The sequence below is a fragment of the uncultured Anaerotruncus sp. genome (genome assembly GCF_902490045.1).
Taxonomy (GTDB): domain Bacteria; phylum Bacillota; class Clostridia; order Oscillospirales; family Ruminococcaceae; genus Anaerotruncus.
Window position 1 is genome coordinate 1 of the sequence record NZ_CABUCJ010000001.1, and the last position, 55,894, is coordinate 55,894.

General features: G+C 59.2%; 60 protein-coding genes and 1 pseudogene (1 of these 61 cut by a window edge). 22 read left to right on the plus strand and 39 right to left on the minus strand.

Annotated elements, in window-relative coordinates; genetic code table 11:
• The 9 genes from RDM88_RS00005 to RDM88_RS00050 all read left to right on the plus strand — a co-directional run.
• Positions 1-841: FAD-binding oxidoreductase (locus RDM88_RS00005; protein ID WP_308751895.1), on the plus strand; the 841-nt coding region annotated here is incomplete at its 5' end.
• 14 nt (positions 842-855) lie between these two features.
• The gene (locus tag RDM88_RS00010) at positions 856-1,650 is read left to right on the plus strand and encodes an electron transfer flavoprotein subunit beta/FixA family protein (protein WP_308751897.1); all 795 of its coding nucleotides are present in this window, start codon (positions 856-858) and stop codon (positions 1,648-1,650) included.
• 12 nt (positions 1,651-1,662) lie between these two features.
• Positions 1,663-2,871, plus strand: a complete 1,209-nt coding sequence (locus RDM88_RS00015) for an electron transfer flavoprotein subunit alpha (RefSeq protein WP_308751899.1) — start codon at positions 1,663-1,665, stop codon at positions 2,869-2,871.
• Between the two features lie 23 nt (positions 2,872-2,894).
• Positions 2,895-5,183: a xanthine dehydrogenase family protein molybdopterin-binding subunit gene (locus tag RDM88_RS00020; protein ID WP_308751901.1), complete on the plus strand. Its 2,289-nt coding sequence runs from the start codon at positions 2,895-2,897 to the stop codon at positions 5,181-5,183.
• A complete protein-coding gene (locus RDM88_RS00025; RefSeq protein ID WP_308751903.1) occupies positions 5,180-5,656 on the plus strand; it encodes a 2Fe-2S iron-sulfur cluster-binding protein in 477 nt (158 codons plus the stop codon). Before RDM88_RS00020 ends, RDM88_RS00025 begins: the two co-directional genes overlap by 4 nt.
• An 82-nt stretch (positions 5,657-5,738) precedes the next feature.
• Entirely contained in the window at positions 5,739-6,710 is a 972-nt protein-coding gene (locus RDM88_RS00030; protein WP_308751905.1) for an FAD binding domain-containing protein, read from the plus strand.
• Between the two features lie 57 nt (positions 6,711-6,767).
• Positions 6,768-7,370, plus strand: coding sequence for a flavin prenyltransferase UbiX (locus RDM88_RS00035; RefSeq protein ID WP_308751907.1), 603 nt, complete (start codon positions 6,768-6,770; stop codon positions 7,368-7,370).
• A gap of 77 nt (positions 7,371-7,447) precedes the next feature.
• Positions 7,448-8,845, plus strand: a complete 1,398-nt coding sequence (locus RDM88_RS00040) for a tryptophanase (RefSeq protein WP_308751909.1) — start codon at positions 7,448-7,450, stop codon at positions 8,843-8,845.
• Between the two features lie 236 nt (positions 8,846-9,081).
• Positions 9,082-9,342, plus strand: a complete 261-nt coding sequence (locus RDM88_RS00050; RefSeq protein WP_308752028.1) for a helix-turn-helix transcriptional regulator — start codon at positions 9,082-9,084, stop codon at positions 9,340-9,342.
• A gap of 290 nt (positions 9,343-9,632) precedes the next feature.
• Here the strand turns inward: RDM88_RS00050 and RDM88_RS00055 are convergent, their stop codons facing one another.
• The 13 genes from RDM88_RS00055 to RDM88_RS00115 form a co-directional block, all read right to left on the minus strand.
• Positions 9,633-10,535: a site-specific integrase gene (locus RDM88_RS00055; RefSeq protein ID WP_308751913.1), complete on the minus strand. Its 903-nt coding sequence runs from the start codon at positions 10,533-10,535 to the stop codon at positions 9,633-9,635.
• Positions 10,536-11,567: 1,032 nt separating this feature from the next.
• On the minus strand, positions 11,568-12,260 hold the full coding sequence (locus RDM88_RS00060) for a cyclophilin-like fold protein (protein WP_308751916.1): 693 nt from the start codon (positions 12,258-12,260) through the stop codon (positions 11,568-11,570).
• 109 nt (positions 12,261-12,369) lie between these two features.
• Positions 12,370-12,780: a flavodoxin gene (locus tag RDM88_RS00065; RefSeq protein WP_308751918.1), complete on the minus strand. Its 411-nt coding sequence runs from the start codon at positions 12,778-12,780 to the stop codon at positions 12,370-12,372.
• Complete coding sequence (locus RDM88_RS00070; protein ID WP_308751920.1) at positions 12,758-13,612, minus strand: flavodoxin; 855 nt, start codon at positions 13,610-13,612, stop codon at positions 12,758-12,760. The genes RDM88_RS00065 and RDM88_RS00070 overlap by 23 nt, the downstream gene beginning before the upstream one ends.
• On the minus strand, positions 13,536-14,303 hold the full coding sequence (locus tag RDM88_RS00075; protein WP_308751922.1) for a DUF4405 domain-containing protein: 768 nt from the start codon (positions 14,301-14,303) through the stop codon (positions 13,536-13,538). The genes RDM88_RS00070 and RDM88_RS00075 overlap by 77 nt, the downstream gene beginning before the upstream one ends.
• Before the next feature lie 3 nt (positions 14,304-14,306).
• Positions 14,307-14,846 (minus strand): flavodoxin family protein, encoded by a 540-nt coding sequence (locus RDM88_RS00080; protein ID WP_308751924.1) that lies wholly within the window; start codon positions 14,844-14,846, stop codon positions 14,307-14,309.
• A gap of 13 nt (positions 14,847-14,859) precedes the next feature.
• Entirely contained in the window at positions 14,860-15,270 is a 411-nt protein-coding gene (locus tag RDM88_RS00085; RefSeq protein ID WP_308751926.1) for a cupin domain-containing protein, read from the minus strand.
• Between the two features lie 56 nt (positions 15,271-15,326).
• Positions 15,327-15,503 carry a DUF4177 domain-containing protein gene (locus tag RDM88_RS00090; protein WP_308751928.1) on the minus strand — a complete coding sequence of 59 codons (177 nt, stop codon included), beginning with the start codon at positions 15,501-15,503 and terminating at the stop codon, positions 15,327-15,329.
• A 10-nt stretch (positions 15,504-15,513) separates the two neighbouring features.
• The gene (locus RDM88_RS00095; RefSeq protein WP_308751930.1) at positions 15,514-15,996 is read right to left on the minus strand and encodes a flavodoxin; all 483 of its coding nucleotides are present in this window, start codon (positions 15,994-15,996) and stop codon (positions 15,514-15,516) included.
• A 15-nt stretch (positions 15,997-16,011) separates the two neighbouring features.
• The gene (locus RDM88_RS00100) at positions 16,012-16,338 is read right to left on the minus strand and encodes a carboxymuconolactone decarboxylase family protein (RefSeq protein WP_374045386.1); all 327 of its coding nucleotides are present in this window, start codon (positions 16,336-16,338) and stop codon (positions 16,012-16,014) included.
• Positions 16,339-16,414: 76 nt separating this feature from the next.
• Positions 16,415-17,362, minus strand: coding sequence for an aldo/keto reductase (locus tag RDM88_RS00105; protein ID WP_308751932.1), 948 nt, complete (start codon positions 17,360-17,362; stop codon positions 16,415-16,417).
• A gap of 33 nt (positions 17,363-17,395) precedes the next feature.
• Positions 17,396-18,751 (minus strand): flavodoxin, encoded by a 1,356-nt coding sequence (locus RDM88_RS00110; RefSeq protein ID WP_308751934.1) that lies wholly within the window; start codon positions 18,749-18,751, stop codon positions 17,396-17,398.
• Between the two features lie 154 nt (positions 18,752-18,905).
• A complete protein-coding gene (locus RDM88_RS00115) occupies positions 18,906-19,457 on the minus strand; it encodes a flavodoxin (RefSeq protein ID WP_308751936.1) in 552 nt (183 codons plus the stop codon).
• 61 nt (positions 19,458-19,518) lie between these two features.
• Between RDM88_RS00115 and RDM88_RS00120 the strand changes: the two genes are divergently transcribed.
• On the plus strand, positions 19,519-19,722 hold the full coding sequence (locus RDM88_RS00120) for a hypothetical protein (protein ID WP_308751938.1): 204 nt from the start codon (positions 19,519-19,521) through the stop codon (positions 19,720-19,722).
• Between the two features lie 15 nt (positions 19,723-19,737).
• Here the strand turns inward: RDM88_RS00120 and RDM88_RS00125 are convergent, their stop codons facing one another.
• From RDM88_RS00125 to RDM88_RS00145, 5 genes are all read right to left on the minus strand, one after another.
• A complete protein-coding gene (locus RDM88_RS00125; RefSeq protein ID WP_308751940.1) occupies positions 19,738-19,947 on the minus strand; it encodes a tautomerase family protein in 210 nt (69 codons plus the stop codon).
• Positions 19,948-19,972: 25 nt separating this feature from the next.
• A complete protein-coding gene (locus RDM88_RS00130; RefSeq protein WP_308751942.1) occupies positions 19,973-20,521 on the minus strand; it encodes a flavin reductase in 549 nt (182 codons plus the stop codon).
• Between the two features lie 5 nt (positions 20,522-20,526).
• Positions 20,527-20,877, minus strand: coding sequence for a MerR family transcriptional regulator (locus tag RDM88_RS00135; RefSeq protein WP_308751944.1), 351 nt, complete (start codon positions 20,875-20,877; stop codon positions 20,527-20,529).
• A 97-nt stretch (positions 20,878-20,974) separates the two neighbouring features.
• Complete coding sequence (locus RDM88_RS00140) at positions 20,975-21,865, minus strand: LysR family transcriptional regulator (RefSeq protein ID WP_308751946.1); 891 nt, start codon at positions 21,863-21,865, stop codon at positions 20,975-20,977.
• 111 nt (positions 21,866-21,976) lie between these two features.
• Positions 21,977-23,014 (minus strand): aldo/keto reductase, encoded by a 1,038-nt coding sequence (locus tag RDM88_RS00145; RefSeq protein ID WP_308751948.1) that lies wholly within the window; start codon positions 23,012-23,014, stop codon positions 21,977-21,979.
• Positions 23,015-23,249: 235 nt separating this feature from the next.
• On the opposite strand from RDM88_RS00145, the gene RDM88_RS00150 reads away from it, so the two are divergent.
• From RDM88_RS00150 to RDM88_RS00160, 3 genes and pseudogenes are all read left to right on the plus strand, one after another.
• Positions 23,250-23,438 (plus strand): AbrB/MazE/SpoVT family DNA-binding domain-containing protein, encoded by a 189-nt coding sequence (locus RDM88_RS00150; RefSeq protein WP_308751950.1) that lies wholly within the window; start codon positions 23,250-23,252, stop codon positions 23,436-23,438.
• A gap of 35 nt (positions 23,439-23,473) precedes the next feature.
• Entirely contained in the window at positions 23,474-25,090 is a 1,617-nt protein-coding gene (locus RDM88_RS00155) for a recombinase family protein (RefSeq protein WP_308751952.1), read from the plus strand.
• A 44-nt stretch (positions 25,091-25,134) separates the two neighbouring features.
• Positions 25,135-25,884 (plus strand): annotated as a pseudogene (locus RDM88_RS00160) (nucleoside recognition domain-containing protein); the annotation flags it as partial.
• 35 nt (positions 25,885-25,919) lie between these two features.
• Here the strand turns inward: RDM88_RS00160 and RDM88_RS00165 are convergent.
• The 3 genes from RDM88_RS00165 to htpG form a co-directional block, all read right to left on the minus strand.
• Positions 25,920-26,864 (minus strand): L-lactate dehydrogenase, encoded by a 945-nt coding sequence (locus RDM88_RS00165; protein ID WP_308751954.1) that lies wholly within the window; start codon positions 26,862-26,864, stop codon positions 25,920-25,922.
• Positions 26,865-26,907: 43 nt separating this feature from the next.
• Positions 26,908-28,248 (minus strand): MATE family efflux transporter, encoded by a 1,341-nt coding sequence (locus RDM88_RS00170; protein ID WP_308751956.1) that lies wholly within the window; start codon positions 28,246-28,248, stop codon positions 26,908-26,910.
• A gap of 133 nt (positions 28,249-28,381) precedes the next feature.
• Complete coding sequence (htpG, locus tag RDM88_RS00175; protein ID WP_308751958.1) at positions 28,382-30,286, minus strand: molecular chaperone HtpG; 1,905 nt, start codon at positions 30,284-30,286, stop codon at positions 28,382-28,384.
• Between the two features lie 184 nt (positions 30,287-30,470).
• On the opposite strand from htpG, the gene RDM88_RS00180 reads away from it, so the two are divergent.
• Positions 30,471-30,812 carry a hypothetical protein gene (locus tag RDM88_RS00180; RefSeq protein ID WP_308751960.1) on the plus strand — a complete coding sequence of 114 codons (342 nt, stop codon included), beginning with the start codon at positions 30,471-30,473 and terminating at the stop codon, positions 30,810-30,812.
• Positions 30,813-31,060: 248 nt separating this feature from the next.
• Here RDM88_RS00180 and RDM88_RS00185 read toward each other — a convergent pair whose 3' ends face one another.
• The 3 genes from RDM88_RS00185 to RDM88_RS00195 are packed head-to-tail and all read right to left on the minus strand — an operon-like array spanning position 31,061 to position 32,334.
• Positions 31,061-31,252: a hypothetical protein gene (locus RDM88_RS00185; protein ID WP_308751962.1), complete on the minus strand. Its 192-nt coding sequence runs from the start codon at positions 31,250-31,252 to the stop codon at positions 31,061-31,063.
• Positions 31,239-31,922: a hypothetical protein gene (locus RDM88_RS00190; protein ID WP_308751964.1), complete on the minus strand. Its 684-nt coding sequence runs from the start codon at positions 31,920-31,922 to the stop codon at positions 31,239-31,241. The genes RDM88_RS00185 and RDM88_RS00190 overlap by 14 nt, the downstream gene beginning before the upstream one ends.
• 40 nt (positions 31,923-31,962) lie before the next feature.
• On the minus strand, positions 31,963-32,334 hold the full coding sequence (locus RDM88_RS00195) for a hypothetical protein (protein WP_308751966.1): 372 nt from the start codon (positions 32,332-32,334) through the stop codon (positions 31,963-31,965).
• 128 nt (positions 32,335-32,462) lie between these two features.
• Here RDM88_RS00195 and RDM88_RS00200 point away from each other — a divergent pair, with 128 nt between their 5' ends.
• Positions 32,463-32,996 (plus strand): TetR-like C-terminal domain-containing protein, encoded by a 534-nt coding sequence (locus RDM88_RS00200; RefSeq protein WP_308751968.1) that lies wholly within the window; start codon positions 32,463-32,465, stop codon positions 32,994-32,996.
• 209 nt (positions 32,997-33,205) lie between these two features.
• On the opposite strand, the gene RDM88_RS00205 is transcribed toward RDM88_RS00200, so the two are convergent.
• From RDM88_RS00205 to RDM88_RS00245, 9 genes are all read right to left on the minus strand, one after another.
• The gene (locus RDM88_RS00205) at positions 33,206-33,886 is read right to left on the minus strand and encodes a V-type ATP synthase subunit D (protein ID WP_308751970.1); all 681 of its coding nucleotides are present in this window, start codon (positions 33,884-33,886) and stop codon (positions 33,206-33,208) included.
• A 6-nt stretch (positions 33,887-33,892) separates the two neighbouring features.
• Positions 33,893-35,272, minus strand: a complete 1,380-nt coding sequence (locus tag RDM88_RS00210; protein WP_308751972.1) for a V-type ATP synthase subunit B — start codon at positions 35,270-35,272, stop codon at positions 33,893-33,895.
• Positions 35,272-37,047, minus strand: a complete 1,776-nt coding sequence (locus tag RDM88_RS00215; RefSeq protein WP_308751974.1) for a V-type ATP synthase subunit A — start codon at positions 37,045-37,047, stop codon at positions 35,272-35,274. Before RDM88_RS00215 ends, RDM88_RS00210 begins: the two co-directional genes overlap by 1 nt.
• Before the next feature lie 79 nt (positions 37,048-37,126).
• Positions 37,127-37,447: a V-type ATP synthase subunit F gene (locus RDM88_RS00220; RefSeq protein WP_308751976.1), complete on the minus strand. Its 321-nt coding sequence runs from the start codon at positions 37,445-37,447 to the stop codon at positions 37,127-37,129.
• Positions 37,440-38,411: a V-type ATPase subunit gene (locus RDM88_RS00225; RefSeq protein ID WP_308751978.1), complete on the minus strand. Its 972-nt coding sequence runs from the start codon at positions 38,409-38,411 to the stop codon at positions 37,440-37,442. The genes RDM88_RS00220 and RDM88_RS00225 overlap by 8 nt, the downstream gene beginning before the upstream one ends.
• A 22-nt stretch (positions 38,412-38,433) precedes the next feature.
• Positions 38,434-39,018 (minus strand): V-type ATP synthase subunit E family protein, encoded by a 585-nt coding sequence (locus tag RDM88_RS00230; RefSeq protein WP_308751980.1) that lies wholly within the window; start codon positions 39,016-39,018, stop codon positions 38,434-38,436.
• Between the two features lie 46 nt (positions 39,019-39,064).
• Positions 39,065-39,547: a V-type ATP synthase subunit K gene (locus RDM88_RS00235; protein WP_101550457.1), complete on the minus strand. Its 483-nt coding sequence runs from the start codon at positions 39,545-39,547 to the stop codon at positions 39,065-39,067.
• A gap of 1 nt (position 39,548) precedes the next feature.
• Entirely contained in the window at positions 39,549-41,561 is a 2,013-nt protein-coding gene (locus tag RDM88_RS00240; RefSeq protein WP_308751983.1) for a V-type ATP synthase subunit I, read from the minus strand.
• 40 nt (positions 41,562-41,601) lie between these two features.
• Complete coding sequence (locus RDM88_RS00245) at positions 41,602-41,910, minus strand: hypothetical protein (protein ID WP_308751985.1); 309 nt, start codon at positions 41,908-41,910, stop codon at positions 41,602-41,604.
• Between the two features lie 516 nt (positions 41,911-42,426).
• Here RDM88_RS00245 and RDM88_RS00250 point away from each other — a divergent pair.
• The 6 genes from RDM88_RS00250 (at position 42,427) to RDM88_RS00275 (ending at position 49,485) form a co-directional block, all read left to right on the plus strand.
• Positions 42,427-44,049: a hypothetical protein gene (locus RDM88_RS00250; protein WP_308751987.1), complete on the plus strand. Its 1,623-nt coding sequence runs from the start codon at positions 42,427-42,429 to the stop codon at positions 44,047-44,049.
• Between the two features lie 401 nt (positions 44,050-44,450).
• Positions 44,451-46,133 (plus strand): efflux RND transporter periplasmic adaptor subunit, encoded by a 1,683-nt coding sequence (locus RDM88_RS00255; protein ID WP_308751989.1) that lies wholly within the window; start codon positions 44,451-44,453, stop codon positions 46,131-46,133.
• Between the two features lie 2 nt (positions 46,134-46,135).
• Positions 46,136-46,885, plus strand: a complete 750-nt coding sequence (locus tag RDM88_RS00260; protein WP_308751991.1) for an ABC transporter ATP-binding protein — start codon at positions 46,136-46,138, stop codon at positions 46,883-46,885.
• Positions 46,872-48,155, plus strand: a complete 1,284-nt coding sequence (locus RDM88_RS00265; protein WP_308751993.1) for an ABC transporter permease — start codon at positions 46,872-46,874, stop codon at positions 48,153-48,155. Before RDM88_RS00260 ends, RDM88_RS00265 begins: the two co-directional genes overlap by 14 nt.
• 114 nt (positions 48,156-48,269) lie before the next feature.
• Complete coding sequence (fba, locus tag RDM88_RS00270; protein WP_308751995.1) at positions 48,270-49,208, plus strand: class II fructose-1,6-bisphosphate aldolase; 939 nt, start codon at positions 48,270-48,272, stop codon at positions 49,206-49,208.
• A 97-nt stretch (positions 49,209-49,305) separates the two neighbouring features.
• Positions 49,306-49,485, plus strand: a complete 180-nt coding sequence (locus tag RDM88_RS00275; protein ID WP_308751997.1) for a hypothetical protein — start codon at positions 49,306-49,308, stop codon at positions 49,483-49,485.
• A gap of 56 nt (positions 49,486-49,541) precedes the next feature.
• Here RDM88_RS00275 and RDM88_RS00280 read toward each other — a convergent pair whose 3' ends face one another.
• Positions 49,542-49,715 carry a hypothetical protein gene (locus tag RDM88_RS00280; RefSeq protein WP_308751999.1) on the minus strand — a complete coding sequence of 58 codons (174 nt, stop codon included), beginning with the start codon at positions 49,713-49,715 and terminating at the stop codon, positions 49,542-49,544.
• A 312-nt stretch (positions 49,716-50,027) separates the two neighbouring features.
• On the opposite strand from RDM88_RS00280, the gene RDM88_RS00285 reads away from it, so the two are divergent.
• Complete coding sequence (locus tag RDM88_RS00285; RefSeq protein WP_308752001.1) at positions 50,028-51,134, plus strand: DUF362 domain-containing protein; 1,107 nt, start codon at positions 50,028-50,030, stop codon at positions 51,132-51,134.
• 55 nt (positions 51,135-51,189) lie between these two features.
• On the opposite strand, the gene RDM88_RS00290 is transcribed toward RDM88_RS00285, so the two are convergent.
• The 5 genes from RDM88_RS00290 to RDM88_RS00310 form a co-directional block, all read right to left on the minus strand.
• Entirely contained in the window at positions 51,190-52,347 is a 1,158-nt protein-coding gene (locus tag RDM88_RS00290; RefSeq protein WP_308752003.1) for a ribose-phosphate pyrophosphokinase, read from the minus strand.
• Between the two features lie 265 nt (positions 52,348-52,612).
• Entirely contained in the window at positions 52,613-53,803 is a 1,191-nt protein-coding gene (locus RDM88_RS00295; RefSeq protein ID WP_308752005.1) for a coenzyme F420-0:L-glutamate ligase, read from the minus strand.
• Between the two features lie 206 nt (positions 53,804-54,009).
• Positions 54,010-54,189, minus strand: coding sequence for a hypothetical protein (locus RDM88_RS00300; RefSeq protein ID WP_308752007.1), 180 nt, complete (start codon positions 54,187-54,189; stop codon positions 54,010-54,012).
• Positions 54,190-54,347: 158 nt separating this feature from the next.
• Entirely contained in the window at positions 54,348-55,688 is a 1,341-nt protein-coding gene (locus RDM88_RS00305) for a DUF6179 domain-containing protein (protein WP_308752009.1), read from the minus strand.
• Positions 55,667-55,894, minus strand: partial view of a DUF6323 family protein gene (locus RDM88_RS00310; protein WP_308752011.1) — the end only. 306 nt of this gene lie beyond the right edge of the window; 228 of the gene's 534 nt are visible here — the last part of the coding sequence; its start codon lies off the right edge, out of view; it ends in the stop codon at positions 55,667-55,669. Before RDM88_RS00310 ends, RDM88_RS00305 begins: the two co-directional genes overlap by 22 nt.

Consider the following 55,894-nt stretch of genomic DNA (forward strand, 5'->3'; position numbering starts at 1 on the left):
TGAGAGTTCGGAGGAACTTCGCAGGCTCCACCCAAAGGGAGCGATCGATCCCGAAGGAGTGGGCGTCGGGTTGTATGACCATGACGCGGGTTATGCCGACCCCTACAAGGTGGCGGTCGGCTATGCGGAACGTGCACGCGAACTGGGCGTGGACATCCGCTGCGGGGCGGAGGTGCAGGACATCCTGATCGAAAAAGGCCGGGTCACGGGAGTCGTCACCAACAGGGGGACGATCGCGGCGCCGCTGGTCGTCAACGCGGCCGGGATCGGCGCGGTTGCAATCAACCGGATGGCCGGGGTCGAACTGCCACTGAGGTATATGAGCCTCGGGCACGGGGTACTCATCCCGGACGAGCCGTTTGAGACGAACATCCTGACGATCAACGACGCGAGCCGGGAGGAATTTCTCTTCTTCCTGCGTCCTGAGAGCGGTGGAACGGTGCTGATCGGTATGGACCAGGATCTGCCCGACCGGGAGATCGTGCCGGAGACCTATTATATGGACGCCCCCTTTGACCGTATTGGCAAGTACTATGAACATCTCGTCAAACGGATGCCCTTTATCGCGGGCTATCGGTTGCAGACGGCGTTTGGCGCGCTCGACCTGCGCACCCCCGACTGGAACCCCGGCGTCGGTTTTCTCGCGGACGGACCGGAGGGATTTTATCTGGCAGTCGGCGGAAGCGGGCACAGCTTCAAGCTGGCACCCGCGCTGGGGGAGGTCATTTCACAGGAGCTCACCGGCGAAGCCCCCTCCTTTGATTTCTCAATTTTCGACGTCAACAGGCTGCGCTCGTTTACCGATGCCGACTTCGGCGGCAGCTTCTTTATCAACGAATGAACGGGGGTGGAGCAGTGAAGATCATCGTATTGGTAAAACAGGTTCCCAACACCACGCAGGTCAAGATCGACCCCAAGACGAACAACCTGGTGCGCGAGGGCGTGCCGAGCGTCATCAATGCCTATGACCTGTACGCGGTCGAAGAGGCGCTCTCCCTGCGGGAGCGGTTCGGCGGCACTGTGACGGTATTGAGCATGGGTCCCCGACAGGCTGCGGAAGCGCTCAAATACACGATGGCGATGGGCGCCGACCGGGCTGTGCTGCTGAGCGACCGCGCCTTCGCGGGCTCCGACACGCTGGCCACCTCCTACACCCTTGCGGCCGGGATCCGGCGGCTGGGCGTGCCCGATCTGATTCTCTGCGGAAAGCAGGCGGCGGATGGAGACACGGCACAGGTGCCCGCGGAGCTTGCCGAGCATCTCGGGATCGGCTGCCTGACCTATGTGGCCCGGGTCCAGAATATTTCGGACGGGCGAGCACTCGTGGAACGAACGATGGATTTTGCTGGAATCCGGGCCGAGGTCCGGCTGCCCGCTGTGCTGACGGTCAACAAGGGGATCAACGAGCCGAGGCTGCCCGCCCTCAGGGACATGGTGCGGGCGATGTATATGGAATGTGAGCTGATGACGGCGGCGGATGTGGATGTGGAAGAGGGAAGTATCTCGCTCGCAGGTTCTCCAACACAGGTGGTGAAGATATTCTCCCCTGAACGGAAAAAGGGCGGCCGGATGCTATCCGGAGGGACGGACGAACAGGTGGAGGAGCTGCTGCGGCTGCTGGCGGAAGCGAAGCTCGTGTCTGCACAGTGAGGAGGGAACGATATGGCTGAGTTGATCATTGACGCGGGCCGGTGCGTCGGCTGCGGCGCGTGCGCGGGCGCCTGCCCGTTCGGAGCTCTGCGCATGGAGGGGGAACTTCCTCGTGTGGACTGCGACAAATGCACCCTCTGCGGGGCGTGTGCTGGCGAATGCCCGGCGGACGCTATCCGCGTGGAGGCGGCGCGCTCCGCGCAGGCGGATCTGGGCGATTACCACGGGATCTGGGTCTATACGGAGCAGTGGCAGGGAACGATCGATGGCACGGCGTTCGAGCTGCTGACCCGGGCGCGCGAACTCGCGCGGGAGATGGGGGAACCGCTGTCGGCGGTGGCGGTCGGTTCCGGGATGCGCACTGCCGCGCAGGAGCTGATCGCCTACGGCGCGGACCGCGTCTACCTGCTAGACGCGCCCGCCCTCGCGATGCCCGACGAGGAAATTTATGCGCGGCTGCTGGCGGATGAGATCTTCCGCCGCCGCCCCGCGGTCGTGCTCTACGGTGCGAGCACCTTTGGGCGTTCGTTGGCTCCGCGCGTGGCGGCAAAACTGCACACGGGGCTTACGGCGGACTGCACGAAGCTCGAGATCGACCCGGAGACGAAGCTGCTGCGTCAGACGCGGCCGGCCTTTGGCGGAAACGTCATGGCGACGATCCTCTGTCCCAACCACCGTCCCCAGATGGCAACGGTACGCCCGAAGGTTTTCAGAAAAGAGCTGCCAGAAGCCCCACACAGCGGGGAGATCGTGGAAGCGCCGGTCGACACATCTAAATATGACTTTAAAAGCCAGATTGTAAAGGCCTTTGACTTTCCAAAGGGGAAACTGCACCTCGAGGACGCTGAAATTATTGTTTCGGGCGGGGCGGGTTTTAAGAGCAGGGAGGAATACGCACTGGTAGAGGAGCTGGCGGAGGCGCTTGGCGGCTGCGCGGGCGCGAGCCGCTGTGCGGTCGACGCTGGTTACGCGCCGCACGCGCAGCAGGTGGGGCAGACGGGGAAGGTCGTTACGCCCAAGCTCTATATCGCGGCGGGGATTTCCGGGGCGATCCAGCACATGGTCGGCATGGAAAACGCCGATCTGATCGTGGCGATCAACAAGGACCCGGATGCCGCGATTTTTCAGATCGCCGACATAGGAATCGTGGGGGACGTCATGGAGATCCTTCCGCGGCTGACAAAGGCCGTCCTGCGGGCAAAACAGCGGGAAGCGGTCTGACGGGCCGTACGGAGGTGACAGGATTGAAACCGCTCAATGTCATTGGGAAAGGCGTCCGTCGGGTAGACGGCGCAGAAAAGGTAACCGGAAAGGCCCTCTTCAGCGACGACCTGTTCCTACCGGGTATGCTTTGCGGAAAGGCGCTGCACAGCGCCTATTCCCACGCGGAGATCGTCCGGCTGGACACGGAAAAGGCTCGGGCGCTTCCCGGCGTGCGCGCCGTGCTGACCGCGCGGGATGTCAAAAACAACAAATGCTATCACCGGACGGGGGATACGTGGGTCCTGGCTGACGGCGAGGTGCGCTATATCGGAGACATCGTGGCAATTGTAGCTGCGGACGACGAGCGTACCGCCGAGCGGGCGCTGGGGCTGATCGAGGTGGAGTACCGCCCAAAGGAGCCGGTGGCGCAGCTTCAGGAGGCGGATACGGGAGCGCGTCTTGTCCGCGACGACAAGCCGGACAACGTCGCGATGCCGCTTGTGGTCACCCGCGGCGATGTGGAGGCGGATTTCGCGCGGGCGGACGTCGTGGTCAGCGGGAAATATGTGTTCCCGTCGCTGCATCAGGTGCATCTTGAGCCGAACAGCGCGACGGCGGTCTACGAGCTGGGGAAGCTGACCGTCTACTGCGCATCGCAGGTGTGGTTCCATACGAGACACGAGCTCGCCAAAATTACCGGCGTGCCGGAAAAGGATGTCGTGGTGCGCACCATGCAGATCGGCGGAGCGTTCGGCGCGCGAAACGAGCAGATCACGCCGATTCTGGCGGCGCTGCTGGCGGTGGCCTGCCGCAGACCGGTGAAGCTCACGAACACCCGGCTGGAGGAATTCCTCGCGACCCGTCCGTCCGTGGGGATGGAGATCGAAGTGTCGATCGCGGCGGACCGGGAGGGAAACCTTTTGAGTAAAAAATCCAGGCTGCTCACCGATTTCGGCGCGTTTTCCAGCGACAGCGACGCGGTCACCGCAATCGCGAGCATGCGTGCCGACACCAACTACCACTTCCGCAGCACCCACGTCGAGGCGCACGGGCTCTATACCAACCGCACGCCGACCTCCTCCTACCGCGGCTTCGGCAATCCGCAGATGCACTTCGCGCAGGAGTCGCTGCTCGACGAGCTCGCGGAAAAGCTGGCAATGGACCCGACCGAACTACGCCTGAAAAATTTTATCCGTCCGGGTGAGACGAGCATCCACGGTTTCCAGATCAGTTCGTGCGGGCTCGAAGCGTGTATGGAAAAGGCAAAGGAGCTGATCGGCTGGGAGGAAAAGCGCCGGAATCCCACGCCCGGGAAGGGGATCGGAGTCGCGGCGCTGGTGCACGCGAACAGCAGCCGCGCGGGTGCGCCGGAATTTTCCGGTAGCAGCGCGATGGTCCGGGTGGACAGCGTAGGCAGGGTCACCGCCTATGTGGGCGAATCGGAGATCGGGCAGGGCATCTGCACGGTGGTCGCTCAGATTGTGGCGGAGGAGTTCGGCGTTGACCCGCAGGAGGTCTATGTGGTGATGGGCGACACCGACCTCGCCCCCTTCTCCACGGGGACCAACGGCAGCAAGCTGACGACGAATATTGGAAATTCGGTGTTGTTTGCCTGTCGCGACGCCAAGGAGCAGATCCTCACGGTTTTGCGCGAACGGCTCGGAATGGGACCGGTTGCGATCGAAGACGGCAAGGTCGTCGGCGAAAACGGTGGAGAACCGCTGATGACGCTTCCGGAGGCGATGGAAAAGGTGAGCTACCGGCTCAGCGGCCGGCCTGTTATCGGTTTCGGTTCCTTTGAGCCCCACACGGTGACGGGGGACCGCACGGGGTATGGGCACCTCGCCCCAACCTATCCGTTCGGCGTGCAGATGGCAGAGGTCACCGTCGCTGAAAACGGGAACTTCACGATCGACCGGATCGTGTCGGTTCACGATGTCGGGCGGGTCGTCAATACCCAGATGGCGCTCGGACAGATCTACGGTGGCGTGATGCAGGCGGTCGGCTTTACGACGCTCGAGGACCTCGCGCCCAATGAGCATGGGGTCTATGCCGCGAACACGCTGCTGGAATACAAGGCGCCGACCGTCTGGGAGATGCCGGAGATCCTAGGCACGTTTGTGGAGACGAACGATCCCTTCGGACCCTACGGTGCGAAGGGAATTGGGGAACCTCCGATCATCGCGGTGGCCCCTGCGGTCGCCAACGCGATCTATAACGCCTGCGGCGTCCGGTTCCGGGAAATTCCGATCACCCCGGTAAGAATCCGGCAAAAAAAGCTGGAACAACAGCGGGTGCGGGCCGGTGAAAAAAAGGAGGATGGGCTGTGAGCAGCTTTCGTTTGCACATCTGGGTCAATGGGGAGCGGTATGAGGACGATATCCCCTCCGACCTGCTGCTGATTGACTATCTGCGCGGTTTCCGGCATCTGACGGGGACCAAACGCGCGTGCGGCGCGGGGGAGTGCGGCGCGTGCACCGTCCTGTTGGACGGCAGGGCGGTTTACTCCTGCATCATGCTCGCGCTGCAGGCAGACGGCAGGTCGGTGGAGACGATTGAAGGGCTCCGGGAGGGGGACGCTCTGCATCCCATCCAGCAGGCGTTTTTGGACGCGGGGGCGGTGCAGTGCGGATATTGCACGCCCGGGATGATCATGTCCGCAAAGGCGCTGCTCGACAGCGACCCCCACCCGGATGAATACTGCGTCCGGGAGGCGCTTTCGGGCAATCTCTGCAGGTGCACCGGGTACGCACAGATCCTCGATGCGGTCCGTCTCGCCTCGGAGAGGCTGCCAAAGCCGTAGACGGACGGTTCCCGCCGGATTTTCTGCGCAGGGCGGGGAAACCAATGACAGCCGGCGCGCAGCGGCGGAAAGGGGGCTTTCGATGGAAGTTGTCAAGATGGATTCAGTTGCGGCCGTCAGCCGGTTCCTGATGGAGCATCCCGGGGCGGGCCTTGTCGCGGGGGGGACCGATCTGATCCCCCGGCTCAATCAGAAGATCGAATCGCGCGCGCTGCTCTGCTCGATCGACGGGATCTCGGAGCTCTCCAAGGTACAGGAGCTGCCGGATGGAGGTGTCCTGATCGGCGCGGGGGTACGGCTTTCGGAGATTCCCGGCCATCCGCTGCTTGCCGGTTACGCCGCGCTCACCCGCGCGGCGGGGGAGGCGGCCTCGCTCCAGATACGCAACCGGGCGACGCTCGGCGGGAATATCCTGCAGGAGAACCGGTGTATGTACTTCAACCAGTCGGTCCACTGGTCGCAGCTGAACCGCTGCTTCAAGCTGGGTGGGGACCAGTGCTTTCAGTACCGCAAAAGCCCGGAGTGCGTCGCGCTTTTCCAGTCGGATGCGGCCCCTGCGCTGATGGCGCTGGGCGCGTCCGCGGTGGTGCAGAACGGCGACGTGCGGCGGGAGTTTCTGCTCGGTGAGCTTTATCTGCGCGCGGGGAAGAAGAACCTGTGTCCGGGAGACGTCCTGACCGGCGTCAGGCTGCCGCCCCTTCGGGAGGGAAGCAGCAGCGCCTACGAACGAAAGACACTGCGCGGTTCCTTCGATTTCCCGCTGATCAGCTGTGCGGTGTCGCTGTGCGAACGGAACGGCAGGGTATCTTCCCTGAGGGCGGTCCTGGGTTCCGCCGGCGTGATGCCACAGGAAATCCCGGAGGCGGGAGAACTGCTCATCGGGCTTGCGGCAGAGGCACTGCCGCAGGCGGCGCCTCGGGTACTGCCAGCGCTCCGCCACGCGGTCGCGCCCTTCCGGGACACACGCGTCAACGGCGCCGTGCGGACGGAGATGGGCGGGGAGGTGTTCCTGCGCGCCGTCAAAGCAGCGGCGGAGGCGTGCGGCCAGAAATGACCGGAGGTGCTCCGGTACGGCGCGGGGGACAGGTCATGTTCAGAGGGGGAGAGTCGTATGGGGCGTTACATTGTGGGTGTGACCGGTGCGAGCGGAACGGTCTATGCCGAACGGCTTATTGCGCGGCTGACGCAAAAGGGACACGAGGTGCGCCTTTGCGTCACCGACGCGGGCCGGATGGTTTCCCGTGAGGAACGGGACTGGGAGGCCGGGACACCGGAGGCGCTGGAACGCTGCCTGCGAGAGCGGTGCGGCGCGCCGGAGGAATTGCTGCGCGTCTATCCCATCCATGCGGTTGGCGCGGACATCGCCAGCGGATCGTTTCATTCCGACGGGATGATCGTGCTGCCCTGTTCGATGGGGACCCTCTCCTCAATTGCGCACGGGGCGTCCCACAACCTGCTGGAACGTGCGGCGGACGTGATGCTTAAGGAGCGTCTCCCGCTGCTTCTAGTTCCGCGGGAGGCCCCTTATAACACCATCCATCTGGAAAACATGCTTACGCTTTCCCGGCTGGGTGTTATTTTGGTCCCCGCGAGCCCGGCCTTTTATCATCGTCCGCATTCCGTGGACGAGCTTGTGGATTTTTTCGTCACCCGCCTGCTTGACCAGCTTGGTATTCGGGAAGAGTGTCCGGCCCGATGGCGGGGAATGGAATAGACGAGAACATATCCTGTATCAAATACCGTCCGCCAGTCGATGAGATGACCGGGGTATCATCATAAGGAGGAAAAGCAATGTCAATCAAGTACATTCCGGAGCCCTTCCGAATCAAAATGGTGGAGACGATCAGGATGACCACCCGGGAGGAACGGGAGGAAAAGATCGCGGCGGCGCATTACAACATGTTCAATCTTCGGGGCGAGGATGTCTACATTGATCTGTTGACCGACTCGGGCACCAATGCGATGAGCGCGGAGCAGTGGGCGGGAGTGATGAATGGAGACGAGGCCTATGCCGGCGCACGCAGTTACTACCGGCTGGTGGAAACGGCGCAGGAGTTGTTCGGCTACGAGTATATCCAGCCAGTCCACCAGGGGCGCGCGGCGGAAAAGGTACTCTTCCCGGCGTTCCTGCACGAGGGGCAGTTTGCAATTTCCAACATGTTTTTTGATACGACCCGCGCACATGTCGAGCTGGCGGGCGCGCGTGCCATTGACTGCGTCGTCGAGGAGGCAAAGGATCCCTCCCACCGCTGCAAGTTCAAGGGAAATATGGATGTGGCCAGACTGGAAAGGCTTATCAAGGAATACGGCCCGGAACGTATCGGGCTGGTCGTCATGACGATCACCAACAATTCGGCGGGCGGTCAGCCTGTTTCCCTCCAGAATATGGAGGAGGTCTCCGCAGTCTGCAAAAAGTACCATATCCCGCTGGACATCGACGCGGCGCGCTACGCGGAGAACGCCTACTTCGTCAAACGTGATGAAGAGGCGTGTAAGGGAATGTCCATCAAAGAGATCGTACACAAAATGTTTTCCTTCGCGGATCTGTTTACGATGTCCGCCAAAAAGGACGGCATCGTCAATATGGGCGGCCTGATCGGTGTCCGCGATCCTAAGGAGAATGCCGACCTTGTTATGAAGATACGTGCCAACTGCATCAGCTACGAGGGGTTTATCACCTATGGCGGACTGGCTGGACGCGATTTGGAGGCGCTGGCGATCGGCATGCGTGAGGGAATCGATGAGGATTATCTGCGCTACCGCATTGGGCAGATGGAGTACCTCGCCGCCCGACTGGACGACGCTGGCATCGCCTATCAGGCACCGGTCGGCGGGCACGGCGTATTTGTTGATGCGGCGGCCATGTTCCCGCAGATTCCCTATTATGAGTTCCCGGGGCAGGTTCTCAGCATTGAACTCTATAAAGAGGCGGGCATTCGTGCCTGCGATATCGGTTCCTACATGCTCGGAAACGACCCCGACACCGGAAAACAGCTGCATGCAGACTTTGAATTCACAAGGCTCGCGATTCCGCGCCGCGTCTACACCCAGGCGCATTTTGACATCATGGCGGAAGCGCTTATTGCGATCAAGGCCCGTGCGCATGAGATTAAACGCGGCTATAGAATTACTTGGGAACCGCCCATTCTGCGGCACTTCCAGGCCCACTTGACCCCGATTGACGGCTGAAATACGGAAAGGAGGCGGCGCGGAACGCCGCCTCCTTTCCGTCCGTTTCCGCATACAGAATTGGTGCCATTCCTGTGCATGGGCTTTGGATGCAACGCGGCGGGCATCACGGGCTGCCGAATCATCGATTCGCCGCGGGAACGCCTGATCGCGATCATCACGAACAATTTTGTTCCCTGCAACGGGCGATTGCCCCCTCCCGGGAGATGGAAACAATCGCCGGTTTCAGGGCTGATATGGAGCTTTTTGACCTGGATTTGGAGGTGGAAACGACAGTTTTGTTGCCCTGTGGTAAGAGACCCTGGGGTCACTTACCAGACATCCAAAAGGCTTTCAGTCAGACGCTACAGGATTACCGCAGCAAAAGGCATCTTACTCAAAAACAGCTCGCTGTTCAGCTTGGCGTGGCGGAAACGACACTTCGCCTCTGGGAACAGGGAAAGACGATTCCACATCCCTCCACCCGGTTGAGGGCGGAAAAGATGTTGAAAGAGTAAAAGGCAGGCCGCGATTCAAAAACGAACCGCGGCCTGCCTTTTAGAGATTGGATGATAGAAGTTGTATGATACGTGTCAAAACCTCTGTTTTTTGCATGGGGGACAGCGCGGATTCATTCAACCTCCGCTCAATGAGTTGGAGATGGTACTGATTCGCCCGCTCCGCGATGGACTTTCCATCCGGGGAGGGAACAAAATGAATCCGTACATGCTGAATCTGGTTTCGCTTCATTTTTGCCGCCCCCTCGTCACAGGGTATGCGGGGAGCGATTTGTCCTATTCCGACGCACTCAATCCCCTTCGCTTCCACCGTTAAATCGGGAGGCCAGATAGATACGCGTGACATCGTCCCTGGTGTGGCCAAGCAACTTGGACACCTTCTTGCGGGCCTCCAATTCCGTAAAGCCCTGCCGGATAAAACCGTCGTACCATTCCGCCGCGCAGGTATGCCGGAGTCCGTGAAAAGTCATGGGCCGGGTGGAACCGACTTCCTGCATTTCGGCTTTGTGATAGTTGATGAACGCTTCCAGTCGGTGAATTGCCAGATGAGTCTTGTCGTCCGGGGCGACAAACAGTTTTTGCCCGCGCGGAGTGACCTTCAGGATGTCTCTCAGCATGATTCGGATGCTGTCGTTGATCGGCACCTCCCGCACGAGCCCGCCCTTGCCTTTGACGGTGAGCATTCCTACTGTCAGTGCCTTTTCCGCGGCGGCAGTGTCAAGCCGGAAACACTCATGGATACGCAAGGCGGCGTAGCGCCCCAGGCAGAGGATGGCAATATAATCGTTGTGATCTAACTTGGATGCTCTTGCTAAAAAACGATTAAATTCCGGTGAGCCCCAGGTGCGGTCCACCCCGCCGAACCGCCGCCGCTTCAAGTCCAATACGGCGTTATTGGGCAGGGTATATTTCGCGCCCGCGATCTGGTCGTGAAAGAACCGGATGGCCGACAGTTCGGTCTTGATGTAGGCCGCCGATAATCCTTTTTCCGAAAGATGGTCCACATAGGAGAAAAGGTGCTTTGGCGCGATATTTGCCAGCTTTTCCAGCCGGTATTCCTCCGCGAGATAAGCGAGGAACCGCTTGAACGCCTCGGCATACCGGGCCTTGGTCTTGTAGCTCCCCTGCCGGTTATGGGAAGAGAGTTTATCAAATTGGGACAGCAGATTGAGATAGATGCCTTTATTCAACATGATAATCCTCCAAATGTTCTGCCTTGGAGGCGCAGTTCGCCCACTGGAAAATGGCGGCGTTTCGACCGTTTTTCTGTTTCAGGGAGAGAAAAGAACCCCGCCGGGGATGGTCAGCGAAAGAAGTAAAAACCGCATTCCAACCGGCTTTTGGGAGACTTCCGGCTCGATGCTTTCCTCCGAAGTCCTCCGGGATTCCAAACCGTCTCGTTTAGAAATAGATTCGTGTTCAGCAATGGATGCCGCGAAAGCCTTTTATAAAAGGCCGGAGCATACGAACTCCACGGCGAACGCGATGCCGCCATAGCGGTGCAGGCTTGCGCTCACAGGCGTTCTTCTGCCGCCGGATTGCGAAAGCAGAACACCCACCGGCGACAGGTGTGTGGGTGTTCTGCTGCGGGAGCCTGCCAAAGCTCTCTGGACGAATTCCGTGCCTGGATCCTCCGCATCGTCCCGTGCGGGGAGGCCTGTCTGCTGTCCCGTTAGAATGCTTATCCTTTTCTCCCTCTACCCGGGCCTTTGGCCTCGGCCGGGGGACACGCGCGCAACGCGCGCGGGAGATTGTGCCAAAAGTTGCTGGCTAAACGCAAAAAGGCCCTGATCAATGAGTTACACACTGATCAGGGCCTGAGCTGTATTGTGGTCTGAAAACCGCAAATTCAATTGAAAACCTGTGAAAAAGGCACAGTACGCCCACTTGTATGGGGTACTGCGCCTAGCAACAATCCATTAACGGCGGCACCGAAGCCGCCAACTGAGGAATCCACCGAAGGATTCAAAAAACACTGTAAACACAGTATATGGCATAATAATGGCATTGTCAAGTGATAAAATCAATATATATAAAAAAATATAATAATTTAAAAAAAATACACAATATATAGTATGCAGAAATGCAATACTTGCTTCGGCAACTAATAGCCACTGGTGGTTAACCCGCAGGCCGTCAGTATGTGACGGAAAACTCTTTCTTCATCTCACGGATTTAAGTTTTTGACGAGTCCAACGACTGCTCCGCTGAGTTGCCGTAAGCCGTCAGCTTTCCATAACCTCAAGCACACCTGAAAAATCTTCCGTCTGCCCGGAAATCACTTCAAGCCCGGTTTCCACAATACCCAAAGGCACCAGTTCGTCTGAGTGCCTGAAATCGCCGTAGAAGATCGTAAAATTCCCCCACGGGCGATAGATCACCATTTCTCCGGTAATCGGATCGTATCCGGGCTGCTCCTCGCCGATGGAGAGCGGCTCATCTGGGGTTTGCGCGGGCTTTTCAATCCCTGACAAGTCATAGAATGACAGGTCAGTCATGGGAAGGCGCTCCAGAAAGGCGTCGACCGCAGTGTTGTCATACATTGCAATGACGACCTCCTCTGTGCCGTTTACAGTCAGCTTCAACTTGACGCCGCTGAATGTGGGGGCGCTTCCGTCAGGGTATGTCCCCGTGCTGGTTACTTGAGTTGCTTGATCAGGAGCGGAAGTCTGGCTGGGGGCATCTTCATCCGGTACTTCAGAGGAGATGTCCAAAGGCACTTTTCCATCATCTTCTGCTGCTTCGGAAGAGATGTCCAAAAGCACATCCCCATCATCTTCTGCTGCTTCGGAAGATAGGACTGAGGAGGTATTGGCTCCATCATTCCCGACAGGCTTTGAATTGTTGCTGGAAGAACACGCTGTGAAAACAATGGAGACGCAAACCAGCATTGTGATCAGCAATAAATATTTTTTCATTCTCAAAATCCTTTCGCTTCATTAAGTTAAATAGATAGCTGGGTCCGGTCTGCTCCGGTCTGCTTATGAAGATTTTCGCAAGCGACGACACGGCTTACAAAACTTGATTTCAAGAGACTAATTCCAACTCACCAAGCCACTTTTCTACTTCCGGCTGTGCTGCCGCGACTTCTCTCATGGGTATATGCAGCCCATTTTTTATGACATTCGCATCGGGCAGCAATTCCTGAATGGATGCGATCGTGTTGGAAAACCCGCTGCTGGCGCTTGTCGCAAAGGGGATGACCGTCTTGCCGGAAAAGTCATATGCCTCCAAAAAACTGTATACGGGCATCGGCATATCGTACCACCAGTTGGGAAATCCAAAGATTGTGCTATGGAAGAGTCCTCCATTCGAGTCTGACCGGAACAAGCTGCCGTCAGTAAAAGCGTCAGGCATGACAAACAAGCGAAAATCGTTCTTTTCATACGTTGATCCTTTCAGATGCGCAAAAGCATTAAGATAAATGGAGTTCAGCAAGCCACGCTTGAACGGCGGGCCGCGCGGAGTCAACCTCTGGACGGTACACGCCGATGACGTTGTCGATCACGGTGCAGTCCTCCGGCAGCGCCGCGGTAATATCCTGCACACTGCTGGCAAGCCCTCCCGTGCCGTGGGTGCAAAACAGGACGATGGTTTTCCCAGAAAGATCGTTCTCTTCGATAAAGCTCAAAATCGCCATAGGACAGCTGTACCACCAGTTGGGATAGCCGATGAACACGGTGTCGTAGTCGTCGATGTTCTCCACGCGGTGCGTAAGTTTTGGCCGGGCGTTTGCCGCCTTTTCATCGGCGGCCCGGTCCAGACATTCGTCGTAATCGCTGGAGTATGGCTCGGTCACGACAATCGAAAATAGATCCCCGCCGATTTCCTGCTGAATCCAGCCCGCCAGTTTTGCGGCGTTGCCGGGGAGCAGAACACTTGCGGACGCAGTGGCGTCCACATCGATTGAAGCAGGGTCCTCCACTTGGGTATTTTCCGCCCAGGTAAAGTAGGCGATCAGCGTCTTGCCGTCGGGCTGCTCCTGCTCAGTGGGCAAATCCGGGATGGAGCTTTCAGAAGGAGCTGGGGCAGCTTCTGCGGAAGGAGTGGAAGCTGCGCTTTCGGACTGCTGGCTGGCGGCGTCCGACGGCGCGGAAACGGCGCTTTGCGGGGATGAAGACACGACCGCTGCTTCCGATGATGATTGGGGCGCGGCGCTCTCCGACCCTGAGGATTGCGCTGGAATCGACGGTTTAGACGTCTGATTTCCGCACGCGGTAAGACAAATCAGCGTGCTCAGGCAAATCAGAATTGCGGCAGCTTTTTTCATGTGGCACCTCCTTGGGATGATTGGCCAGCTTTTTGCAGGCCTTGGAAAGTACGTGTCCGAGAAAGACGAAAAGCCCCATGATCGAGAGGTAATCGAGATAAAACAGGAGCTTCGGTTCCTCAAAGTCCATGAACACAAATTCGTTTTGCAGCAGCATATAAGACGGCAAATCCCGCTGGAAGAGCGCATACAGGCCGTAGACCGCGATGACCAAACCGGCAAAAAAAAGAGAGGATGATGCCGCCTTCGACGGCTTCGCCTGGCCGAAGCGTTTTTTCGCCATGCCGAGGAACATACCCCAGTGCAGCCCCAGATGCAGGCTCAACAACGCATAGCCCCAATAGGCGCCAAGGATGTGGAGCCGCCGCGCCAGCATCATGCCTCCGTCGATGGGGAGGAACGCGAACACATGGCGGCTCATGACGATGCCGCTATACATTTGCGTCAGCATGGCGGCCAGCACAAGCAGATTGACGCTGACTGTCAGGACACGCATCGGCGTGTAGCGGCCCTTAAAGAGGTTTCTATACCAACCGAAGTTCAGAAGGTTGTGCGCGAAAAACAGCGCGAACATACCCGCGCCTACCCATTCGTGCGCCGCCTGCCCGAAGAATTGATAGCCCATCAGAACGAGCAGCGCCAGCGTCATGGCGGCGTCTAGGACCATCTTTACGATAGCTTTTGTTTTCAACAGTCATCCACCGACCTTTCTGCCCAGCGCATAGGCTTTATCAGGAAATTCGGTTGCTTTTGTCATGGACACTGTGCCGCAACCGACGCCCAGGATCATGCCCTGGTCCTGAAAATGCAGATAGCGGCAGAGCGTCTGATAATGGCTTTGCAGCTCCCGCATCGTCCAGTCATTGCTGTCCCATGCGGCGGCAATGAGCACGGTTTTCAGTTTTTTTGCGGTCAGCTCGCCGTTAAAGCTGTAAAAGCGGTCGATCACCATCTTGAGCTGTGCAGAGATTCCAAAATAGTAAAGCGGGGTGACGAACACGGCCAGATCACTGGCGAGAAGCTGTTCCCGCACCCGCGCCATATCGTCTTTTTGGCAGCAGGGGCCAGACATACCGCAGGCCTCACAGCCGAGGCAGGGATGTAGATCGGCGTGGCCCGCATCGAATACGATCACGGTGTTGCCGGCCTCCTTTGCGCCGCGGATAAACTGTTCCGCCAACAAATTGGAAGAGCCGTGCTTATGGGGGCTGCTTTCAATGACGAAGATGTTCATGCCGCTCCTCCCTCTAGTTCAGTTGGTCGTATGTTTCGTCGTCCACTGCCTCGCACCATTCATTGGACGTGTTCTCGCCGAGGACCTCGATAGCGAGGTGGGCAAACCAGCTGTCCCTCGCCGCGCCGTGCCAGTGCTTGACCTCCGGTGGGATGACCACCGAGTCGCCGGGGCGCAGCTCCCGCGCGGGCTTGCCCCACTCCTGATACCATCCCCGGCCCGACATACAGAGCAGGATCTGACCACCACCCTTTGTGGCGTGGTGGATATGCCAGTTGTTGCGGCAGGCCGGCTCAAAGGTGACGTTGAAAATCCCCATCCCTTCGGTGGTTACAGGATTCAAATAGCTCTGCCCGATGAAATACTGCGCGAAGGCGTCGTTGGGCCGTCCCAGCCCGAAGAGGCCAGCTTGTTCGTTGTTCATGGTAAAGTCCCTCCAATTCGTATTTATGTTTCCTTGAACTGTCCGATAAACAGGAATCATTCAACTTCTCTCTTGAGTACGACCATCGTATTTTTCCACTGAACAAATTCCCATCCTTCTAAACCGAGTTTAGTGAGTTCGCCCTCGATTTCGTGGGCTATTTCGGCATATTTTTTATCATTCAAGGCCGCGGGAATTCCCTTTGAAATTACCTTATACTCAAATTTTTTCATTACATTATCCTCACAGCCCAAGGCTTTTGATCCATGCGTCCAGTGATTCTTTGGAAGGACTGCCGTTCAGCAGCTTCCCGGTGCGAACCTCCCCGGCGCAGCAGGCGCGCAGGATGCCGGCCGTCTTTCCCATCCCGCTGCCGCCGGAGGTAGCGAACGGGATCACCGTCTTGCCCGCGAAATCGTAGCTCTCCAAAAAGGCGTTGATGATTGTGGGGGCCACATACCACCAGATGGGGAAGCCCACAAAAACCGTGTCGTAATCCTCCATGTGTTCCACCGACCCGGAGATCTCCGGGCGGGAGGCCGGGTCGTTCATCTCGACACTGCTGCGGCTCTTTTTATTCGTCCAGTCCAGGTCGGCAGCGGTGTAGGGGACCTGCGGTTTGATTTCATAGAGATCCGCGCCCGCCGCCTCCGCCAGCTTCTGCGCGGCTCGTTTTGTCACGCCGCTGCAGGAAAAGTACGCCACCAATATCTTTTTACCATTCATCTCTAAAACCTCCGCTCATTCTTCGCCGTGCACTTCTTTTGCCATTTTGAACGCCGCCCACGCATTGGGCCATCCCGCATAAAAAGCCGCATGGGTCAGGATTTCCGCCATCTCCCCGGCGGTGACGCCCTGCTTTTTGGCATTGCTGATGTGGTATTGGAGGGAACTGTCCAGAATTCCCTTGCTCATCAGCGCGGTGACGGTGACAATGCAGCGATCCCGCAGGGAAAACTGCTCCTCCCTCGCCCAAATTTCTCCGAACAGCACGTCATCGTTAAGCTCCGCGAACTTGGGAGCGAATGTCCCAAGAGCGTCGTGTCCGGCGGTCTGTTTTTCAATCATGAGTTCTTCCAACCTTTCTTTGATTCGGATAAGCGGCAGGCGGGGCGGCCATTTAGACCGCCCCGCCTGCCTGCGCTTAAACCATGGGTTTTTCCCAGGAACCTCTGGTATCCACGCCGGTCTGGGCAGCGGCCTGCTCCAGTTCCGCCATTTCTTTCGCGTTCAATGCGACATTCACGGCCTTGACGGCGTCCTCCACCTGCTTGGGGCCGGTGACGCCGATGATCGGAGTCGTCCCCTTGGCGATTGCCCACGCCACCGGAATCTGCGCCGATGCCACCTGATGCGCCTGCGCGATCTCTTTCATCACGGTGGTCAGCCGCTCAATGCGGGGCAGGAGCGGATTATAGGTGGCGGCGCGCATACTGCCCTCCGGCAGCGGGTGGGCGACATCATACTTTCCCGAAAGCGCGCCCTGCTCCAGCACCATATAAGAAAAGAACTCTATTCCTTTCTCTTTACAGTAATCCAAAATTCCGGCATCTTCCGAAGAACGGTACAGCAGGCTGTAATGATTTTGAACTGCGGAGAGATGCACACCCTCGGCGTACAGGATTTCCTCAGCGCGCTTGATCTGCTCCAGATTGTGGTTGGAAACGCCAACGCGCTTCACCTTGCCGCTCTTAACGAGGGGAATGAGGCCCGGTGTCCATTTTTCCACATCGCCCGGATTGTGAATCCAATAAAGGTCAATAAAATCCGTACCGAGACGCTTCAGGCTGCTATTGCACATCTCTTCTACGGGGTTTTCGCTTTCCCCGGCGATATCGGGGGTGAATTTGGTGGAGAGGAGCACATCCTTCCGGGAGTAGGTTTTGGCGAACGTGCCCAGGATGTCCTCAGAGGCGCCCATGCCATAGACGACAGCTGTGTCCCAGAAATTGAGTCCGGCTTTCATGGCCGCATCAAAGACCGGCCTGAGCTCCGCCTCGCCCAGATGATTGCCAAAGACTTGATCCCCGCCGACGGCGCCCACGCCCCAGGACCAGGTGCCCAGCGCGATTTTGGGAGTGTTGTTGTTCATTTGAAAGTCCCCTTTCTCCGAATTTCAAGAAAATCACTTTACTGCAATGTTGTTTGTTTCCAGCCATGCACTCACATCGCCCGCGAGGCTGGAGCCGCCGGAATAGTGGATATCCAGCGCCTCGCCCATTGCGGCATCGGGGGCCAGTTTGGCGATTGCCGTCAGGCTCTGCCCGAAGCGGCCGCCGCCATGGCTGCAAAACGGGATAATCGTTTTGCCGGAGAAGTCATATTCCTCCAGGAAGGAAGCAATGGGCATAGGGATTGACGCCCACCAGTTGGGGTAGCCGATCAGGATGGTGTCGTACTGCTCCATGTTCTCCACATGGGCGGCAAGCTCCGGACGGGCCTGTGCGTTTTGATCCCGCTGCGCCTCCTCCAGGACGGTATTGTAATCGTCCGAATAGGGGGTTGCCGGCGTGATCTCAAAAAGGTTCGCGCCCGTCTGGCGCTGGATCTCCTCCGCGACGCCCTGGGTGTTGCCGCCCCAGGAGAAGTAAGCAATCAGGATGTTGCCGCCGTTCGAGTTGCTTTGGCTTTGCGCGCCGAAGGTGCTGACACTGCCCATCCCCGCCGACGCGTTGCGCGCAAGACGGATACCGAGGTTAAAGCTGCCCTTGTTCTGCTCCATCGTGGCGCGGTAGGCCGAGCGCATATTTTTTGCGAAGTCGTTCCAGCCGCCACCCCGGTACACCCGCAGGACGCCGGTGTCCGGCCCGGTGGGGTCGGTTTGCGCCGCGGCATCATAGTCCCCATAGAAATCCCAGACCCACTCGCTCACGTTGCCGTGCATATCGTACAGCCCATAGGCGTTGGGCGCGAAGCTGCCGACTGCGACAGTGGTTTCCCGGTACTGTCCGGGCCGGGTGGAGAGGTTCCCCTGCGAAAAGTAGTTTTCTTCGATCTGGTAGGGATAGTGGCCGTAGTAGTTGACCTCATCCGCGCTGGGGGAGTTTTCCGTGTTGAACGGCGTGGTCGTTCCCGCGCGGCAGGCGTACTCCCACTCCGCCTCGGTGGGCAGGCGGTAGCCGTCCGCGGAGCGGTCCCAGCTTACGCTCTGCCCGTTGATGGTGTAGGCCGGCGTCAGCCCCTCGCTTTCGCTGCGGGCGTTGCAGTAGGCAATCGCATCAAGCCAGGAGACATTTTCCACAGGGAGCCGCTCCCCGGAAAAGCTGCTGGGAGTGCTTCCCATAACCGATTCATATTCCGCCTGGGTCAGTTCATAGGCGCTGATATAGAAATTGCTGACAGTCACGGTGTGCTGGGTTTCGTCGCCGCTGCGCCAAGCCTCGGAATCGGGGCTGCCCATCTGGAAAGTACCGCCTTCAACCAGGACAAAGGGCTCCGGCACCTGTGCCGGGGCGGCCTCGGAGGGGGTGAACTGGATCACCTCTTGTTCTTGCGACGGGGTGGAGACTGAAGCTGAAGCAGCGCTCCCGTAATCGGTTTGCGCGGGCGATTTGTTCCCCGCGCAGGCAGACAAAGAGAAGATCAGCAGAATGGAAAGTGCCAGTGTGGTCCATCGCTTCATATACTTCACCTGCTTACTGCGCCAGGCCGATCTTGGTCAGCCATTCGGTCACGGCGCCGCCGGGATTTTGGGACGCGGAGCTGGAAAGGGAAAGACCGTCCGTAATGGTTGCGCCCGGCTCCAGACCGGCGATGGTGCGGAGCGTGCCCGAGAAGCCGCTGCCGCCGCTGGACACAAAGGGGGCGATGGTCTTACCGGACAGGTCGTAGGCATCCAGGAAGCTGTAAAGGATCATCGGCATATCGCCCCACCAGTTGGGGAAGCCCAGATAGACGACATCGTAGCTGGCGAAGTTCTCGATGCCGCCGGTGATCTCCGGGCGGGCGTTTTCGCTCTGCTCGTTCTGCGCCTCGTCGAGGACGGTGTTGTAGTCGGTGGAATAGGGGATGACGGGTACCAGCTCGAACGTGTCCGCGCCGGTCTGGCTGGCGATTTCGCCCGCGATGGTTTTGGTGTTGCCCGACCAGGAGAAATAGACCACCAGCGCCTTTGCGCCGGTTTCCTCCGGCTGGGCGGGAGCCTCTTCAGAGAGGGATTCTGGCGCGGATGCCGGTTCAGAAGACATTTCGGCGGATGGCGCCGGTGCAGCTGTCGGTTCAGAGAATGCCTCGGAGGGGGCTTCGGATGTGGATTCCACAGGCGCGGACACCGCCGAAGAAGAAACAGCGGCGGCGGAAGCCGGTGCGGAACTTGATGGGGTGGAAGCGGAACCGCCGCACGCCGCCAGCGAGAGCGGCATTGTAAAGGCTAAGAGGAATGCAAATATTTTTTTCATGTTGATTGACTCCTTCCTAATTGTTTTGAACGATCCGGGCAATCCCGGTTGTTAATCTGACGCCGGTTTTTCAAATGCCGGACTTTATGAACATACTTTCCGGGGGGATCTGCTCCATTGACTGTTTCCAGTCCTCCTTCGGCACATCCTGAACAGAAACCGACACGACCTTTTCTTCAATTTTGAGCTCGTCACAAATCAGCCGCTGGACCTTGACCGCCAGCGCCTTTTTGGTTTCATCGTCTCTCCCTGGGAACATGGTGATTGCAATATGCGGCATAAAATCTCCTCCTTTAAGACTGCGTTCATGGTTTTCCAAGCGACATACACGCCGCGATGGTCTCGCCGGTCTTGAGGTAGGTATAACCCGGCATCTCAAACAATACTGGCTTGAATTTGCCGAAATCTGGTTTTGTACCGTCCCTGGTCAAAATGGACTCCTCCGCAAAGGTGTGGACGATTTTGAGCATGAAGTTTTCAAACGCGGCGGTTTCGTACACATCTTCCACGGTGCATTCCATGGAAATCTTTGCTTCGTCAATCATAGGGGTGCCAGCTTCTCCTGTCGTGTAGGAGAACACCTTAGATTTATCTGTCTTTCCGCCGCTGACACAGCCTACATAGTCGGCCTTTTGCAGCCAGCCTTCATCCACCACATTGATGGACAGCGCCCGGTTTTCCCGAATCCCTTGATTGATGTAGTGCGCTTTGGCAAGGCTTACCATCACCAGGTCATGGGAAGGGATACCGGTATGCGCCGCCAGCGTCCAGGTAGGCTTGCCTTGCACTATCGCGCCTACGACGACCACCGGCACAGGGTAAAGGGCGCCGATACTGCCCAAATCTTTTTTCATTGCGATCAAATCCCTTTCTTTTTCATTTTAAACCGAAGATAGTCCAGCCGATCCAGTTGCCTTTCCCGGAAATGGATTTCGTCCAGCGTGTCGCTGCGCTTGTCGGTTAGCATCCGCAGCCGCTCCTGTTCGGTGGAGTCTCCCGCCAGCATCAGGCGCATATAGGTTTCGATTTCCTTGTTGCTGAAACCGATATCGTGCAGGGTCATGATCATGCTGAGGCGTTCGATATCCCTGTCGTCATACTGCCATGCGCCCATGACTTTTTTGACCTCACCGCAGAGTCCCCAGCTTTCATATTCGTCCAGTACCTCTACAGGGATGTTGTAATGCTCACTTGCTTCCGTCTTTGTCATTTTTTGTTTGACTCCTCTCCACGCGGAATAAAAAATAAAGGCGCTCCCTCTCGGGTACGCCTTTAGTATAAAACTCGCCTATTGATATGTCTAATACTTATATCGTATTCATTGAAATGCCTGTTACGCATTTCTGGGAGTATTCAAGAAATGCGGCTGTGGTGGGAGCGGTCATCTGATCTTTCTTCCACACCAAAACAGAACCGCTCTCCATGGGCGGGGAAAGTGGAATAAAGTAGGTATCGTCATAACTGCAATCCAACTTGATGCAGACGGCTGCGCCGATTTTGTTGCGCACCAGGATTGCCGCATTGTAAAGCAGGTTATAGAGGCCCACGATATGCAGATCGTCAAAATCAACCCCAAAGCAGTTGGCGATGAACCCCTGAATCAGATTACCGTTGGGAACCATTAAGGGGACATTCAATAGTTCGGATGGGCTGACGGACTGTTTCCCGGCAAGTTCAGAATCCTTGTGAACCAGTACGCCCCAGGTTTCCTTCTGCGGCACCTGCAAGAAAGCATATTTTGTCATGTCCACAGGCTCGGGCACAAGCCCCATATCCAGGAGTCCGTTTTCGATGCGCTCCTTGATGCTGTCCGTATTGCTGCTGAAAATGCTCATTTGAACAAGAGGGTGCTCTGCTTGAAATCGGGCCAGGAGCTTCGCAAGGAAGTCCACACTTTGCAGCTCGCCGCAGCCAATCGAGATTTCACCCGTCAGCTCCGCATCCTTCTGCATCAAATCCAGCCTTGTTTTTTCCGCCAGGCTGATCAGCTCCTGCGCCCGCCGCTTTAAGAGCATCCCCTCCTCGGTGAGGATGATACTGTGGTTGCTCCGCTGAAACAACTTGACGCCCAGTTCCTCCTCCAGCTGCATGAGCTGGCGGGATAAGGTAGGCTGCGTCACGTGCAAAAGCTGAGCTGCCTTTGTGATGTTTTCCTCCCGGGCCGCCATCAAAAAATAGTTTAATACACGCAGTTCCATAGGCTCACCTCTTTGCCCACAGTATAGCACAGGGTTAACGCATAATCAACATATCTTATGTTAAGAAATGCTATATTCCTATATCTGTTTTTCAAACAGAATAAGAGGGCCTCAGAGTGTTTGGTCCCCAATTGACCAGGTGGGTGAAGCCTTTAACATTTTTTCATTGTTTTCCGCCATCACGCCCACCAGCTTGTGAAGAATATAGGCTTCCTCCAAATAACAGATTTCTTCTTCTGACAGGGTAAGCTCCACAGCCTTTGCTGCGCCCTCAATATGATGGAGCTTGGTGGCGCCGACAACTGGAGAATCCACCTTTGTCAACAGCCACGCCAGAGAGATTTCCGTCATGGAAATACCCTTTTGCTTGGCCAGCTCCGCCACACGTTCGATGATCACACCGTCCTGTTGCGCTGTGGCGTCATACTTGAATCTCGCGTAGCTGTCCTCCCGCAGACGTTTCGATGTCTCACCAGGGTGCCTGGAAAGCCGTCCTCCGGCCAGCGCGCTGTAGGGCGTCAACGCAATGTTTTCTTCTCGACAGAGGGGAACCATTTCCCGTTCCTCCTCGCGGAAAAGCAGGTTATAATGTCCTTGAATGGAAACAAATTTCGCAAAGCCTTCTCTTTCAGCCAGGGCATTCGCCTTGGCAAGCTGCCACGCAAAGCAGTTGGAGATTCCGATGTAATGGGCCTTTCCCGCCTTTACGATGCGGTTGAGTCCGTCCATGATCTCGTAAAGCGGCGTTGCAAAATCCCACATATGGTAGATATAGAGATCCACATAGTCCATGCCGAGATTTTGCAGGCTTTTATCGATCATCCGCTGGATGTGCTGCTGCCCGCTGATCCCGTTTTCAAGATCCGTGGCGGTGCGGGGCAGGAACTTGGTGGCCACGACCACCTCGTTGCGCTTTGCATAATCCCGCAGCGCCCGGCCCACATACTGCTCGCTGGTGCCGCTCTGGTAGGCGATGGCCGTGTCGTAAAAATTCACGCCCAGCTCCAAGCCGCGCCGGATGATCTCTCTGGAATGCGCTTCATCCAGCGTCCAAGAGTGCTGGCCCTTCTGCGCGTCGCCAAAGCCCATGCAGCCCATGCAGATTCGCGAGACTCGCAAATCAGAAGCACCCAGTTTTGTGTACTCCACTTTTCATCCGCCTTTCATACATAAACGAAGAACTCCTCAGGTTACTTTCATTATAGGGCCTTGTTACTGATATAGCTAATACTTAAAATGTATTGTCAGAAATGCCTTTTGCAAATTTATTTCTCTATATTTTATGATGTTCTAATTATATAAGCGTTGGAAGTCTTTGATTTTTCCAATTGCTTTGATATAATTAGTGTAAGGAATACATTACTCGGCGAAAGGGGCGTCATAGATGGAGCTTGCAAAGATTACCGCCAAAGGGCAAATTACGATACCGATTGGTATCCGCCGAAAATTGGGCGTCAAAGAAGGAGACAAGATCCTTTTTATTGAAGAAAATGGAAAAATCTATCTTTCAAATGCATCCAAGATACCCTTGGACGCATTGGTGAAAGCGACCTTTGTAGAAGAAGCGGAATAAGTTGACTGTTCTATTTTTCAAAGGAGGTGAAAGTTATGCGGATTTACATCTACAGCCGCAAGTCGGTCTGGACCGGCAAGGGCGAGTCCATCGAAAATCAGGTGGAGATGTGTCGGCAGTACATCACAAACCGTATTGATGGTGGCAGGGCCGCCGAGGTCACCGTCTACGAGGACGAGGGCTTTTCCGGCAAAAATCTCGACCGGCCGCAGTTCCAAAGGATGCTGGCCGACTCGAAGAAGCAGAAACCGGATTACATCGTCTGCTACCGGCTCGATCGCATAAGCCGCAGTGTGGGGGACTTTGCACCGTTGGTGGAGGATTTCATATCGCGGGACATCGGATTCATCTGCATCAAGGAGCAATTCGACACCTCCACGCCCATGGGTAAGGCGATGATGTACATCGCGAGCGTGTTCGCCCAGCTCGAGAGGGAGACGATTGCCGAGCGGGTGCGGGACAATATGCTGATGCTGGCCCGCACCGGCCGCTGGCTGGGCGGAGCTCCGCCTACCGGCTACCAAAGCGAGAAAGTTGAAGAGTGTGTCGTCGATGGAAAAGTAAAGACCTCGTTCAAGCTGAAGTCCAATCCCGCTGAGATCGGCACGGTTAAGCTCCTGTTCCAGAAGTATTTGGAGTTGCGTTCGCTGAACGGCGTTTCCAAGTATCTGATTCATGCCGGCATCTGTAACCGTAATGGAGACCCCTATTCGCTGCCGGGCATCAAGGATATTTTACGCAACCCAGTCTACTGCATCGCCGATCGTGCCGCGCGGGACTACTTCGTCAGCTGCGGGTCGGATGTGTGTTTCCCGCTTGAGGGATGCTCGGACAAATATGGGCTTCTTTCCTACAACAAGCGAAATTATACCCGAAAAGGCCACTCCCGGCTGGATAAATCCCAGTGGATCATCGCGGTCGGCAAGCATCGGGGGATCGTCAGCGGCGCAGATTGGGTGCGGGTGCAGCAGCTTTTGGAGGAGAGGTCGGAGAAGAACATCGCGAAATCCCCACTGAGCTACAACGACTATTCGCTGCTTTCGGGACAGATTTTCTGTTCCAAGTGCGGGGCGCGGATGTTTGCCAAACGCCGCAGCAACAGCGAAACGCTGTTCGATTACATCTGTGGAAATAAGCTGCGGGATGGAGGGCTCTGCGACTGCCAGAACCTGAGCGGGCAGCAGGCGGATCACAAGGTATCTGAGTATCTGATGGACTACGTCCATGAGGACAACGGGATCTATCAGCTTTTGGACGCGCTGAAAAAGAAGATTGAGGACCAGATACCAGCAGACCCGGCGGGGCATTTCGGTGCCCAGATGGAAAAGGCACAGCGGGAGATGGACGGCCTGGTGGCAACGCTGGCAGCATCCGGGGGGAACGAATCAGTGGTGCGGCATGTGAGCGCCCGGATGGAGGAATTGGACGAGGAACTGAAGCGGCTGACGGCTGCCAAGGCGCAGGCAAAACAGGCTCATTTGGGCGCGAAGATGGGAGAAGCGCAGATTGCGGCGCTCTCCTGGGCACTCTCGGGCTTCAAGGAACACTTCGACGACATGACCATCCACGAGAAGCGCGACTTCGTCCGGCTGTTCGTGAAGAAGCTGGAGTGGGACGGCAAGGACCTCCATATTTTTGTGTACAAGGGATAGGAATTTATCAGCCGCTTGTCTCTCGTTGCTCCGGAGGTTTCCAGCCTCCGGGAGGGGTATTCCCGACCCTTATTGCAATTATCACGATGTTTTTTGTCGGGGGCGCGGTGGGCGCGTTTTCCTCCGTCGTTTCGACCCTGCTGCTCACTGCTGTCATCGTGCTCGGCGTGCTGATGACCTTCGCGGTGTCGGCGCTCCTCTCCTGCACGATCCTCAAGGGGATGCCGTCCTCCTTTACCCTTGAGCTGCCGCCCTACCGCCGTCCGCAGATCGGCAGGGTGATCGTCCGTTCGATCTTTGACCGGACCCTCTTCGTACTTGGGCGCGCGATCGTCGTCGCGGCGCCGGCCGGGCTCGTCATCTGGGTGATGGCCAACGTCACCGTCGGGGGTATGAGTTTGCTGGCCCACTGTGCGGGCTTCCTCGATCCCTTCGCACGGCTGCTCGGGCTGGACGGCGTGATCCTCATGGCGTTCATCCTCGGGTTCCCGGCCAACGAGATCGTCGTGCCGATCATCATCATGGCCTATCTGGCGACGGGGAGCATCCTCGACTTCGACAATCTCGCGCAGCTCAAGACGCTGCTTGTCGACAATGGCTGGACCTGGCTGACGGCGGTGTGCACGATGCTCTTTTCCTTGATGCACTGGCCCTGCTCGACGACCTGCCTGACCATACGCAAGGAGACGCAGAGCTGGAAGTGGACGGCGATTTCCTTCCTCGTGCCGACGGTGATCGGCATGGTCGTCTGCTTCCTCGTCGCGGGCGCGGCGCGGCTGTTCGGGCTGGCATAAGAAAAAAGCGTCCCGCTTTTAAGCGGGACGCTTTTTTAAAGGTCCTTGACGAAGCCGCGCAGGACCTCGCAGGAGGCGTGGAATTTTTCTTCCTCGGCGCCAGTGAGGGGGAGCTGGACGATTTCCTGGATTCCGCCGCGCCCGATAACCGCGGGCACTCCGCAGAAGACGCCGCGTTCGCCATATTCTCCCTCGAGCAGGGTGGAGACGGGGATGATGCGGTTTTCGTCGTGCAGGATGCACTTGATGATACCCGCCGCGGTGGTGGCGATGCCGTAGTAGGTCGTGCCCTTGCGCTTGAGAATTTCCCAGCCTGCCTGGACGGTGTCGTGGACAAGCCGGTCGAGGTCGACCCCCTCAAAGCGGCCGGGATTGTCCTGCAGGACCTCGTCGAAGGTCTTGCCGCCCACGGTGACGCGCGACCAGGGGACCATCTGGCTGTCGCCGTGCTCGCCGAGCGCAAAGGCGTGGACGCTGCGCGGGTCGACGCCGATCAGCTCGCCGAGGAGCGCCTTGAGGCGGGCGGAGTCGAGCGCGGTGCCGGTGCCGATCACCTGGCTTTTGGGCAGCCCGGAGAGCTTCCAGACGTACTGCGCGATGATGTCCACCGGGTTGGAGATGATGAGGAAGATGCCCGAGAACCCCGCCTCCATGACCGGCCCGACGATCGACCGGACGATCTCCTTCGAGAGACCGAGGGTGTCAAGCCGGGTCTGGCCCTCGCGGGGCGGCGGCCCGGCGGTGATGACGACGATGTCCGCGTCGCCGCAGCCGGCATATCCGCCGGCCGTCACCCGGATGTTGCGGCCGAGATAGTCGATGCCGTCCCGCAGGTCCATCATCTCCCCATGGGCGCGTTCGGCGTTGCGGTCGACGAGCAGGATTTCGTCGCAGAGGCCCTGTGTCAGCAGGCTGAAGGCGGTGGAGGAGCCGACGAGCCCCGCTCCGATGACGGCGACCTTGCTTATGGATTTTTTCATGGGATCACTCCGGTCAAAAGATTTCCGGATTAGTATGCCCCAATCAGTCGAGCAGATGCTTGGAGCGCCAGTTTCCATTGCGCCAGCGCAGGAAGGAGACGAGCCCGCGGAAGCACTCGTCGCAGGTCATGGCGATCCAGATGCCGGGCAGCCCGAGCCCGAGGACGATGCCGAGCAGGTAGCCGCCGCCGACCGCGACCGTCCAGACGGTGGTGACATTGAGGCAGATGGGGAAGCGGATGTCCCCCGCCGTTTGCAGCGCGCGGAAGAGGACGATGTTGGCCGCGCGCCCGAGTTCGAGCAAGATTTCGATGCCCATGATCGTCCGGCACATGGCAAGCACCTGCGGGTCGCTCGTAAAGAGGCCGAAGAGCGGCTCGCAGAGCAGGAAAAGCAGCAGCGAGATCACGAAGGAGACGAGCATCGCGGCGCGCAGCGTCGCGTTGACGCGTCGGTCGGTCTCCTCGATCTTACGCGCGCCCATCAGATAGCCGACGATGATCTGGGTGGCCTGTGCGATCGCGGAGCCGTAGATGTAGGAGAGCATCGCGAACATGTTGGAATAGGCGCGCGCCGTGATGACGAAGATGGGCAGGGAATTGCACATCGTCTGGATGACGATCTGGGTCAGGTTGTAGGAAATCGACTCGCCGCCCGAGGGGATGCCGATTTTGAGAAGGCGCTTGAGGTGGTCGACGGGGAAGGGGCGCAGGTTTCGGAAATCGACGGGGGTGCGGACCGTGCGCTTAAAGAGCCAGATGACGATGACGACGCCGACCAGGCGGGACAGGTCGCTCGAGATGGCCGCGCCCGCGACGCCGAGCATCGGAATCGGTCCCATGCCGCCGATGAGGAGGAAGTTGCCGGCGATGTTCAGGAGGTTGATGACGATCGAGATGAACATCGTCTGCTTGGTGAGGCCGTGCGCGCGGAAGAAGGCGACGAAGGTCAGGTGGATGGCCTGCAGGGGCATGCCGACGCCGATGATGCGCAGATAGGCGCTCGCCTCGGGCATCAGCTCCGCCGGGACCCCCATCAGCCCGTAGATCTGCGTGGAAAAGAAGGTGAGGGAGACGAAGATGACGAGCGAGAGCGTGACGTTGACCACGAGAGAAACGGTGTAGGTCTGGGCGACCCGCTCGGTGCTGCCCGCGCCGATATACTGGGTGATCAGGATGGTTGCCGCCATGCAGATGACCGAGAAGGAGATGAGCAGCAGGTTGGTGATGACGTTGGCGTTGCCGATCGCTGCGACGGCGGTGGGGGAAGTGCGGGCCACCATCATCTGGTCGACGTTGCTGACGAGCATCTGGAGGACCAGCTCGACGAAAATTGGCCAGGTAAGCTGAAAGAGATACCCGCGGGAATTGACATTTTGATCCATAAGCGTCCCCTGTTCACATCATAATAACGGAGTCATTATAGTACCTGCACGAAAAAAGTCAATGACTTTTTGGCATCTCGCACAAATAAAGCGGACAGCACAAAAATGCTGTCCGCTGAAAGCCCGTGGTTCGTTATTTTGACATGAGATCGCAGATGGCGTTGGAGAAGGCGACGGGGTCGTCGATCGACATCCCTTCGATGAGCAGCGCCTGCGAATAGAGCAGGGAGGCGTACTGCCCCAGCCGGCCGCGGCCGTCCTCATCCGCGTAGAGCTTCTGCATCGCGGCAAAGACGGGGTGGGAGGCGTTGACTTCCAGCACCCGCTCCGCCTTGGGCTTCTGTTCGCCCGGCATCGCGCTGAGCACCTTTTCCATCTCAAGCGAAACCGCGCCCTCGCTCGAGAGGCAGACGGGGTGGGATTTGAGCCGGCTGGAAAGGCGCACCTCCTTGACCTTGCCGTCGAGGGCGTCCCGCAGGAAGCCGAGCAGATCCTTGTTCTCCTCGTTCTGCTTTTTGATCTCTTCCTTTTCCTCCTCGGTTTCCAAACCGAGGTCCTTGTCGGCGACCGACTTGAATTCCTTGTCCTCATACTTGAAAAGCATCTTGAGCGCGAACTCGTCCACGTCGTCGGTGAGGCAGAGGATTTCGTAGCCTTGGTCGCGGAGCAGTTCGGTCTGGGGCAGCAGGTTGATCTTGTCCACCGTCTCGCCGCAGGCGTAGTAGATATATTTCTGCGACTCCTTCATGCGGCCGACATACTCCGACAGGGTGGCCAGCTTCCCTTCGCTCGACGAGTGGAAGAGCAGCAGGTCCTGGAGCAGGTCCTTCTTGGCGCCGTAGTCGTTGTAGACGCCGAATTTGAGCTGGAGGCCGAAGTTTTTCCAGAACTTCTCGTATTTCTCCCGGTCGTTTTTGAGCATCGAGAGCAGTTCGGAATGGATTTTCTTTTCGAGCCGTCCGGCGATCACCTTGAGCTGACGGTCGTGCTGGAGCATCTCGCGGGAGATGTTGAGGGAGAGGTCCTGCGAGTCGACGAGGCCCTTCACGAAGCTGAAGCAGTCGGGCAGCAGGTCGGCGCATTTGTCCATGATGAGCACACCCGAGGCGTAGAGCTGGAGCCCCTTCTCGTAGTCGCGGGAGTAGTAGTTGAAGGGGGCGCGGGAAGGGATGAAGAGCAGGGCGTTGTAGGTCGCCGCGCCCTCGGTGGAGCTGTGGATGACGAGCGCCGGGTCCTCGAAATCGAAGTATTTCTCCTTGTAGAAGTTGTTATAGTCCTCGTCCTTCAGCTCCGATTTGTTCTTCTTCCAGATGGGCACCATGCTGTTGAGGGTCTCGTGCTCGGTGCAGTCCTCATATTCGGGCTTGTCCTCGGGGCAGCCCTCCTTGAGGCGGCGCGTGGGCATGTCCATGCGGATGGGGTAGCGGATGTAGTCGGAGTACCGTTTCACAAGCGCGGAGATGCGGTGCGGTTCGAGGAACTCGTCGTAGTTCTCCTCGCCCTCGTTCTCCTTGAGGGTCAGCACGATCTTTGTGCCGTGGCCTTCCATCTCGCAGGGTTCGATCGTATAGCCCTCCACGCCGCGGCTCTCCCACTTCCACGCCTCGTCCGAGCCGTAGGGGCGGCTGTAGACGGTGACGCGGGAGGCGACCATAAACGCGGAATAGAAGCCGACGCCGAACTGGCCGATGATATCGATCTCATCCCTGTGCTCGCCCTCCTCTTCCTGCTTAAAGGCGAGGGAGCCCGACTTGGCGATCGTGCCGAGGTTGCTTTCGAGCTCGTCCTTCGTCATGCCGCAGCCGTTGTCCGTGATCGTAAGGGTGCGGGCCTCCCTGTCGACCGCCAGCTCGATCGAAAAATCGTCCCTTGAAAGCCCGGTGAGGTTGTCCGAAAGGGAATGGTAGTAGAGTTTGTCGATCGCGTCGGAGGCGTTGGAGATCAGTTCGCGCAGAAAGATCTCCCGATGGGTGTAGATCGAATTGATCATCAATTCGAGCAGCCGCTTGCTCTCGGCCTTGAACTGCTTGGTGCGCATGAAACCAGACCTTTCTATGAGAATTTCATGAGAAACGAAAAGTTAGCACTCAATTAGTATGAGTGCTAACAATACTATAATATAAGTCAAAGGAAAAATCAAGTCTAATTTGTTAACATTTTCGGCAGTAAAACACGCTTTTTCCGCCACTGATTTCACAGAAGGACAAAAAGGGGGGACCGGCATGGGCCGGATCAATCATCTGCTGAAATTTGCCTGCATTGCGGCGGCGCTGACACTGCTTGCCGCCTCCCCGGCGCTTACCGCCCGGCCGCCCGAGCCGCCGGCGGAGACGGTTGAGATGCGCCTGCTGCCCGACGACCGCCCGATCCGCGTGACGGGAGACGGCCGGGTGCTCGAGCTGCGCGCGCCCGCCGCCGAGCAGCTGCCTTCCTACGGTTTTGACGCGGAGCTGATGCCCGTCTACGACACGGCGGAGCCGGTCGCCATTGCGCAGATGCCGGTACGGGACACGCCTGAAACGGCGGATTCCCGCGTCTGCCCGTTTGACGGGGGAGCTGTGTGAAACGCCGGCACGCCCTGGTTGCGGTCGTGCTGACCGTCCTGCTGTTTGAAACAGGGTAGCTGCCATACAGGATGCGGAGAAAGACGGGCAAAAAGCGATTGCTTTTTACCCGTCTTTCTCATTTTGTCACGCCAATAGAACGCCATTTTTGAGGGGGATATAAAAATACCTTCTATTGAATCTTCAAAGCTGCCGTTTCTGTAAGGCGCGAAAGGCAGCACACTAACCGCAGCTTAATGGTTTTTTTACTATTCATGTTCTCCCCGTAATCTTTTCTTCGCGTCTCCTATGGTTTCGCCGTCTTTGGTAAGATAGCGGTCAACAAAGGCATCCTCTATTTTAGTATATCCGCCAACAACGGTGTCCTCAATTTTCCCAAATGCTCCAACAACCTTCTCGGCAATCTTTTCATTTGCTTTTACAATTTTAGATTTTGCCATAACTACACACCTTTCCTTTTCTTGTTATTGTGACGCCAAGCATAAAAACAAATAGGCAGACAGCAGCTCCGGTTAAGATATCCATAATATGTGCGCTGAAATCGCCTATGCTTCCGAAAGAAGCAAACATAGACCGCTGTAAGGTTAAAACGGACACGGCTACATCCGCATAGCCGATACTGCGAATAGTCGCAAGCAAGGGCGAGGGATTTTTTCGCTGCTTCACTGCACGTATGATTGCCATTGTGATTTTATAGAAAGTGTAAGTGGCAATGGTTATCATAATCACGGGATTATACTTTGTTACGATATTTTCTGTTGAGCTAATGTAAATTACGCCTGTCAAAACAAAGCTTAATACAGCAAGCAGCATACCGGACAGCTTCATCACAAAATATTCTGTGTCGAGAGAGTCCGTAGAATTGCTTTTCCATTCACATAAAACGGCTGAAAAACGCATGGTACTCAAAATGGTGTAGTGAGCGCATACAGTAATAAACCATAGTGACCGATTGGCAATACCAAGCGCCCCATGATAGAGAGCATACAGCAGATTAACAGAGAAACCGCAAGCTGCGGCTGATACCATTCTGTATCGCTGTTCCTTCACCATTCGTTTTCCGAATTCTGTGGCTTCGATTTTATCAAGTACGTTTTGCTTTATACTCATACCATTAAACCCGATGATGCCGTTTAATGCGCGGCATAGTTCATTCCTTTACGCCTTTTGTTAAGGGAATTAAGAAGAGCAAGACAACAAGGCCAATCAGACCAATTACAACTCCCAGAATCATCTTACCCCAAACCATACTGAAACACATTCCAACGCCCAACGCCAAAGCGCCGACAACGCCGACGATAACCGCAAAAACCGTTTTACCCGAAAACTCGATAGGCGCTTTGTGTTCCATTTTCCGCCATACGATCAGCGTAACAAGCCCAAGCAGAAGCCCGACGCACCCGAATACAATTCCCGGCTGAAATGCTCCCCACTCCGGGATGAGAGCCATACACATTCCGAGGGCGAATAAAACCCCGCTGACCGTTCCTAATACCATTGCGACAAAACTGCTTTTCTTCATTTAATTTACCTCCACAATTTATTAAAACAACAGTTGTTGTTTCTGTATAAGTTTAGTATAATGGTGGCTGGGAACAGAAACAATCATCAATTTGCAGACAAGTGTTGGAATAATAAAAGAGGGCTACCATGAACACAAAAAACAATCGACGCCGGCGCGAATCCATTGAACGCATTGAAAAGGTCTTTATTGAATTGCTGCAGACAAAGGAACTTCACGAAATAACCGTTTCGGACATTTGCAAGCGGTGTGAATTGAACCGCAGCACTTTCTACGCGAACTATGTAGACATTTATGAACTTGCGGACAAAGTAAGAGTAGATTTGGAAAGAGAAGTAGATTTACTTTATGAAGCAGAGACAACGCAGAAGTTTAACAGCAATGATTATCTGAAACTGTTTCGCCACATCAGGGATAATCAACTGTTTTACTGCACCTACTTTAAGCTCGGCTATGATAATCAATTCAAGCTCAGGTATTATGACATTCATCAAGCAAAGCAAGATTTTGGTAATCGACATGTTGAATACCATATTGAGTTTTTCAGAAGTGGATTTAATGCGATTGTGAAAAAGTGGCTTGCAGGCGGGTGCAAAGAAACGCCGGAAGAAATGGACGAAATTATTCGTAGCGAATACCAAGGGCGTGTTGCATTACAATAGACACGATTTATGTTCATGCTCCCGACAGGTCAAGCGTTCAGAGGGAATAGCAGATTGACATTTCCTATGGCCTTGTGGGAATACTGCCCGCGTCTTTGCTCAACAACCTACAAAACGGAGAAACGGCATAGCCGAAGCTACGCCGTTTCCCGAAAACATTCCGATGCTGTTTTATGAGGGCCGCCCTTTTGGCGGTCCTATTTTGTAGTTTAGGACTGAGTATAGGCCTGGCCTGTATGCTCCTTGTAGTGGTGCGCTTCCTCGAGCATCATGTCCTTGACCTTCATCAGGCGGATCTGGGTGCTGCGTTCGTTCTCGTCGAGCTTCATCGTGATGTACTTGATGTTCTCCCGCAGTTCGGGGATCACGACGTGTTCGAGCGCGTTGACGCGGCGTCGGGTCTTTTCGATCTCGGCCGCCATCAACTGGCAGGACTTCTCCACCTCGGCCAGCCGCAGCAGGTCGGGCAGGATGTCCGAGAGGGACTTGATCGCGCCGTCGAGGTCGGAGGAGGTGAAGGCGAAGCCGTAGGAATAGATGTTGTTTTCGTCGCCCGAGCGGGTCTTGTACGCGAAGACGGGGATTTCCACGCTCATGACGTTGCGTTCAGAAGCCTCGAGGTAGACCTCCTGCATCGGGGCCATCATCGCCACGTTGAGCACCTCGTCGTCCATGCCCGCGCGCGCCAGCACGAAATTTTTGTTGGCGGCGGCGATGCCCGCCTCCACAGTTTCGCGCAGGGCCTTGTTTTCCCGCACCAACTCGAGGAACTGGCGCATCAGCTCGTCGCGCTTATCCTTGAGGAGCTTGTGGCCGCGCGTGGCAGTGACCAGCTTTTTCTTGAGCCTGGTCAGCTCCATGCGGGTCGGGTTCACCTGTGTTTTAGCCACGGTGCATCACCCCTCCTGCTGGCCGTAATACTGATCGAGGAACTTGTCGTCGATACGTTTCAGCTCGCTGCGCGGCAGGATGCGCAGCAGCTTCCAGCCGATGTCGAGGGTCTCCTCGATGTCGCGGTTGGCGTTGTAGCCCTGCGAGACGTACTCCTGCTCGAACGCCTCGGCGAATTTGGCGTAGAGCTTGTCGATATCGGTCAGCGCGGCCTCGCCGAGGATGACCATCAGCTCCTTCGCGTCCTTGCCGCGGGAATAGGCGGCGAACAGCTGGTTCATCGTGTTCGCGTGGTCGGCGCGGGTCTTGCCGGCGCCGATGCCCTTGTCCTTCAGACGGGAGAGGGAGGGCAGCACGTCGATCGGCGGGGTGACGCCCTTGCGGTAGAGCTCGCGCGACAGGATGATCTGTCCCTCGGTGATGTAGCCGGTGAGGTCGGGGATCGGGTGGGTCTTGTCGTCCTCGGGCATCGTCAGGATGGGGATCATCGTGATCGAGCCGGTCTTGCCCTTCTGCCGCCCGGCGCGCTCGTAGAGGGAGGCGAGGTCGGTGTACATGTAGCCGGGATAGCCGCGGCGTCCGGGGACCTCCTTGCGGGCCGCCGAAACCTCGCGCAGCGCGTCGGCGTAGTTGGTGATGTCGGTGAGGATGACCAGCACGTGCATGTTCTTCTCGAACGCGAGGTACTCGGCCGCGGTCAGCGCCATGCGCGGGGTCGCGATGCGCTCGACGGCGGGGTCGTTCGCGAGGTTGATGAAGAGCACGGCGCGGTCGAGCGCGCCCGTCTCGCGGAAGGATTCGATGAAGAAGTTGGACTCCTCAAACGTGATGCCCATCGCGGCGAAGACGACCGCGAACTGCTCGTCGGCGCCGCGCACCTTCGCCTGGCGCGCGATCTGCGCGGCAAGCTGGGCGTGAGGCAGGCCGGACGCCGAGAAGATCGGCAGCTTCTGGCCGCGGACCAGCGTGTTGAGCCCGTCGATCGCGGAGATGCCCGTCTGGATGAACTCCTGCGGGTAGCTGCGGGCGGCCGGGTTCATCGGCAGGCCGTTGATGTCCATGCGTTTTTCGGGCAGGATCTCCGGGCCGCCGTCGATCGGGCGGCCGAGGCCGTCGAAGACGCGGGAGAGCATATCCTCCGAGACGCCCAGCTCCATGCTGCGCCCGAGGAAGCGGACGCGGGAGTTGGAGAGGTTGATGCCGGTCGAGGACTCGAAGAGCTGGACCAGCGCGTCGCTGCCGTTGATCTCCAGCACCTTGCAGCGGCGCTTTTCGCCGCTGGCAAGCTCGATTTCACCCAGCTCGTTGAAGGTGACGCCCTCCACGCCGCGGACCAGCATCAGAGGTCCCGCGACCTCCTGTATGGTACGATATTCCTTCGGCATTAGAACTCCTCCTTCTGTTTGGCCGCGAGCTCGGCGATCTCACTGGCGAGCTCCCGCTGGATCGACTCGTACTCCGGTCCGATCTGGTCGGGCAGGATGTACTTGAAGCGGCCGATCTGCTCGCGCACCGGCAGGTTGACGAGGGAATCGACCGGGATGCCCTTGGAGAGGCCCTCGACCGCCGCGTCGTAATAGTCGAGCACAAGCTTCATCATCGTGAACTGCTTGGGCAGCGGGGTATAGGTGTCGACGTCGTGGAAGGAGTTCTGGTGCAGGAAGTCCTCGCGGATCGACCGCGCGGCCTCCAGCTTGATGCGGTCGGGCGCGGACAGCGCGTCCATGCCGACGAGCTGGACGATCTCCTGCAGCTCCGATTCCTCCTGCAAAAGCAGCATCATCCGCTGGCGCAGGGAGGACCACTCGGACGCGACGTTCTCGTTGAACCATTTTTCGGTGGTATCCGTGTAAAGCGAATAACTTGTCAGCCAGTTGATGGCGGGGAAGTGGCGCTGGTAGGCAAGCTGCGCGTCGAGGCTCCAGAAGACCTTGACGATGCGCAGCGTCGCCTGCGAAACCGGCTCGGAGATGTCGCCGCCCGGAGGGGAGACGGCGCCGATCGCCGAGAGGGAGCCCTCGCGGCCTTCGGAGCCGAGCGTGATGACACGGCCGGCGCGCTCATAGAACTGCGCGAGGCGGCTGCCGAGGTAGGCGGGGTAGCCCTCCTCGCCGGGCATCTCCTCGAGGCGGCCGGACATCTCGCGCAGGGCTTCCGCCCAGCGGGAGGTCGAGTCGGCCATCAGCGCGACCGAATAACCCATGTCGCGGAAGTATTCGGCGATCGTGATGCCGGTGTAGATCGACGCCTCGCGCGCCGCGACGGGCATATCCGACGTGTTCGCGATCAGCACGGTGCGCTCCATCAGGCTGCGGCCCGTTTTCGGGTCCTTCAGCTCGGGGAACTCGTTGAGCACGTCGGTCATCTCGTTGCCGCGCTCGCCGCAGCCGATGTAGACGACGATGTCCGCCTCGGCCCATTTCGCCAGCTGGTGCTGGATGACCGTCTTGCCCGAGCCGAACGGCCCGGGAACGGCGGCCACGCCGCCCTTGGCGATGGGGAAGAGGGCGTCGATGACGCGCTGGCCGGTGACCAGCGGCATGTCGGGGGAGAGTTTTTCCTTGTAGGGGCGCCCGCGGCGGACCGGCCAGCGCTGCATCAGCGTCAGCGGCTGTTCGGCCCCGTTGGCCGTCTCGATGACGGCGACCGTCTCTGTGATGGTATAGTCGCCCTCTTCGATCGATTTGATCGTGCCGACGACTCCCACGGGGGCCATGATCTTGTGCAGGACGATCTCCGTCTCCTGCACAGTGCCGATCACGTCGCCCGCGACGACCGCGTCGCCCTGGCGGACGGCGGGGGTGAAGTGCCATTTCTTCTCCCGGTCGAGGGAGGGGACCTCGACGCCGCGCGCGAGCGAGTTGCCGATCTTCGCGCGGATTTCCTCCAGCGGGCGCTGGATGCCGTCGTAGATATTCGAGATGAGGCCGGGGCCGAGCTCGACGCTCATCGGCACGCCGGTCGATTCCACCGGCTCGCCGGGGCCGAGGCCGGAGGTCTCCTCATAGACCTGGATCGACGCCTCGTCGCCGTGGATCTCGATGATCTCGCCGATGAGGCGCTGCCCGGAAACGCGCACCACGTCGAACATGTTGGCGTCGCGCATCCCCTCGGCGATGACCAGCGGGCCGGCCACCTTTTTGATCGTACCTTTGCTCATAGCTTGCTTTCACCTGCTCTATTCCGGTTTCGGAGGCCCCGCCGCTGCGGGGTCCGCGAAAGCCCTATTTTGCCGGCGGTCAGTTGCCGCCGAAGATGATGTCGGAGCCAACTGCCTGCTCCACCGATTTTTTCACGTTCCGGATGCCCATGCCGGTGTTCCCCGAGACGCCGGGGATGGGGATGATGGCGGGGAGGCGCTGGGCGCGGTAGCGGTCGATCTCCGTTTCGAGCTGGGCGGCGAGCGCCTCGGTGACGTAGATCACCGCGTAATCGCCCTCCGCGAGCCTGCGGAGCTGCTTTGCGGCTTCGGCCGGGTCGGTGACCGGGAAGGTGTCCAGGCCGAGCGCCGCGAAACCGTAGATGCTGTCCCGGTCCCCCATGACTGCTGTCCTATACATACATCTCCCTGATCCTTTCCCGGATCGACGCCTCCGGCAAATCGTTGAGCTTGCCGGAGAGGATGATCCGCACGCACTTGATCTCGTTTTCCCGCCCGAGGATATAGGCGGCGAGCGGCCCGATGCCGAACGCCTGGAACTGCTGCGGGCGGATCGACTCGATGATCACGTTGTCGCACCACCGCTCGAACGCGGAGGGCGACTGCTCAAGCGCCGAGACGGCGGCCGCGTAGTCGGTCGCGGAGAGGTAGTCGCTGACGGCCTCGAGGCTGTCTGCGGCCGCGCGCGCGAGCTGGTAGACATCGAGCGACCGGCAGGGCGCCAGCGCGCGGCGGATGAACTCGAGGGGCTTGCCCGTTTTCTGGCAGCGCACGGCGGTCTTGATGTCCGCCGCCGCGACGGTGAGCTCGGCGTATTTGGCGATCAGATCGCTCTCGCTCTCCCGCCCGGCGCGCTCGATCGCCTCGAGCGCGGCGCGGTCGATGACGATGTCGCAGAGCTGGCCGTCCCGGGTCTGGGAGAGGGCGGTATACGCCTCCTCGGCGGGGGCGCGCATCGCCTCGGGCAGCAGGCCGAATTCCTTCTGGCGCACGGCGTCAAGAATCGCGCGATAATCGACCGTCCCGTGCGAAATAAAGATGCCGAAGTCCTCTTCGCCGGTGCAGACCAGCTTGACCGCGGCCTTGAGATTGTGGTAGTCGTTGGCGTAGAGGAAGACGTCGAAGACCGACATGTCCTCCACCAGCTCCCCGATCAGGCTCCAGGTCTTCTCCCGCTCGGCCGCGAGCATGCGCTCGGCGCCGATGCCGGGCTCTCCGTCCCCCCAGCCGCGGTCGGCCAGCAGGCGCATGCACTCGTCATGGCTCTTGGCCGCGAGCAGCTGTTCGATCGCCTGCGAGTTGAGGAGAGAGAGCTCCTTGGAGCGGATACGCGCAACGGCATAGGTATATAACGAATCGGACATTGCCTAACCTCCTTTGCGCGATTTAAGAGAAGAGGAGCTCCTGGACCCGGTCCTGCAGCCGCTCGCGCGCCGCATAGAAGAGCGCCTCGATCGAGCAGTTTTCCTCGATGCCGCCGTAGCTGAGCACGAAGCCGCCGTCGATGGCGCGGGTCTCCCGCGAGACGGTGAGCTTCCCGTTCGCGGATTTCGCGAGCGAGGTCTCGAAGCTGGCGGGCAGCCGCCCGAGGTCGGCGGGGGAGAAGAGCAGCTCGCCCTCCTGCGGGAGGGAAAACTTGCTGATCATTTTGAGGATCAGCGCGAAATAGTCGGAATCGGGGAGCTTGTAGATCGACTGGCGGGCGCTTTCAATCGCTTCGCCGATGATCTCCTGCTTGGCGGCGAGCACCGCCCGGCGCTGCGCCAGCTCGGCGGCGGATTTCGCGGCGGCCAGATGGTTCTGCACGTCGGTTTTCGATTTGGCCAGGATCGCGCCGGACTGCGCCTGCGCGTCCTCCGCCGCCTTCGCGGCGATCTGCCCGGCCTCCTCCTTCGCCTGTGCGATGACCGCGTCCGCGGCCTGCTGCGCCTCGTCCCGAATCTGCTGTACAATTTTTTCTAGTCCGGTCATAGCAGAATTCTCCTTACTTTGAAAGTGCGGAACATTCCGCCGGGGATCACAGGCTCAGGCCGCCGACGCCGAAGATCGAGAGGATCGAAACGAGCAGGGCGAGGATCGCGTAGGTCTCGACCATCGCCGGGAAGATCATGGACTTACCGAACGTCTCGGGACGTTTGCAGATCATGCTGATCGAGGCGACGGAAGCGCGCGCCTGACGGATCGCGGACCAGAGGCCGACGAACGCCATCGGCATGCAGGCGGCGAAATAGAGCAGGCCCTTGACGAGAGAGATGTTGGGGTCGCCGCCGAGGATTCCGATCTGGGTCAGGGTGATGAAGGCGATCAGCAGGCCGTAGATGCCCTGCGTGCCGGGGAGAAGCTGAAGAATCAGGACCTTACCAAAGCGGTTGGGGTCTTCGGTGACCGCGCCAGCCGCGGCCTCGCCGGCCATGCCGACGCCGATCGCGGAACCGATCCCAGCCATCAAAGCGGCGAGGGCCGCACCAAGCAACGCAAAAGCAATTCCCAAAGAACTCATTTCAGATTTCCTCCTTAAATTTGTAATATTTCGTATGGGCTGCGAACGGCGTGAACGCGCGGCCGCCTCCCTCATAGAACTTGCCGAAGAACTCGACGAACTGCAGGCGGTTGGTGTGAACGTAGGCGCCCAGCAGGTTGATGCCGATGTTCAGCGTGTGGCCGATCAGGAATACGACGATGAACATGATCGCACCGACGATGCCGCCGCCCGCCATGCTGCCCATCTTGTTGAAGACCTGCGCGATGACGCCGGTCGCCAGACCGAGCGCCAGCAGGCGGGAATAGGAGAGGATGTCGCTGAGATAGCCGGTGACGTTATAGGCGCTGTAAAGCCCCTGCGCCAGACGCGCGAAGGGATTTTTGGAATCCCGCCCGCCTGTCAGGACGATCCCGACGAGCCCCGCGAGCGCGCACCACACCGCGACAGTTGCGGCGATCGGCGGAAGCTGGAAGGGGATGCCGAGCATCTCGGTGATCATCGGCATGGTCAGCAGGTAGACGATGCCGCCGCCGACCAGCAGGTACCAGAACACAACGTCGCAGATTGCGTCGTAATATTTCCCCTCCCGCGCGTACTGGTAGAATTTGAGCCCCAGCCCGACAAAGAGGTGGATGATGCCGATGAGGAAGGAGAAGGTCAGCAGGCGGATGGGTTCGCTGACCGGCTCGAACCAGATGGGCCGCAGCGCCAAATCGCTGTGGAAGAAGGTCGACGAGATGACCGCGACCGCATCCCCGAAGAAGCTGCCGAACATGAATCCCCAGAAGGTGGTGGACAGCCCGCACCAGAAGAACATCTTGACCATCTTGCCGATGCCGGGCTCCATGTTCTTGTACTTGAGGATCACGACCGCGCAGGCGATCGTCATGACGAGGCCATAGCCCGCGTCGGAGAGCATCATGCCGAAGAGGATGTAATAGAAGAAGGACATGATGGTCGTCGGGTCGATCTCATGCCTGCCGGGAAGGCTGTAGCTTTCGACGACCGATTCGACCGGCTCGGAAAAGCGGTTGTTCCTGAGCACGACCGGCACGTCCTCGTCGGGCCCGGGAGAGGTGAGTTCTACGGCCACGTCGAATTTGGAGGAGAGCTCCTCCGAAAGCGGCTGGGCGTTTCGCGCGGTGACGTAGCCGGAGAGGATGAACGCCCGCCGGGACTGCATGAGCCGCCCGATGACGTCGTATTTTTCCGCCCGCAGCCGCAGGTAATCGGCCAGCAGCTTGAGGTCCGGGCGGTCGCCGCCGTGCGAGACGATCTCCGTCCGGGCGGCCTCGATCGCCTCGTTCGCCTGCGCGATCTCCGCTTCGAGCAGTTTCTTACGCTCGGCAGGGCTTTCGGCGGGCGGGGAAGCGGGCCGGGTGAAGCCGATGGCGCGCAACGCCTCGTCGACCGCGGGCGCCTCGGCGCGCGGGGCGACGATGAAGACGCAGGTCTGATCCTGCGAATGGCTGACGAGGTCGACGTTGACCGTCGCGTCGGGGGCCTGTCCCGCAATCCGGGAATAGATCTCGTCGAGGGAGAGGTCCTCGGGGAAGGAGCCGATGAACGCCGCCGTGGAGCGCGTTCCGGAAAAGCGCAGCGGAACGTCGAGTCCGAGCCAGGGAACGAGCGCGTCAAGCTGGGTCTCGAGCTTGAGGATTTCCGCCCGGTTCTCCGCGATCTTCTTCGAGAGCGCGTTCAGGCGCAGCGCCTGGGAGAGCACATCGTCGGCACGTTCGCCGAACGCGGCATACTCCCCGGCGGTCAGCGGCCCGCGCCCCTCGAGCGAGGAAAGCAGGGAGGACTTGACGGGGGAATAGGCGTCGAGCACCTCGAGAGCCTGGTTGACGGCGGAGAGGTCCTTTTCGAACTGCGACCGGACGGCGGAGGTGTCGGCCTTTTCAAAGACGCTGTCCTGCAAGGCCAGGTCGGAGATTTCGACGACGCCGCGCCGCTGCAAGGTTTCAAGAATGGACTTGCGGTCTTTTTTCAGCGCGCATATGCTGATGCGCTGCATCTGCAGCACCGCCATGAAACGGATGCCTCCTTTTTCATGAAATTGGGCAGGGGGATCAGATCAGCTCGGAGAGAATCAGGCGACGGACCTCGGCCCCCTTTGCATCCGCGCCGGCGCGCAGCGAGGCAATTTCCTTCTTGACGGATTCGAGCGCCTCGCTCTGCATCGCTTCGCCCAGTTGTTTTGCTTCGGCAAGCGCCGCGTCCGCCCGTGCTTTCGCCCCGGCGACCGCCTGGCCGACCGTTTCGGCAGCGTCGGCTTTCGCCCGCGCGAGAAGCTCCTCCCGTTGGCGCGCCGCCTCCTGCTCGATCTGTTCGGCCGCAAGTTCCGCATCGCGGACGGCCCGAATGGTCTCCTGTTCCATAGTATCACCACCCACTTATCTGATTTTACTGGATCCGTGTATGGAAGGCCCCATGGCCGGGTAAACGATGTTGGGATATCCTGTATAGTATACCGCCTTTTTTGGGAAGAATCAACAAAGCGCGGCCCGCTGAAGGAAATTTACGATAAATTTTTATTATCATTCCACAAATGGGGCCAAAGGCACATCATCGGGGATTTTCCGGCCCTTTCGTTACATTATATAATAGAAAAGGGAAAAAGATACTGTTATTGTACTATATAAAGGCAACAGAATCAAGGTATAATTGGAAGTAATTTTGTGAAAAATAATAATTAATTATTTTGTGAGGACACAATGGAAGAAAAAGCCGTTTGGGGTTGAACGGAAAGGGAATCCGTAGTAAAATGGCGGTAGAAGGCGGCCTGCGTCAATCATAGCATTCCGCGCCGGGGCCGTAATTAGACAGATTTACCGGATTGTCGGAAAACGAGACGGTTTTCGCAATCTGTATGGACAGATCGGGGAGGAGACGGGATGAACAGAGGCCGACGCAGAGGGCTCCGGTGGCTGGCCGCCGCGCTGGCCCTGCTGTTTGCGTGCGCGGGGCTGCCCGCTTTCGCAGAGGACGCGGCCGTGCCGGCCATTTCCCCGACGGAAAAGACGCTGGAAGAGGGGCGGAAGCTCACGGAGATCGCCTTTACCGCGAAGGACGGGGAGGTTACCCTGTCCGGCAGCTTTGCCTGGGCGTCCGGCGTACCCTTTGATCGGGCGCTCACGCGGGAGGATTCCGGGAATTACACGGTCATCTTCACTCCGGAGCCCGCGGAGCAGAACGAGAAAATCTATTCCGAGGCGCGGCAGGCGGTCGCGGTCACCGTGGAGCCGAAGGAATCCCCCGGCCCCGCCTATGACACCGCGTCGGCGGTCACCGAGGCGGTCCGCGCCATTTCGGGCATGACGGACGACGAGGTCCGCCACATCGCCGAGGCGGTGCGCGCGTTGAGCGGCCGCGAGCAGGACAGGCTTTCCCGGTCGACGCTCGAAAAGCTCGACGCGGAGTACTGCAAACGGTTCGGATACACCCACGAAACGACGGTCGACGTGCGGGACGACGGCGTTTCGAGCAACCGTATCCCGCGCGGCTCCCACGCCTACGGCGTGGCGGCGGCCACCGGGGGAAACCGCGTGGTGAAGCTCTACCAGCAGAAGCCGTCGGGCAGTTCGGTGCTTCAGTTCGAACTGGAGGTGGACGGCAGCTCCGCGTCGCTGCCCGCGCCGATCGTCGTATACGTCGCGCTTCCCGGCAACATCAGCAGTTCCCGCGATTACTATTTGAAAAGTCCGGACGGGGAGATTTCCGCGAGCGTTTCGCGCGACTACCTCGCTTTTACGACCAGCACCCTCGGCCGGTTCCGCCTCTATCGGGAGCGTTCCTCCAGCCGGGACGACGATGATGACGATGACGACTGGTACCGCTATCGTTCCCGGAATGACCGCCGGGATTACGTCGTCACCTCCTTTTGGGAGTCGGTGATCGACGCGGTGCACGATGCAAAGGAGGACGACCGCCTGCGCGTCAACATCGGGACCCGTACCGAGATCCCCGCCGACCTGCTGAGGGAGCTGAAAGGCCGCCGGGTCATGCTGGTGCTGCGGCCCACGCGCGGGGAGAGCGTTACGATCCGCGGGCAGGAGGTCGTTTCCATCCCCGCTTCGCGCGACTACTACACGATGAACAATCTGCTTTCCCTCTACGAGCGGGGGGACCGTTTCGACGATCCCGCGCCCGTTTCAAGCGCATCGGCCCCTGCCGTTCCCGCGGCGCCCGCCGTGACCCGGCCGCCGGCGGCTTACACTCCGACTGTTCCCGTCTATACGCCTCCGGCGGCCTCCTCCGATTCGTCGGAACCTGCCGCGAGCGTCCTGCCCGAGCCTTCCGGGGAGGAGCCGCTTCCCGACGTTGAAATCGCGGCGGAGGAGGACGATCCGCCCGAGTCCTCTGCGGAGGAGCCGGCCAAACCGCAGGAACCGACCGGCGGCGCGGAAAACCCCTTCGGTCTAGCGGTCTTTGCGGCGGCCGCGGTGGCGGTTGCGGCGCTGCTCTCCTGTGTGCTGACGCTCGTTATCTGGGGGGCGCGGCGCAGGAGGGGAAGATAGGCAAAAACAGTTGACTTTCCGCAAGTTTGTGTTATATTGAAGACAGAGTCCGGGGCACGGAATTAAAAATGACATCTTCACACCCTCACCCCCTATAGCATGGAGCGGTCCGCGCATCTGCGCGGGCCGCTCCGCTTTTTGTACGAAAAAGTAAGAGAAATGTAAGAAAACTGTTGCAAAATCGGTAAGAACCGTCCTGTATGATCTCTTTGTGTGAAATAGATGTTGACATTTTTTTAGCAATACTGTATTATTGTACCGTTATGTTAATACAATAGGCGGAAATAATTTCACACGCCTGAATCCAGACGGCAGGGTATGTCGTTTCTATCAAAGGAGTTTCACGACGCCCGTCCGGGCGTCCGGCTGAAAAAGATTCTTAAATAAAGGGGTTATAAGGAATGCTGGGGATAAAAAAGAAAAATCCGGAATCCACCGCGCCCGGCGCGGAACAGGAGACGCCGAATCCCGCCGGGGTGAATCAGGACATCGCCCGCTTTACCAAGCGCAAATCCCACAAAAAACGGATTGTCATCGCCGTGGTGGCGGTTGTGGCGGTCGGGGCGATCGGATGGAAGTTCCTCTTTGCGAGCGCGCCGGTGATGGCCCCGGTCGCGTCCACCACCCTGCAGAAGTCCGACCTGGTCAACAGCATCAGCCTGACCGGCACGGTGGAGAGCGCGGAGGCCTCCTATGTACATACGACCCTCAACAGCACGGTGAACACCGTGGCGGTAAAGGTCGGGGACCGCGTGGAGGCGGGCGATCTGCTTGCCCAGCTCGACACCTCCGATCTTGAACTGTCGATCGCGGAACAGCAGGCGGTCATCAACAAGGCTTCCCGCCAGAACCAGTACGCGATGGAAAACGCGCAGAAGAAGCTCGAGGACGCCAAGAGCGACATTTCCAACAACGTCGACGCGGAGCTGATCGCGGCGGAAAACGCCCTGCGCAGCGCGCAGCAGAACCTGAACGACGCGCGCCGCGACCTCAACGAGCACAAGGACGACCTCGATCATGCGGACGAGGTGATGAACAACCTTGAGAAGAAACTCAACCGTGCGCGAAATGAATACCAGGACGCAGAAAAGAAATATCAGATCGCCGAGCGGGAACATAAGAATAACGGCACCCCGATCCCGCAGGACGTTATCGATGAGCTTGATCGTTCGGAGAAGGCTTACGACGAGGCGCTCAAGGAATGGCAGAAGAACGACAACGAATACGGTGGCGATCTGAGCAGCTACAGCAAGGAGTACCGCTCCGCGCGTATCGCCTATGAGAACGCGCTCGCCAACAAGAACGCGATTGAAAACAGCGTCAACCGCAACCTCGACAACCTGCAGGACAGCATCAGGGGGCAGGAGATCGACGGAGACCTCACCTCCCAGCAGATCTCCCTCAAGAAGCTGCAGAAGGACCTCTCGGAGTCCACCGTTACCGCGCCGATCTCCGGTACCGTGACGGCGGTCTACGCCAAGGAGGGGGTCCCCGCCTCCGGGCTGCTCTTCGTGATCGAGAACACCGACGACCTGCTCGTAAAGACCTCCCTCAAGGAGTATGACGTTGCGTCTGTCCAGGAGGGGATGCTCACAGAGATCAAGTCGGACGCCACCGGCGAAGAGGTGTTTGAAGGAGAGGTTGGCCGCATCTACCCCACGGCGGTCAAGGCCGCGGACGGCTCCACCAAGACGGACGGCGGCGTCGAGTTCGAGACGGAGGTCAACCTCATCAATCCCGCTTCCACCGGGCTGCGCGTCGGCATGAACGTCCGCCTCAGCATCGTCACGCAGAAGAAGGAGAACGTCTGGGCCGTCCCGTTTGAGGCGGTGGGGACCGACGCCGAGGGACAGAGCGTGGTCTATGTCGCCAAGCCCAACGAGGAGGGTGCGATGATTGCGACGGCCGTTCCCGTGACCACCGGTATGGAGACCGACTTCTATCTCGAGATCTCTTCCGACGGGCTAGCGGACGGCGATCAGGTGCTCTCCGACGCGAGCACGGTCATCCCCGGCATGCCGGTCGCGCTGGCTTCCGCCATGGCCGGCGGCGCGGTTCCCGCGGGCGCCGTAATGGAGGGCTGAGCATGAGCGACGAAAAACTTGCCTGGAGCCCCATGCCGGAAGGCGACCTGATCATTGACATGCGGGGAATCTACAAGCGCTTTTACATCGGCCAGCCCAACGAGCTGGAAATCCTCAAGGGCATCGACCTGCAGGTCGGACGGGGGGAGTTTGTTTCGATCGTCGGCGCTTCCGGCTCGGGCAAGTCGACGCTGATGAACATCATCGGCGCGCTCGACCGGCCGACAGAGGGCAGCTACACCCTCGACGGGGTGCCAATGCGCGACGTGCCCGACAACATGCTCTCGGAAATCCGCAACTGCAAAATCGGGTTCGTCTTCCAGACCTTCAACCTTATCCCGCGCACCTCGGCGCTGCGCAACGTTGAGCTGCCGATGCTCTATTCGGGCATGGGCGCTTCGGCCCGCAGCCGCCGCGCGAAGGAGCTGCTCGACCTCGTCGGCATGGCGGACCGGATGAAGCACCAGCCCAGCGAGCTGTCGGGCGGGCAGAAACAGCGTGTGGCCATCGCGCGCGCGATGGCCAACGATCCGGCGATCATCCTCGCGGACGAGCCGACCGGCGCGCTCGACACCCAGACGGGCCACATGGTGATGGACCTCTTCCACCGGCTGCACCGGGAGGAGGGGAAGACGATCGTGCTGATCACCCACAACCCCGAGCTCGCCGCCGAGACCGAACGGATCGTTACGATCAGCGACGGGCGGATCATCCGGACCGAGAAGGGAGGGTTGCCGCGTGCAGCTGTTTGAAAACATCGCCCTCGCGGTCGCGGGCCTGCGCGCCAACAAGATGCGCGCGCTGCTCACGATGCTCGGCATCATCATCGGCATCGGCTCGGTCATCACGATCATGACGGTCGGCGACGCGATGACCAGCTCGGTCACCGCGGTCTTCAACGACATGGGCGCCAACTCCTTCCAGCTGATGATGTCCGACAAGCCGGATGAAAACGGGGCCCTCAACTGGAACCGCAGCTATGAGGCGGAGGACTATATTAACGACGACATGCTCGACCTCTACACCGAACGGTTTGCCGACGAGATCGACTGCTGGGCGGTCACGGTCAACGCGGGCAACGGACGGGCGCAGGTGGGCCGCAGGCAGGCGGACTCCTGGGTCTATGGCGTCAACGCAAACGCCCTTGGCATCCAGAATATCAAGCCGATCGCGGGCCACGACCTCAACGAACGGGAGGTCAGCGGCGGCAAATACGTCGCGGTCGTCTCTAAGGGAATGCTCGAAAAGCTGATGCCCGGCACGACCCCGCAGCAGGCGCTCGGTCAGGAGATCAAGGTGCGGCTGACGGGAGGGCTCTATACCTTCAGCGTCGTGGGAGTCTACGATTACCAGATCACCGGCATCATGGCGAGCATGGCTGGGGATACCTCCCGCCAAATGTTTATCCCTGTGGGGGTGGCCAAGCAGATCGCCAAGGACGGCGGCGCGGACGCGAAAAACGTCGACGGCTACTACGCCGTGCAGGTGAAGGCGAAGGCGGGCGTGGACGTGCAGGATTTTGCCGACCGCACCGCGGAGTTCTTCAACCGCTCCTTCTACCGGGACAACAAATATGTCGAGATCGTGTCCCAGAACATGGACAGCATGATCGGCCAGATGACCGCGACCATGAGCACGATGAAGATGGCGGTTTCGGTCATCGCGGCGATCTCGCTGCTCGTGGGCGGCATCGGCGTCATGAACATCATGCTCGTTTCGGTCACCGAGCGGACCCGCGAAATCGGCACCCGCAAGGCGCTCGGCGCCAAGAACAGCGCCATCCGCGTGCAGTTCATCGTCGAATCGATGATCATCTGCCTGATCGGCGGCACCATCGGCGTCCTGCTCGGCACGACGCTCGGGCGGCTCGGTTCGGTCGTGCTCGGCGCGCCGAGCTGGCCGTCGCCGTCAGTCGTGCTGGTGGCCGTCACCTTCTCAATGGCGATCGGCGTCTTCTTTGGATACTACCCCGCGAACAAGGCGGCGAAGCTCGACCCGATCGAGGCGCTGCGCTACGAATAAAACTTACCAAAAAGGACGGGCTTTTGCCCGTCCTTTTTGGAATTGCGCCGGTCGGACAACATGGTATAATAGAGTTGTTCAGGCAATCCGATATTTTGGAAGGAGCTGTTTTTTATGCCGTTGGTCACTACCACCGAAATGTTCAAAAAAGCCTATGAGGGCGGGTACGCGGTCGGCGCGTTCAACGTCAACAACATGGAGATCGTCCAGGGGATCACCGAGGCCGCATCCGAATTGAAGGCGCCGGTCATCCTGCAGGTTTCCGCGGGCGCGCGCAAATACGCCAAGCACGCCTACCTTGTCAAGCTGGTCGAGGCGGCCGTCGTCGACTGCCCCGATATCCCCATCGCGCTGCACCTTGACCACGGCGCGAATTTTGAGATCTGCAAATCCTGCATCGACGGCGGGTTTACCTCGGTCATGATCGACGGCAGCTCCCGCTCCTTTGCGGACAACATCGCCGAGACCCGCAGGGTCGTCGAATACGCCCACGCGCACGGTGTCGTGGTCGAGGCAGAGCTGGGCAAGCTCGCCGGCATCGAGGACGCCGTCAACGTCGCGGCGGACGACGCGCAGTTCACCAACCCCGCCGAGGTCGAGGAGTTCGTCAGCAAGACGGGCGTCGACTCGCTCGCCATCGCCATCGGCACCAGCCACGGCGCCTACAAGTTCAAACCCGGCCAGAAGCCGCAGCTGCGCTTCGACATTCTCGAAGAGGTCAGCCGCCGCCTGCCAGGCTTCCCGATCGTCCTGCACGGCGCTTCCTCCGTCCCGCAGGACCTCGTGAAGGTCATCAACCAGTACGGCGGAGCGATGCCCGACGCGATCGGCATCCCCGAGGAGATGCTGCGCCAGGCGGCCGCGATGGCGGTCTGCAAGATCAACATCGATTCGGACGTGCGCGTTGCGATGACCGCCGCCATCCGCAGGTACATGGCGGAGAACCCCAGCCACTTCGACCCGCGCCAGTACCTGACCCCGGCGCGCACCGCGGTCAGGGAGATGGTCTCCCACAAGATCACCGAAGTGCTCGGCTGCGCCGGAAAGGCATAATCGGTTTTATCGGGAAAAGCCCGGCGGACGGCATCCGCCGGGCTTTTTTGCGTCAGACCGCGTCCGGCGCGCATAGGATGGGGCAGGAGGTGAGCGCATGGCACCGTACTATTATGGCCCGCGCCCGGTGCAGACCCCGATGCGGCACCACGGACGCAACTGGCCGACCAATATCAATGCTCCCGGCATGCACTCCTTTCAGAGGGGGCCGCGAAGCATCTATGAGGAGCAGGAGTACTTCCGCACCAATCCATACGGCCGCCCGCTGTCCCGCTGAGGGAAGGGAAAGCGGCGGGGCGCACGCCCCGCCGCTTAATCTATGGAAAGCCGGAGTTATCCCTCGGCCATCATCCGGTGGGCGAACCGGCGCATATCCTCGATCGAGTGGATCTCGCCGGCATGCTCGTTGATCGCGAGCTTTACCTCCAGCGGAAGCGCGTCGAAATAGCTGGCCATCGTCACGTCCGCGCCGAACCCGAACGAAAAAAAGTTCGGATACTCCTGCATGAAAATCACCTCCGCAGATAGCTTGCGCGGAATTTGCGATTCCATGTGAGCAATTTCTGGATATCGGAAAGACCGGGTGACGGCCCGGACCTTTCTCGTCCGGCGGAACGCCTCCGGACAAAAACCCAAAAAGCATCAGCCGGTATGGCCCTTGCGACAGCAATTCGCGGCATTGAAACCCGGACAGGAAATTTACAACTTGGCGGATGAATTCGGCTGATTTGTCGATTACTTTGCACAACCCCTCTTTTCTTTGTGCGCCGGATGTGTTATAGTGTGGAAAGAAAAAACTGGAAGGGAAGAGAAGACAGGATGGAACCGTCAAAGGTCTATTACACCAACCTCCACACCACGCTTGAGGAGAACCTGCTGCAAAAGCTCCGCCGGCTCGTCAAGGCGGCGGGAATCGATTCGATCGATTTCAAAAACAAATACGCGGCGATCAAAATCCACTTCGGGGAGCCGGGCAACCTCGCCTTCCTGCGCCCGAACTTTTCCAAGGTGATCGCCGACATCGTCAAGGAAAACGGCGGCAAGCCGTTTTTGACCGATTGCAACACCCTCTATGTCGGGCGGCGCAAGAACGCGCTCGACCACATCGAGGCGGCCTATGAAAACGGCTACACCCCCTTTTCGACCGGCTGCCAGATCCTGATCGGCGACGGGCTCAAGGGCACCGACGAGCAGATTGTCCCGATCGACGGGGAATATGTGAAGGAGGCGAAGATCGGCCGCGCGGTGATGGATGCGGACATCGTCATCAGCCTCACCCATTTCAAGGCGCACGAATGCACCGGAATCGGCGGCGCGATCAAAAACCTCGGCATGGGCTGCGGCTCCCGTGCTGGCAAGATGGAGATGCACTCGGCGGGCAAGCCGTTCGTCGACCGGAGCCTGTGCGTCAGCTGCGGCATGTGCTTTAAAAACTGTGCGCACGGCGCGATCTCCTTCCCGGAGAAAAAGGCGCAGATCGACCATGACAAGTGCGTCGGCTGCGGACGCTGCATCGGCGTCTGTCCGGCCGACGCGGTGCAGGCCGCGCAGGACGAGGCGTTCGACATCCTCAACAGGAAGATGTCCGAGTACGCGTGGGCGGTCGTCAAGGGCCGTCCGGGCTTCCATGTCAGCCTGGTGCTCGACGTGTCCCCCTTCTGCGACTGCCACCCCGAAAACGACGTGCCGATCGTGCCCGACGTGGGCATCTTCGCCTCCTTCGACCCGGTGGCGCTCGATACCGCCTGCGCCGACGCGGTCAACGGGCAGCCGGTCCTTCCCGACAGCCTGCTCGCCAAACGGGGCGCGGCGGAAAAGGACCACTTCCACGCGCTGCATCCCGACACCAACTGGCGGATCGGCATTGAGCAGGCCGTCAAGATGGGGATGGGAAGCGCGGAATACGAGCTGGTTGAGATCAAATAGCATGAAAAAGCCTCCCGCTTAAGCGGGAGGCTTTTTTGCAGGCGGTAGGCCGCCGTCACTGGATCCGGTAACCATGCTTCAGGAGCAGCTGGCGGATCTTTTCGTGCGGGTCGATGATCGCGCTGACCGACATGTCGTGGTTGATCGCGGCGATGAAGTAGGCGATATACTTGGAGACGTCGACTTCGTGGAACCACTCGCGCGAAAGCAGCTCGGGGGAGCGGTAGGTGAGGTTGGTGCCAAAGACGCCGGAGACAAGTCCCTCGTCGTAGGCCCGGTCGAACTCGTCGAGGCCGTTTGTGAAGATCGCGTAGGTGGCGTAGGCGAAGATGCGCGAGGCATTGCGCTTTTTCAGCTCGCGCGCGACTTCGAGCATCGACTCGCCCGACGAGATGATGTCGTCCGCGATGAAGACGTCCTTGCCCTCGAGGGTGTTGCCGAGATACTCGTGCGCCACGATGGGATTGCGCCCGTTGACGACGCGTGCATAGTCGCGGCGCTTGTAGAACATGCCCAGGTCGATGCCGAGCACGGAGGCATAGTACATGTTGCGGCTCATCGCGCCCTCGTCCGGGCTGACGACCATCAGGTGCTCGCGGTCGAGCCGGATGTCCGGGATGCTGCGCAGCAGGCATTTGAGGACCTGGTAGGAGGGAGTGACGTTGTCGAAGCCCATGAGGGGGACCGCGTTCTGCACGCGCGGGTCGTGCGCGTCGAAGGTGACGATGTTGGAGACGCCCATGTTCTGGAGCTCCTGGAGCGCCACGGCGCAGTCGAGCGACTCCCGGTAGTTGCGGCGGTGCTGGCGGCTGCCGTAGAGCATCGGCATGATGACCGTGATGCGGTGCGCCTTGCCGCTGGCGGCCTGGATCAGCCGCTTCAGATCCTGGAAATGGTCGTCGGGGGACATGGCGTTCTGCCGCCCGAAGACGTTGTAGGTGCAGCTGTAGTTGCCGACGTCCACGATGAAGAAGAGATCGTCCCCGCGGATGGTCGATTTGATAAGGCCCTTGCCGTCGCCGGAGGAAAAACGGGGACATTCGCTTTCGACGATGTAGCTGTCCTTATAAAGTGGGCTGCCGTCCGCCCACTTCACAAGGTGCGCGTCGATCTTCTCGGTCAGTTCGCGCGCGCCGGTCAGGCTGATCAGTCCAAGTTCCGCCACCCGGTCACCCGACCGGAAGATGTCTTCCGCATCAATCTGCCCTGCCATTCATAACGCTCCTTTTCGTTCCGCGGTCCGCAAGGGCCCGCCGATCCTTTTCTGTGGCCCGAATTATGCAAAATCGGGTCGAAAAAACACAATTTGATTATACATGATCGTTTCAAGAATGTATACGGTTTTCACCCCTGAATGTAAAAAATGGGTAATCTCTACAAATTTCGAGATCGGCTCGGAAAAGATTTGTCCGTTGCCGTCATATACCGCTTTAAAGGGGCAAAAAGGCCGGGACCGCGCGCGCGGTCCCGGCCTTTTTTCAGTCAGCAAAATTGTCAAAATATCCCTGGATCAGGACGATGGGCGTGCCCTTGTCGCCGCTGCCGCTCGTCAGATCGCACAGGCTGCCGATCAGGTCGGTCAGGCGGCGGGGGGTGGTGCCCTGCGTCTCCATCGTGCCCTTGAGATCGGCCTTTTTGTTGTGGATATACTCGGAGACGGCCTGCCGGAGCTCGTTGCCCGAGAGGTCGCGGAACTGGTTATCCGCGAGATATTTGAGCTTGACCTCGTTGGGCAGGCCGTTGAGCCCCTCGGTGAAACCGGGGCTGACGACCGGGTCGGCGAGTTCCCAGATTTTGCCCACCGGGTCGCGGAAAGCGCCGTCGCCGTAGACGAGCGCCTCGATCTGCCTGCCGGTCGCCTCGCTCAGCTTGTGCTGCAGGTCGCGCGCGAAGGCGGCGCAGTCGCGCGGGAAGAGCTTGACGCGGCTTTCGGTCGACTTGTTGCTGCCGAGCAGACCGTAATCGGCGTTGTAGCCGCTGCCGTTTATGGGGGCGGAGAGGATGTCGTCGAGGCCGTAGACCGTCTCGGCGCCCGCCGCGCGCAGGAGGCGCTTGGTGCGCTCGCGGGTGTGGATATCGCAGCAGAGGACATGCTTCGTGTGCTCGAGGACGGCGGAAGGGCGGTTGGCGAAGAGAATCTCAACGTCTGCCCCTTCCTCGCGGATGAGGGAGGCGTAGTATTCGACATAGTCCACGCCGGTGAACAGGTGCTTATTCTCCCCGAAAAGCGCGCGGTAGCGCTTTTCGTCAAGTACGTCGGTCCACGGGTTGACCCCGGCGGCCTCGAGCTTTTCCTCCGAAACGAGGGTGTTGCCCACCTCGTCGCTCGGGTAGCTGAACATCAGCACGATCTTTTTCGCGCCGCGCGCGATGCCGCGCAGGCAGATGGCGAACCGGTTGCGGCTGAGGATGGGGAAGATCACGCCAATGGGGTGGTCGCCGAATTTGGAGCGGACGTCCGCCGCAATGTCGTCGGTGGAGGCGTAGTTGCCCTGTGCCTTGGCGACGACCGCTTCGGTAACGCCCACGACGTCGCGGTCGTGGAAAGAAAAGCCCTCGCTTGCGGCGGCTTCGAGCACGGAATCGGTGACGATCTGCGCGAGGTCGTCGCCCGGCCGGATAATCGGAGCGCGCACGCCCCGGACAGTGGTGCCGATCATTCTTGACATGAGTGAATCCCTCCGATGGCGGCTGGTCCGCCGGTTTACACGCCGGAACGGCGCGGCGGCCCTCCCTGAGGGAAGGCCGTATCTTAATCTCCATTATACAGGAATTCGCCGCAAGATACAACGATTCTGCAAAAAAGCGGGAAAAAATTTGCAATCCCCACCCAAAAGCCAAAAAGGAAGAAAAAAATCGTCTTTTCAGCGGCCTGTCAGGGTTCTACCTGCACCAGGCTGAACTCCTTGCCGCAGAAATCCGACTTTCGGAAGTAGCGCCTGGCCATATTTGTGGTGGAGAAGGGCTTGGCAAGCGCGATATCGTTCAGAAGAATCCGCGTGTTAAAGAGATAGCGGCTGCCGTCCTGCTGTTGGATCTGGATGACGTAATGCATCGACTGACACTTCCTTTCCCCTCCGGTCTTGTACGCGGAGCGGGAGTGTCAGTATAGCATGCTTTGGATTCCAGAACAAGTAATAGCAGGAAAATTTCAGCGTATTATGTAAAATTCGGAAGACCTCTTGCCGCAAAAAGGACAAAATGCCCGCCGGATCAGCCGGCGAGCGTTTCGGAAAGGTAGCGGATGCGTTCCCGGGACTCCGAGTCAAGCCGGTTGAACCAGCCGGCGAACGCCTCCTGCCATTCGATTTCGTCGAGCGGGCGAAGCATCCCCTCCTCCCAAGCCGCCCGGATTCGGGAGAGCAGCAGGGCGGCGGACGCCTCGTCGAAGCAGGAGAAGACCTCCGCGTATTCGTCCTCAAAGACGCATCCTGCGCCGAGCAGGTCGCAGAGGTCGTCCAGGCTGCGCAGCTCCTCCCGGATGATCTGCGCCTTTCGGCCGGCGGCGTCGCAGAGAAGCACCTCCCCGGCAACGGCGGCGAACGCGTCGTTGTCGAGGCGTTCCCCATCGATGAAGAGGAGCGGCGCGTCCTCCGCAGCGACCACCGCGAAGGGGGCGAGCGCGCCGCCCGCGCGGTTGAGTTCCCCTGCGAAGCGCGCGGCCCCCTCGCGGATATAGCCGTCGAGACGGTCGTTTTCAAAGGCGCAGGAGTCGATCAGGTTTTCCGCGGCCCGCTGAAGCAGCGCCGCACGCTGTTCGGGGGCGAGGGGGCGCAGCCGTTCCTCCAGCCCGGCGCGTTCCCCGGCGCTGAGCGACGCGTCCTCCCGGCCGAGCAGACGGGCGAGCAGCAGGTTTTGGAGCGCGATCGTGAAGAGGTTCACATAGGCCTCGGCGGGGGAGGTGCGGTTTTGGCGCGCCCAGCCGCGCAGCAGGCCGTCCAACGCCGACGCGAACCGGCCGCAGAAACGGTTTTCCAGCGCGAGCGACTCGAGCCGCTCGCGCACGCCGAAGATTCCGCTCGCGGAGACCTCCCGCGCGAGCGGGTACTCGGTGAGCACGACAAAGTCGCCCGGGTGTCTGCGGACCTTCCAGTCCCGCAGGTACTGGGGAAAGGTGACGTCGAGCAAAATCCGGTAGCCCTCGTTGACGGTGGGGGTGCGGGTCGCGCGCACCCGGGAGAGCAGTCGTTCACAGGCGCGTTCCTCCTGGTCCAGGAGCTCCGTCCCCATCCGGTAGAGCGTGTCCATCGGATGTTCCCGCAGCAGCGCGAGGCTCTCCTGCGGGGTCGCCGCGTGCTTGAGCGCCACGTCGATGCAGTAGCCGATGTCGTCCATCAGCTGGTCGGCGGTCTCGGCGGGGACGGAGCTGCTCTCGCCGCGCGTGATCTCCTCGATCTGAGACCGGAGAAGACCCAGAAGCCCCTCCTGCATCGAGGTGAGCGCGCGTTCGTCCAGCAGGCCCGCCTCCGCCGCCTGCCGCATGAGCGAGGCGGTATAGGCGCCGTAATCGATCCCGTCGAGCGGGGCTTTGTTCAAAAGCGAACGGTTCTCCACTGTTCGTCCTCCTCTACCGCATAATCGCCGTTTTCCCCGGCGGGCTTGTCCGTTTCGGGGGGCGCCTCCACGCTGCCGCAGGCACGCACATTGCGCGCCATCGCTTCCATGTCGCGTCCCGCGAGCAGTTCGAGCGAGCCCTCGCAGCCGCCTTCAAAGCATTGCTTCATCACGGCAATCAGTTCGTCGTCGGGCAGGCAATCGAG

Bases quoted from the DNA above. Each gene is read 5' to 3' on its own strand.
- RDM88_RS00080 (WP_308751924.1), bottom strand. From the start codon at position 14,846: ATGAACATCTTCGTCATTGAAAGCAGCCCCCATAAGCACGGCTCTTCC.
- RDM88_RS00275 (WP_308751997.1), top strand. From the start codon at position 49,306: ATGGCACCGTACTATTATGGCCCGCGCCCGGTGCAGACCCCGATGCGG.
- RDM88_RS00115 (WP_308751936.1), bottom strand. From the start codon at position 19,457: ATGTCTTCTGAACCGGCATCCGCGCCAGAATCCCTCTCTGAAGAGGCT.
- RDM88_RS00195 (WP_308751966.1), bottom strand. From the start codon at position 32,334: ATGAAGAAAAGCAGTTTTGTCGCAATGGTATTAGGAACGGTCAGCGGG.
- RDM88_RS00170 (WP_308751956.1), bottom strand. From the start codon at position 28,248: ATGGATCAAAATGTCAATTCCCGCGGGTATCTCTTTCAGCTTACCTGG.
- RDM88_RS00260 (WP_308751991.1), top strand. From the start codon at position 46,136: ATGAGCGACGAAAAACTTGCCTGGAGCCCCATGCCGGAAGGCGACCTG.
- RDM88_RS00085 (WP_308751926.1), bottom strand. From the start codon at position 15,270: ATGAACAACGAACAAGCTGGCCTCTTCGGGCTGGGACGGCCCAACGAC.
- RDM88_RS00280 (WP_308751999.1), bottom strand. From the start codon at position 49,715: ATGCAGGAGTATCCGAACTTTTTTTCGTTCGGGTTCGGCGCGGACGTG.
- RDM88_RS00135 (WP_308751944.1), bottom strand. From the start codon at position 20,877: ATGACAAAGACGGAAGCAAGTGAGCATTACAACATCCCTGTAGAGGTA.
- RDM88_RS00095 (WP_308751930.1), bottom strand. From the start codon at position 15,996: ATGAATGGTAAAAAGATATTGGTGGCGTACTTTTCCTGCAGCGGCGTG.
- RDM88_RS00235 (WP_101550457.1), bottom strand. From the start codon at position 39,547: ATGAGTTCTTTGGGAATTGCTTTTGCGTTGCTTGGTGCGGCCCTCGCC.
- RDM88_RS00105 (WP_308751932.1), bottom strand. From the start codon at position 17,362: ATGAACAACAACACTCCCAAAATCGCGCTGGGCACCTGGTCCTGGGGC.
- RDM88_RS00220 (WP_308751976.1), bottom strand. From the start codon at position 37,447: ATGTATAGGACAGCAGTCATGGGGGACCGGGACAGCATCTACGGTTTC.
- RDM88_RS00130 (WP_308751942.1), bottom strand. From the start codon at position 20,521: ATGAAAAAAGATTTGGGCAGTATCGGCGCCCTTTACCCTGTGCCGGTG.
- RDM88_RS00035 (WP_308751907.1), top strand. From the start codon at position 6,768: ATGGGGCGTTACATTGTGGGTGTGACCGGTGCGAGCGGAACGGTCTAT.
- RDM88_RS00245 (WP_308751985.1), bottom strand. From the start codon at position 41,910: ATGGAACAGGAGACCATTCGGGCCGTCCGCGATGCGGAACTTGCGGCC.
- RDM88_RS00140 (WP_308751946.1), bottom strand. From the start codon at position 21,865: ATGGAACTGCGTGTATTAAACTATTTTTTGATGGCGGCCCGGGAGGAA.
- RDM88_RS00300 (WP_308752007.1), bottom strand. From the start codon at position 54,189: ATGCATTACGTCATCCAGATCCAACAGCAGGACGGCAGCCGCTATCTC.
- RDM88_RS00180 (WP_308751960.1), top strand. From the start codon at position 30,471: ATGGGCCGGATCAATCATCTGCTGAAATTTGCCTGCATTGCGGCGGCG.
- RDM88_RS00155 (WP_308751952.1), top strand. From the start codon at position 23,474: ATGCGGATTTACATCTACAGCCGCAAGTCGGTCTGGACCGGCAAGGGC.
- RDM88_RS00040 (WP_308751909.1), top strand. From the start codon at position 7,448: ATGTCAATCAAGTACATTCCGGAGCCCTTCCGAATCAAAATGGTGGAG.
- RDM88_RS00250 (WP_308751987.1), top strand. From the start codon at position 42,427: ATGAACAGAGGCCGACGCAGAGGGCTCCGGTGGCTGGCCGCCGCGCTG.
- RDM88_RS00210 (WP_308751972.1), bottom strand. From the start codon at position 35,272: ATGCCGAAGGAATATCGTACCATACAGGAGGTCGCGGGACCTCTGATG.
- RDM88_RS00225 (WP_308751978.1), bottom strand. From the start codon at position 38,411: ATGTCCGATTCGTTATATACCTATGCCGTTGCGCGTATCCGCTCCAAG.
- RDM88_RS00030 (WP_308751905.1), top strand. From the start codon at position 5,739: ATGGAAGTTGTCAAGATGGATTCAGTTGCGGCCGTCAGCCGGTTCCTG.
- RDM88_RS00290 (WP_308752003.1), bottom strand. From the start codon at position 52,347: ATGGCAGGGCAGATTGATGCGGAAGACATCTTCCGGTCGGGTGACCGG.
- htpG (WP_308751958.1), bottom strand. From the start codon at position 30,286: ATGCGCACCAAGCAGTTCAAGGCCGAGAGCAAGCGGCTGCTCGAATTG.
- RDM88_RS00185 (WP_308751962.1), bottom strand. From the start codon at position 31,252: ATGGCAAAATCTAAAATTGTAAAAGCAAATGAAAAGATTGCCGAGAAG.
- RDM88_RS00255 (WP_308751989.1), top strand. From the start codon at position 44,451: ATGCTGGGGATAAAAAAGAAAAATCCGGAATCCACCGCGCCCGGCGCG.
- RDM88_RS00285 (WP_308752001.1), top strand. From the start codon at position 50,028: ATGGAACCGTCAAAGGTCTATTACACCAACCTCCACACCACGCTTGAG.
- RDM88_RS00295 (WP_308752005.1), bottom strand. From the start codon at position 53,803: ATGTCAAGAATGATCGGCACCACTGTCCGGGGCGTGCGCGCTCCGATT.
- RDM88_RS00165 (WP_308751954.1), bottom strand. From the start codon at position 26,864: ATGAAAAAATCCATAAGCAAGGTCGCCGTCATCGGAGCGGGGCTCGTC.
- RDM88_RS00060 (WP_308751916.1), bottom strand. From the start codon at position 12,260: ATGAAAAAATATTTATTGCTGATCACAATGCTGGTTTGCGTCTCCATT.
- RDM88_RS00015 (WP_308751899.1), top strand. From the start codon at position 1,663: ATGGCTGAGTTGATCATTGACGCGGGCCGGTGCGTCGGCTGCGGCGCG.
- RDM88_RS00100 (WP_374045386.1), bottom strand. From the start codon at position 16,338: ATGATTGAAAAACAGACCGCCGGACACGACGCTCTTGGGACATTCGCT.
- RDM88_RS00070 (WP_308751920.1), bottom strand. From the start codon at position 13,612: ATGAAAAAAGCTGCCGCAATTCTGATTTGCCTGAGCACGCTGATTTGT.
- RDM88_RS00150 (WP_308751950.1), top strand. From the start codon at position 23,250: ATGGAGCTTGCAAAGATTACCGCCAAAGGGCAAATTACGATACCGATT.
- RDM88_RS00190 (WP_308751964.1), bottom strand. From the start codon at position 31,922: ATGAGTATAAAGCAAAACGTACTTGATAAAATCGAAGCCACAGAATTC.
- RDM88_RS00090 (WP_308751928.1), bottom strand. From the start codon at position 15,503: ATGAAAAAATTTGAGTATAAGGTAATTTCAAAGGGAATTCCCGCGGCC.
- RDM88_RS00200 (WP_308751968.1), top strand. From the start codon at position 32,463: ATGAACACAAAAAACAATCGACGCCGGCGCGAATCCATTGAACGCATT.
- RDM88_RS00215 (WP_308751974.1), bottom strand. From the start codon at position 37,047: ATGAGCAAAGGTACGATCAAAAAGGTGGCCGGCCCGCTGGTCATCGCC.
- RDM88_RS00055 (WP_308751913.1), bottom strand. From the start codon at position 10,535: ATGTTGAATAAAGGCATCTATCTCAATCTGCTGTCCCAATTTGATAAA.
- fba (WP_308751995.1), top strand. From the start codon at position 48,270: ATGCCGTTGGTCACTACCACCGAAATGTTCAAAAAAGCCTATGAGGGC.
- RDM88_RS00125 (WP_308751940.1), bottom strand. From the start codon at position 19,947: ATGCCGCATATTGCAATCACCATGTTCCCAGGGAGAGACGATGAAACC.
- RDM88_RS00230 (WP_308751980.1), bottom strand. From the start codon at position 39,018: ATGACCGGACTAGAAAAAATTGTACAGCAGATTCGGGACGAGGCGCAG.
- RDM88_RS00050 (WP_308752028.1), top strand. From the start codon at position 9,082: ATGGAGCTTTTTGACCTGGATTTGGAGGTGGAAACGACAGTTTTGTTG.
- RDM88_RS00240 (WP_308751983.1), bottom strand. From the start codon at position 41,561: ATGGCGGTGCTGCAGATGCAGCGCATCAGCATATGCGCGCTGAAAAAA.